Source organism: Verrucomicrobiia bacterium, from assembly GCA_023953615.1.
Classification (GTDB): Bacteria; Verrucomicrobiota; Verrucomicrobiia; order Limisphaerales; family JADLHS01; genus JADLHS01.
The window spans coordinates 1,499,459-1,557,129 of record JAMLJH010000001.1; the positions used below are offsets into that span (position 1 = coordinate 1,499,459).

The 57,671-nt window shown below is 57.6% G+C and carries 52 protein-coding genes, 1 tRNA gene and 1 pseudogene (2 of these 54 running past the window's edge); 29 read left to right on the forward strand and 25 right to left on the reverse strand.

What is annotated here, in order from left to right; all coding sequences use genetic code 11:
- Nucleotides 1-349: the 3' portion of a PEP-CTERM sorting domain-containing protein gene (locus M9920_06260; GenBank protein MCO5051888.1), read on the forward strand. Its footprint begins 272 nt before the window's first position; 349 of the gene's 621 nt are visible here — the last part of the coding sequence; its start codon lies beyond the left edge, outside the window; the stop codon is at nt 347-349.
- The gene (locus M9920_06265) at nt 346-969 is read left to right on the forward strand and encodes a hypothetical protein (protein MCO5051889.1); all 624 of its coding nucleotides are present in this window, start codon (nt 346-348) and stop codon (nt 967-969) included. Before M9920_06260 ends, M9920_06265 begins: the two co-directional genes overlap by 4 nt.
- On the opposite strand, the gene larC is transcribed toward M9920_06265, so the two are convergent.
- Nucleotides 950-2,341, reverse strand: coding sequence for a nickel pincer cofactor biosynthesis protein LarC (larC, locus tag M9920_06270; GenBank protein MCO5051890.1), 1,392 nt, complete (start codon nt 2,339-2,341; stop codon nt 950-952). The two genes, M9920_06265 and larC, sit on opposite strands and share 20 nt — an antisense overlap.
- Nucleotides 2,342-2,482: 141 nt before the next feature.
- Complete coding sequence (gene larB, locus M9920_06275; GenBank protein ID MCO5051891.1) at nt 2,483-3,193, reverse strand: nickel pincer cofactor biosynthesis protein LarB; 711 nt, start codon at nt 3,191-3,193, stop codon at nt 2,483-2,485.
- A gap of 212 nt (nt 3,194-3,405) precedes the next feature.
- Here larB and M9920_06280 point away from each other — a divergent pair, with 212 nt between their 5' ends.
- The 9 genes from M9920_06280 (at nt 3,406) to lptE (ending at nt 9,624) form a co-directional block, all read left to right on the forward strand.
- On the forward strand, nt 3,406-3,600 hold the full coding sequence (locus M9920_06280) for a hypothetical protein (protein ID MCO5051892.1): 195 nt from the start codon (nt 3,406-3,408) through the stop codon (nt 3,598-3,600).
- A 113-nt stretch (nt 3,601-3,713) separates the two neighbouring features.
- Nucleotides 3,714-4,664, forward strand: coding sequence for an HPr(Ser) kinase/phosphatase (hprK, locus tag M9920_06285; protein ID MCO5051893.1), 951 nt, complete (start codon nt 3,714-3,716; stop codon nt 4,662-4,664).
- Between the two features lie 46 nt (nt 4,665-4,710).
- On the forward strand, nt 4,711-4,989 hold the full coding sequence (locus M9920_06290; GenBank protein MCO5051894.1) for an HPr family phosphocarrier protein: 279 nt from the start codon (nt 4,711-4,713) through the stop codon (nt 4,987-4,989).
- Nucleotides 4,990-5,045: 56 nt separating this feature from the next.
- A complete protein-coding gene (gene gatC, locus M9920_06295) occupies nt 5,046-5,333 on the forward strand; it encodes an Asp-tRNA(Asn)/Glu-tRNA(Gln) amidotransferase subunit GatC (GenBank protein MCO5051895.1) in 288 nt (95 codons plus the stop codon).
- A 21-nt stretch (nt 5,334-5,354) separates the two neighbouring features.
- Entirely contained in the window at nt 5,355-6,821 is a 1,467-nt protein-coding gene (gatA, locus tag M9920_06300) for an Asp-tRNA(Asn)/Glu-tRNA(Gln) amidotransferase subunit GatA (protein ID MCO5051896.1), read from the forward strand.
- Nucleotides 6,822-7,034: 213 nt separating this feature from the next.
- Nucleotides 7,035-7,436: a peptide-methionine (R)-S-oxide reductase MsrB gene (msrB, locus tag M9920_06305; GenBank protein ID MCO5051897.1), complete on the forward strand. Its 402-nt coding sequence runs from the start codon at nt 7,035-7,037 to the stop codon at nt 7,434-7,436.
- Nucleotides 7,437-7,555: 119 nt separating this feature from the next.
- Nucleotides 7,556-8,056, forward strand: a complete 501-nt coding sequence (locus M9920_06310) for a hypothetical protein (GenBank protein MCO5051898.1) — start codon at nt 7,556-7,558, stop codon at nt 8,054-8,056.
- Nucleotides 8,057-8,119: 63 nt separating this feature from the next.
- Entirely contained in the window at nt 8,120-9,109 is a 990-nt protein-coding gene (gene bamD / locus M9920_06315) for an outer membrane protein assembly factor BamD (protein ID MCO5051899.1), read from the forward strand.
- Nucleotides 9,110-9,111: 2 nt separating this feature from the next.
- Nucleotides 9,112-9,624: an LPS assembly lipoprotein LptE gene (lptE, locus tag M9920_06320; protein MCO5051900.1), complete on the forward strand. Its 513-nt coding sequence runs from the start codon at nt 9,112-9,114 to the stop codon at nt 9,622-9,624.
- Between the two features lie 105 nt (nt 9,625-9,729).
- On the opposite strand, the gene ffh is transcribed toward lptE, so the two are convergent.
- The gene (gene ffh, locus M9920_06325; GenBank protein MCO5051901.1) at nt 9,730-11,073 is read right to left on the reverse strand and encodes a signal recognition particle protein; all 1,344 of its coding nucleotides are present in this window, start codon (nt 11,071-11,073) and stop codon (nt 9,730-9,732) included.
- 137 nt (nt 11,074-11,210) lie between these two features.
- Between ffh and M9920_06330 the strand changes: the two genes are divergently transcribed.
- Nucleotides 11,211-11,435: a hypothetical protein gene (locus M9920_06330; protein MCO5051902.1), complete on the forward strand. Its 225-nt coding sequence runs from the start codon at nt 11,211-11,213 to the stop codon at nt 11,433-11,435.
- A 108-nt stretch (nt 11,436-11,543) separates the two neighbouring features.
- On the opposite strand, the gene M9920_06335 is transcribed toward M9920_06330, so the two are convergent.
- Nucleotides 11,544-11,957 carry a peptide chain release factor-like protein gene (locus M9920_06335; protein MCO5051903.1) on the reverse strand — a complete coding sequence of 138 codons (414 nt, stop codon included), beginning with the start codon at nt 11,955-11,957 and terminating at the stop codon, nt 11,544-11,546.
- Nucleotides 11,958-12,035: 78 nt separating this feature from the next.
- Nucleotides 12,036-14,015 carry an MFS transporter gene (locus M9920_06340; protein MCO5051904.1) on the reverse strand — a complete coding sequence of 660 codons (1,980 nt, stop codon included), beginning with the start codon at nt 14,013-14,015 and terminating at the stop codon, nt 12,036-12,038.
- Between the two features lie 227 nt (nt 14,016-14,242).
- Here M9920_06340 and M9920_06345 point away from each other — a divergent pair, with 227 nt between their 5' ends.
- Nucleotides 14,243-15,907 (forward strand): fucose isomerase, encoded by a 1,665-nt coding sequence (locus tag M9920_06345; protein MCO5051905.1) that lies wholly within the window; start codon nt 14,243-14,245, stop codon nt 15,905-15,907.
- 84 nt (nt 15,908-15,991) lie between these two features.
- On the opposite strand, the gene M9920_06350 is transcribed toward M9920_06345, so the two are convergent.
- The 4 genes and pseudogenes from M9920_06350 to efp all read right to left on the reverse strand — a co-directional run bounded on the left by M9920_06350 (nt 15,992) and on the right by efp (nt 23,348).
- Nucleotides 15,992-16,741 (reverse strand): sigma-70 family RNA polymerase sigma factor, encoded by a 750-nt coding sequence (locus M9920_06350; GenBank protein ID MCO5051906.1) that lies wholly within the window; start codon nt 16,739-16,741, stop codon nt 15,992-15,994.
- Nucleotides 16,742-19,001: 2,260 nt separating this feature from the next.
- Nucleotides 19,002-20,003 (reverse strand): annotated as a pseudogene (locus M9920_06355) (serine/threonine protein kinase).
- Between the two features lie 273 nt (nt 20,004-20,276).
- Nucleotides 20,277-22,568: a hypothetical protein gene (locus M9920_06360; protein ID MCO5051907.1), complete on the reverse strand. Its 2,292-nt coding sequence runs from the start codon at nt 22,566-22,568 to the stop codon at nt 20,277-20,279.
- Nucleotides 22,569-22,787: 219 nt separating this feature from the next.
- Entirely contained in the window at nt 22,788-23,348 is a 561-nt protein-coding gene (efp, locus tag M9920_06365; GenBank protein ID MCO5051908.1) for an elongation factor P, read from the reverse strand.
- A 139-nt stretch (nt 23,349-23,487) separates the two neighbouring features.
- Here efp and M9920_06370 point away from each other — a divergent pair, with 139 nt between their 5' ends.
- From M9920_06370 to M9920_06380, 3 genes are all read left to right on the forward strand, one after another.
- Nucleotides 23,488-24,216 (forward strand): C4-type zinc ribbon domain-containing protein, encoded by a 729-nt coding sequence (locus M9920_06370; protein ID MCO5051909.1) that lies wholly within the window; start codon nt 23,488-23,490, stop codon nt 24,214-24,216.
- Nucleotides 24,217-24,271: 55 nt separating this feature from the next.
- Complete coding sequence (locus M9920_06375; protein ID MCO5051910.1) at nt 24,272-25,414, forward strand: hypothetical protein; 1,143 nt, start codon at nt 24,272-24,274, stop codon at nt 25,412-25,414.
- Between the two features lie 154 nt (nt 25,415-25,568).
- The gene (locus M9920_06380) at nt 25,569-26,345 is read left to right on the forward strand and encodes an N-acetylmuramoyl-L-alanine amidase (protein ID MCO5051911.1); all 777 of its coding nucleotides are present in this window, start codon (nt 25,569-25,571) and stop codon (nt 26,343-26,345) included.
- Nucleotides 26,346-26,350: 5 nt separating this feature from the next.
- Here M9920_06380 and ychF read toward each other — a convergent pair whose 3' ends face one another.
- The 8 genes from ychF to M9920_06420 all read right to left on the reverse strand — a co-directional run bounded on the left by ychF (nt 26,351) and on the right by M9920_06420 (nt 33,036).
- Entirely contained in the window at nt 26,351-27,454 is a 1,104-nt protein-coding gene (gene ychF / locus M9920_06385) for a redox-regulated ATPase YchF (GenBank protein MCO5051912.1), read from the reverse strand.
- 244 nt (nt 27,455-27,698) lie between these two features.
- Nucleotides 27,699-27,944, reverse strand: a complete 246-nt coding sequence (locus M9920_06390; protein ID MCO5051913.1) for a DUF4926 domain-containing protein — start codon at nt 27,942-27,944, stop codon at nt 27,699-27,701.
- A 4-nt stretch (nt 27,945-27,948) separates the two neighbouring features.
- Nucleotides 27,949-28,281, reverse strand: a complete 333-nt coding sequence (locus tag M9920_06395) for a hypothetical protein (protein ID MCO5051914.1) — start codon at nt 28,279-28,281, stop codon at nt 27,949-27,951.
- Nucleotides 28,282-28,302: 21 nt separating this feature from the next.
- Nucleotides 28,303-28,476 carry a hypothetical protein gene (locus M9920_06400; GenBank protein ID MCO5051915.1) on the reverse strand — a complete coding sequence of 58 codons (174 nt, stop codon included), beginning with the start codon at nt 28,474-28,476 and terminating at the stop codon, nt 28,303-28,305.
- A gap of 67 nt (nt 28,477-28,543) precedes the next feature.
- Complete coding sequence (gene obgE / locus M9920_06405; protein ID MCO5051916.1) at nt 28,544-29,737, reverse strand: GTPase ObgE; 1,194 nt, start codon at nt 29,735-29,737, stop codon at nt 28,544-28,546.
- Between the two features lie 140 nt (nt 29,738-29,877).
- Nucleotides 29,878-30,147 carry a 50S ribosomal protein L27 gene (rpmA, locus tag M9920_06410; GenBank protein MCO5051917.1) on the reverse strand — a complete coding sequence of 90 codons (270 nt, stop codon included), beginning with the start codon at nt 30,145-30,147 and terminating at the stop codon, nt 29,878-29,880.
- A 42-nt stretch (nt 30,148-30,189) separates the two neighbouring features.
- Nucleotides 30,190-30,504: a 50S ribosomal protein L21 gene (gene rplU / locus M9920_06415; GenBank protein MCO5051918.1), complete on the reverse strand. Its 315-nt coding sequence runs from the start codon at nt 30,502-30,504 to the stop codon at nt 30,190-30,192.
- An 840-nt stretch (nt 30,505-31,344) separates the two neighbouring features.
- Nucleotides 31,345-33,036, reverse strand: a complete 1,692-nt coding sequence (locus M9920_06420; GenBank protein ID MCO5051919.1) for an MFS transporter — start codon at nt 33,034-33,036, stop codon at nt 31,345-31,347.
- Nucleotides 33,037-33,348: 312 nt separating this feature from the next.
- On the opposite strand from M9920_06420, the gene purF reads away from it, so the two are divergent.
- On the forward strand, nt 33,349-34,809 hold the full coding sequence (gene purF / locus M9920_06425; GenBank protein MCO5051920.1) for an amidophosphoribosyltransferase: 1,461 nt from the start codon (nt 33,349-33,351) through the stop codon (nt 34,807-34,809).
- Nucleotides 34,806-36,200 carry an alkaline phosphatase family protein gene (locus M9920_06430; protein ID MCO5051921.1) on the forward strand — a complete coding sequence of 465 codons (1,395 nt, stop codon included), beginning with the start codon at nt 34,806-34,808 and terminating at the stop codon, nt 36,198-36,200. The genes purF and M9920_06430 overlap by 4 nt, the downstream gene beginning before the upstream one ends.
- A 401-nt stretch (nt 36,201-36,601) precedes the next feature.
- Here M9920_06430 and M9920_06435 read toward each other — a convergent pair.
- Nucleotides 36,602-36,686 (reverse strand) — tRNA-Leu (locus M9920_06435).
- A gap of 125 nt (nt 36,687-36,811) precedes the next feature.
- Here M9920_06435 and M9920_06440 point away from each other — a divergent pair.
- Nucleotides 36,812-37,393 (forward strand): DUF4230 domain-containing protein, encoded by a 582-nt coding sequence (locus M9920_06440; protein ID MCO5051922.1) that lies wholly within the window; start codon nt 36,812-36,814, stop codon nt 37,391-37,393.
- 98 nt (nt 37,394-37,491) lie between these two features.
- Here M9920_06440 and M9920_06445 read toward each other — a convergent pair whose 3' ends face one another.
- Nucleotides 37,492-37,728 (reverse strand): hypothetical protein, encoded by a 237-nt coding sequence (locus M9920_06445; protein MCO5051923.1) that lies wholly within the window; start codon nt 37,726-37,728, stop codon nt 37,492-37,494.
- A gap of 170 nt (nt 37,729-37,898) precedes the next feature.
- Here M9920_06445 and lptD point away from each other — a divergent pair, with 170 nt between their 5' ends.
- Complete coding sequence (gene lptD / locus M9920_06450) at nt 37,899-40,097, forward strand: LPS assembly protein LptD (GenBank protein ID MCO5051924.1); 2,199 nt, start codon at nt 37,899-37,901, stop codon at nt 40,095-40,097.
- Between the two features lie 99 nt (nt 40,098-40,196).
- On the forward strand, nt 40,197-40,601 hold the full coding sequence (locus tag M9920_06455; GenBank protein ID MCO5051925.1) for a hypothetical protein: 405 nt from the start codon (nt 40,197-40,199) through the stop codon (nt 40,599-40,601).
- Nucleotides 40,602-40,637: 36 nt separating this feature from the next.
- Here M9920_06455 and M9920_06460 read toward each other — a convergent pair whose 3' ends face one another.
- Genes M9920_06460 through M9920_06470 form a run of 3 tightly spaced genes read right to left on the reverse strand, consistent with a single transcriptional unit; the run spans nt 40,638 to nt 44,751 of the window.
- Nucleotides 40,638-41,897, reverse strand: coding sequence for a hybrid sensor histidine kinase/response regulator (locus M9920_06460; GenBank protein ID MCO5051926.1), 1,260 nt, complete (start codon nt 41,895-41,897; stop codon nt 40,638-40,640).
- A 15-nt stretch (nt 41,898-41,912) separates the two neighbouring features.
- A complete protein-coding gene (locus M9920_06465) occupies nt 41,913-43,331 on the reverse strand; it encodes an ATP-binding protein (protein MCO5051927.1) in 1,419 nt (472 codons plus the stop codon).
- Nucleotides 43,324-44,751, reverse strand: a complete 1,428-nt coding sequence (locus tag M9920_06470) for a class I SAM-dependent methyltransferase (GenBank protein MCO5051928.1) — start codon at nt 44,749-44,751, stop codon at nt 43,324-43,326. Before M9920_06470 ends, M9920_06465 begins: the two co-directional genes overlap by 8 nt.
- 314 nt (nt 44,752-45,065) lie before the next feature.
- Between M9920_06470 and M9920_06475 the strand changes: the two genes are divergently transcribed.
- The 4 genes from M9920_06475 to M9920_06490 all read left to right on the forward strand — a co-directional run bounded on the left by M9920_06475 (nt 45,066) and on the right by M9920_06490 (nt 50,784).
- Nucleotides 45,066-46,412 carry an outer membrane protein transport protein gene (locus M9920_06475; protein ID MCO5051929.1) on the forward strand — a complete coding sequence of 449 codons (1,347 nt, stop codon included), beginning with the start codon at nt 45,066-45,068 and terminating at the stop codon, nt 46,410-46,412.
- A 123-nt stretch (nt 46,413-46,535) separates the two neighbouring features.
- Complete coding sequence (locus M9920_06480) at nt 46,536-47,633, forward strand: ATP-binding protein (protein ID MCO5051930.1); 1,098 nt, start codon at nt 46,536-46,538, stop codon at nt 47,631-47,633.
- Between the two features lie 6 nt (nt 47,634-47,639).
- Nucleotides 47,640-48,614 (forward strand): hypothetical protein, encoded by a 975-nt coding sequence (locus M9920_06485; protein ID MCO5051931.1) that lies wholly within the window; start codon nt 47,640-47,642, stop codon nt 48,612-48,614.
- 64 nt (nt 48,615-48,678) lie between these two features.
- Nucleotides 48,679-50,784: a DNA topoisomerase IV subunit A gene (locus M9920_06490; protein MCO5051932.1), complete on the forward strand. Its 2,106-nt coding sequence runs from the start codon at nt 48,679-48,681 to the stop codon at nt 50,782-50,784.
- 390 nt (nt 50,785-51,174) lie between these two features.
- Here M9920_06490 and M9920_06495 read toward each other — a convergent pair whose 3' ends face one another.
- Together M9920_06495 and M9920_06500 are read right to left on the reverse strand one after the other, a co-directional pair.
- On the reverse strand, nt 51,175-51,840 hold the full coding sequence (locus tag M9920_06495) for a hypothetical protein (GenBank protein MCO5051933.1): 666 nt from the start codon (nt 51,838-51,840) through the stop codon (nt 51,175-51,177).
- Nucleotides 51,837-52,556 carry a ribonuclease H-like domain-containing protein gene (locus M9920_06500; protein ID MCO5051934.1) on the reverse strand — a complete coding sequence of 240 codons (720 nt, stop codon included), beginning with the start codon at nt 52,554-52,556 and terminating at the stop codon, nt 51,837-51,839. The genes M9920_06495 and M9920_06500 overlap by 4 nt, the downstream gene beginning before the upstream one ends.
- Before the next feature lie 316 nt (nt 52,557-52,872).
- Here M9920_06500 and hisC point away from each other — a divergent pair, with 316 nt between their 5' ends.
- From hisC to M9920_06520, 4 genes are all read left to right on the forward strand, one after another.
- A complete protein-coding gene (hisC, locus tag M9920_06505) occupies nt 52,873-53,997 on the forward strand; it encodes a histidinol-phosphate transaminase (protein ID MCO5051935.1) in 1,125 nt (374 codons plus the stop codon).
- 216 nt (nt 53,998-54,213) lie between these two features.
- A complete protein-coding gene (locus tag M9920_06510; protein MCO5051936.1) occupies nt 54,214-54,717 on the forward strand; it encodes a hypothetical protein in 504 nt (167 codons plus the stop codon).
- Nucleotides 54,718-54,741: 24 nt separating this feature from the next.
- Nucleotides 54,742-55,431 (forward strand): CAAX prenyl protease-related protein, encoded by a 690-nt coding sequence (locus M9920_06515; protein MCO5051937.1) that lies wholly within the window; start codon nt 54,742-54,744, stop codon nt 55,429-55,431.
- Nucleotides 55,432-55,571: 140 nt separating this feature from the next.
- Nucleotides 55,572-57,134, forward strand: coding sequence for a class I SAM-dependent methyltransferase (locus M9920_06520; protein ID MCO5051938.1), 1,563 nt, complete (start codon nt 55,572-55,574; stop codon nt 57,132-57,134).
- Nucleotides 57,135-57,136: 2 nt separating this feature from the next.
- On the opposite strand, the gene M9920_06525 is transcribed toward M9920_06520, so the two are convergent.
- A protein-coding gene (locus M9920_06525) for a hypothetical protein (GenBank protein MCO5051939.1) crosses the window boundary here: on the reverse strand, nt 57,137-57,671 show its final stretch. The gene runs 539 nt beyond the window's last position; only the last 535 of its 1,074 coding nucleotides appear in the window; its start codon lies beyond the right edge, outside the window; it ends in the stop codon at nt 57,137-57,139.

Sequence of the window (57,671 nt, forward strand, 5' to 3'; positions counted from 1 at the left end):
GGCCTCAAATCAACCCGTAAGCCTGCAAGCGATCCAGTCTGGGAGTTATACGGAATTGATGTTTCAAAATTACGTTTTAAACAACGGGTCCCCGTTTTACGTAGGATTGTACACCGGCAACCAGAATTTTTATCCGCCGGGCGGAATTTACACTGACCCGCTGTTTGGCTGGGCAAGGTTGGTAAATAATCAAGGAGTGATCCAACTGCTCGACAGCGCGCTGGTTTACAAGGCTGAAGGCATCTTCGCCGGAACACAAACCATCATTCCCGAGCCGACGAGCTGCGCTTTGATCGTCTTGAGCGGCGCACTTTTGGGGATTCGCCGTTGCAAGCGGTTGAGCGTATGAAATCGCTTGTTGCCATAGTTCTCGCAGTTGTCACCGCTATCGGGCTGCACGCCCAAGGCTACATCGTGCCCAACGGGGTGTACACGAATTTGTTTCCTGGAGAAATTGATGTATGGAACCTTGGGCCGCAGATAACAGGATTTATGCTTGAGCCGTGGGGCAGACAAGCCCCGGCAGCTTTTACAAACATCTTTCGCTTCGATGAGCCGATTACCATTGGGGTGCGCGTTTTCTTGGTTTCGCCGAATGATCCCATCAGCCTCAGACCAACCGTGGCCAATGCTCATCGTGAGTTTCAATTCGGCGAGACATATGTCTTCCAGTCGGGAGCGCCGTTTTACGTCGGGCTGTATACCGGGGCAGGTTTTGCACCACCATATCCTCCTAACCCGCCGTTCTTTTATCTGGATCCAGTTTTTGGCTGGGCGAAACTGGTCAACAACCGAGGTGTGATTCAGGAGGTTGACTACGCTGTCGCTCACCAAGCCCAAGGCATTTTTGCCGGCACCACGACCATCATTCCCGAACCAAGCAGTGCGACTCTGGCAATGCTGGGGATATTGGCTCTGGCTTTCCGCCGGCTGAAAAAGTCTTTTGCCCTCACTCCTCCACCGGCATGACGAGTTTGGCTGTCTCATAAACCTGCCGCAGCGGCACTTTCTTCTGCGCGGCCAGTTTTTGGCACGATTCAAACTCTGGCGCGACTTGCACCACTTTGCCGTTCAGTTTGCCCAGCTTCACCGTTACCGGGCCGAACTTGGTTTTTACCGTCGTAAATTCGCGCCGCAATTTCCGGCGCTCGGCAATCGTCCGCCGCACGCCGAAGGCCGTCGTCTCGCGCAGTATCAGTTCGCCGAATTTGTCCGCGTCCGCTTCAGGACACAGCACGGTGAGCAGCACACCCGGACGATTTTTCTTCATCTGAATTGGCGTGTGGAACACGTCCAACGCGCCCGCTGCCAGCGCGGCTGTCACAAACGCGCCAAGAATCTCGCCGCTCACGTCGTCCAGATTCGTCTCCAACACCGCGACACGATCCGTCTGCCAATCGTTGGTAGCGGATAGTGAGTGGTGGATGGTGGATGGAATGTTCGCGTTTGCGCCAGCAACTTTAGACTTTGAACTTTGGACTTTGGACTGTACGCCCCAAACGGCGCGCAGGACGTTTGGTCGTGTTTTATTCTCGCGCGTGCCGAGGCCGAAGCCGATTTTTTCCACTGCGAGGTTCTGCATCGAGTCGAAACTCTCGGCAAACTCCGCCAGCAACGCCGCGCCGGTGGGCGTGATCAGTTCGTTGGGTTCATCACATTGCGACACCGGGATTTTGCGCGCGCCAAGGATGGCGAGCGTGGCCGGAGCGGGAATGGGGAAACGTCCGTGCGCGCAGCGAATCCAGCCCGTGCCTTCCACGACGGGCGCAGCGACAACGCGCGGTTTGCCAAGTAATTCCAAACCGATGCACGCGCCGACAATGTCCACGATGGAATCCACCGCGCCGACTTCGTGGAAATGCACTTCATCCGCCGGCTGGCCATGAATTTTCCCTTCAGCGTCCGCGATGCGTTGGAACACCGCGATGGATTTCTGTTTCACCCAGGGCGACAGCTTGCTCTTGTTGATGAGTTTTTTGATGTCGCAAAAATTCCGGCTGTCGTCGTGGGAATGGCCGTGGTGCTCGTGCTCATGATGATGTTCATGACCGTGCTCATGGTGATGATGCTTATGCGTGTGGCTGTGTTCATGTTCGTGATCACTGCCATCGTCGTGATGATGCTCGTGGTCATGGTCATGCGCGAGATGAACATCGAACTTGATGCCGGCGATGCCCTGGCGTTCCTGTTGGCTGACGTGCAAGTGATAACCATCGAGCTTGAGCTTTTTCAGCTCGCGCTCGAGCCGATGCGCGTCAACGCCCAGGTCAATCAGCGCGCCGATGAACATGTCGCCACTGATGCCGCTGAAGATGTCGAGGTAAAGGGTTTTCATTCGCATGTCCGTATTTTGTAGCCGCATTTTAATGTCAAGTCATCGAGGCGTTACATCGTCAAAACGCTAAATCGTTACAACGGACAAAAACGCGCCGCCTGAATATTTTCGCGTTGTAACATTTCAACGATGTAACCTGGTAACGATTCAACCATGTAACGCATTGATCTGCCCTGCCGCGTAGCCCGCGCCAAATCCGTTGTCAATGTTCACCACCGTGACGCCGCTGCTGCAACTGTTCAACATGCCCAGCAACGCCGCCAGACCGCCAAAGCTCGCGCCGTAACCCACGCTGGTCGGAACGGCAACCACCGGCCGATTGACCAGTCCCGCCACCACGCTGGGCAACGCGCCTTCCATTCCGGCCACCACGATCAGCACGTTCGCCTGTTGCAAAATTTCCAAACGCGCCAGAACGCGATGCAGCCCCGCCACGCCCACGTCGTGAACTTCCACCACTTGATTTCCCATCAGGGTGGCGGTGAGGGCCGCTTCTTGCGCCACCGGCAGATCGCTCGTGCCGGCGGAGACGACGGCGATGGTGCCAGGACGTTTTGGTAGCGGCCACTTTTCAATCGTCACGCAGCGGGCGAGTTCATAATGCCGCGCCGCTTTGAATTTTCTTTGCAAGGCGCGCGCTTGTTCTTTCGTGGCGCGGGTAACGAGCACATTTTGCTTGTGCTGAAGCAACCGGGCGGCGATGCCCACCACTTGCGCGGCGGTTTTTCCCGCGCCGAAAATGACTTCCGGACATCCCTTGCGCAGCGCCCGATGCAAATCCACCTGGGCAAAACCCAAGTCGGCAACTGGTGCAGCTTGGAAGGCGCGCAGGACACGGGCGCGCGAAATTTTATCCATGCGGAATTGTTCCAGCAGTTGTTCGGCTTGAGCTGTTGTCACGGAATCACGATGACAGCAAAACCAGGTTGGGTCACGCCAAAACCAAGTCGTCGGGAGGCGGCTCGATCCCGCAGCTGCGCGGACTGGGTTCGCCTCTGCGGCCCGGAGTCCATCGCTCAGGCTCGACACGATTTGCAATTCGCGTAGCCTGTCGGGAACGGGCAAAAACTATGACAACTCTATTCATCGTCGCAATTCTATTGGTGGCCGGATTTTTCTTTGTGCTGCTCACCCGCTGGCAGAACGGGAAAGCGGGAGCGGGGGATGGTTGCGGGTGCGGTCACGATCACGCCCCGGCGGAGTCGTCCGCGCATAAATCCCACGCTGACGGAAAAAGCGGGTGCTGCGGCGGCAAACATTCGTGAAGCGCCGTTGCGGTAGATTCATCCAGGCGACCGCTGGAGACGGCGTGGAGCGGACGGACGGGAATTCAGGTTGAATCCAACGCGCCACCGTCTATTCTGGCGGCGGGCAAGCCATGAAACCAGAAGTCATCACCGTCGAACGATTTTTCCGGGAAAACCAGCAACCTCTGGGGTTGGAACTGGTGGCGGGCGCGGAGGGTTTGAAGCGCGAGATCATTGAGCCGACCGTTAATCGTCCGGGGCTGATGTTGGCCGGTTTCACAAAGTATTTTGCCTACAAACGCGTGCAGGCTTTGGGCAACGCGGAGATTTTTTTCCTGCGTTCACAAACGCCGGCGGATCGCGCCAAATGTTATCAAACCCTTTTCAATTACAAGGTGCCGTGTCTGGTTTGCAGCCGCAGTTTGAAACCGGATGAGGAGATGATTGCGGCGGCCAACGCGGCGCGCGTGCCGGTTTTCCGCACGCCACAAATCACCATGCACTTCATCAGCCAGGCGACGCTGACGCTGGAAACCATGTTTGCGCCGCGCGGCACCGAACTGGGCAGCATGGTGGACATTCTGGGCATCGGCGTGATCATCAAGGGCGAGAGCGGCGCGGGCAAAAGCGAAAGCGTGCTGGCGTTGATCGAGCGTGGGTATTGCCTGGTGGCGGATGACGTCGTGAAAGTGCATTTGCAGGACGGCAAACACGTCATCGGCACGGCGGCTTCGTTGACCAAGGATCACATGGAAGTGCGCGGCATCGGCATCATCAACGTCGCGGCCATGTTCGGCATCAAGAGCATCCGCTCCAACAAACGGGTGGATTTGGTGGTTTCACTGAAGGCGTGGAACGAGGTGCCCGATGTCGAGCGGCTGGGATTGGAGCAGGAATTCACGCAGATTCTCGGCGTCAAAGTGCCGCACATTACCATTCCGATCCGTCCGGGTCGGGACATCGCGCGACTGATCGAGGTGGCGGCCATGCACCTGAAATTGGCGATCACCGGCTACAATCCCGCCAAGGAATTGAATGAGCGGCTGATTGCCCAAATGATCAACCCGCCTCCGGCCAAATAAAAAAATGGCCTAACCCCTTCGATTCGCTAATAATGAAGCGATTTTGATGAGTGGATCGAAGCTGACCAAAGAACTCACGGTGCAAAACAAGCTGGGCATTCACGCGCGTCCAGCCGCCATGTTTGTGAAAACAGCCAACCGCTTTACCGCCGAGATCATGGTCGAAAAAGACGGGGAAACGGTGAACGGCAAAAGCATCATGGGCCTGATGATGCTGGCGGCCGGCCCCGGGTGCAAATTGACGGTCCACGCCAATGGCAACGACGCCGCCCAAGCGGTGACGGAAATTGAGGCGCTGTTGCAACGCAAGTTCGACGAAGAATAACCACCGGCGGCCAGTTGGAACTTGGAACTTCGCGCCCGAACCCCTAATCTCCGCGCATGGCTGGAACCGATTTTGATGTCAAATACGTGGCGCATCTGGCCCGACTGGCGCTCACTCCGGAAGAGGAAAAAATGCTCGGCACCCAATTGGGCAACATCCTTGGTTTTATTGAACAATTGAAGGCCGTGAACGTGTCCCAAGTCGAGCCCACCGCGCACGCCGTCCCGACGGTCAACGTCACCCGCCCGGACGTCGTTCAGCCCTCGCTTGCGCACGAAGCGGCGCTGCGCAACGCGCCCCGGCAGGCGGGCGGGCTGTTTGTTGTTCCCAAAATTGTCGAGTAACCCACGCGTTCCAGAGCCGACATGCCTCACCAACTCACCATTTCGGAACTAACCGCGCGGATCGCCCGACGGGAAATCAGCGCCCGCGCCGCCATGCAGGCGTGCCTGGATCGCATCGCGCGGGTGGATGAAAAAATCCATGCCTTCATCAGCTACGATGCGGCCGATGCCCTCGCGCAAGCCGACGCGCTGGACCAGGAAATTGCCCAAGGGATGGGCCTGGACCGTCCGTTGCTGGGCGTTCCCATCGGGCTTAAGGACGTTTTCGCCGTAAAGAATCAACCGCTGAATTGCGGCTCCAAAATTCTGGGAAATTTTATTTCTCCTTACGACGCCACGGTCGTCACCAAACTCAAGGCGGCGGGCGCAGTTGTGTTTGGTCGTTTGAACATGGACGAGTTCGCCATGGGCAGTTCGACGGAAACCTCGGCGTTCGGATTGACGCGCAATCCGTGGTCGCCAACGCGTATTCCGGGCGGCTCCTCCGGCGGCTCGGCGGCAGCAGTGGCGGCGGATGAAGTCATCGGCGCGCTGGGATCGGACACGGGCGGTTCGATTCGCCAACCGGCGGCATTCTGTGGCTGCGTGGGATTCAAACCCACTTACGGCCGCGTTTCGCGCTACGGTTTGGTGGCGTTTGCTTCGTCCCTGGACCAGGTCGGGCCGTTCACCAAGGACGTGCGCGATACGGCCACGTTGCTCCAGGTGATCAGCGGCCACGACGAACGCGACACGACCAGTGTGAAGCAACCGGTACCGGATTACCTCCAGGCGTTGGATGGAAACATCAAAGGTTTGCGGATCGGTTTGCCCCGGGAATTTCAAATCCCGGGTCTGGACCCGGAGGTGAAGGCCGCGGTGGATCGGGCAATTGAACAACTGCAGGCGTTGGGCGCCAGTGTGACGGAGATTTCCTTGCCCCATGCGGATTACGCCGCCGCCACGTATTACATCATTGCGCCGGCTGAAGCCTCGGCGAATCTCGCCCGCTTCGACGGCATTCGCTATGGTTTGCGCGCCGAGGGGAACGATCCGCTCGAGCTTTACTGCAACACGCGCGGTCAAGGGTTTGGCGCGGAAGTGAAACGGCGCATCATTTTGGGCACGTACGTTTTGAGCAGCGGTTACTACGACGCGTATTATCTGCGCGCGCAAAAAGTGCGAACGCTCATCCGGCAGGATTTTCTCAAGGCGTTCGAACAAGTGGATGCCATCGTGACGCCGACGACGCCGACGGCCGCATTCAAGATCGGTGAAAAATCGTCCGATCCGCTGCAAATGTATCTTTCCGACGCGTTCACGATTTCGTGCAACCTGGCGGGAATCTGCGGGATCAGCGTGCCGTGCGGTTTCACCAGCTCACCCCGGCTGCCCATCGGATTGCAATTGCTCGGCTCGCCGTTTGGTGAAGCGACCATTCTCAAAATTGCGCATGCCTACGAACAGAGTACATCCTGGCACAAGGAACGCGCGCCGTTGGCCGGTTAGGTTCACCGTGACCGGCTCCCGCAAGTAGTGGTGGGCGCGGCGTAACGCGACGATGAGGCGATGATGCGTTTGGAGATCATGCGAATAACCCGGGCCACGCTGGCGAGTTGGGCGGCGGTGCTGCTGCTTGGCTGCGGCGTTGACCGACACGTCGCCCGAACCGAAGCGCCGGAGGCGGCGCCGCCGAGCGCGGCCGATTCATCCACTTTAACCATGACTAACAACCTCACCAAAACGGACGCGGAATGGCGGAAGCAATTGACGCCCGAACAATATCGCATCCTGCGCGAGAAAGGCACGGAACGCGCGTTCACCGGCAAGTATTGGAACACCAAGGACGCGGGCGATTACCACTGCGCGGGCTGCGGCGCGTTGCTGTTTGCTTCGGACACCAAATTTGAATCGGAATGTGGCTGGCCGAGTTTCTACGCGCCGGCGCGGACGGACATCATTGCCGAGGCGGCGGACGACAGCTTCGGGATGCGACGGACCGAGGTGCTGTGCGCCCGTTGTGGCGGGCATCTGGGCCACGTTTTCAATGATGGCCCCAAGCCGACCGGGTTGCGCTACTGCATCAATTCCGGGGCCATCCAGTTTGAACCGGCCAAAAAGTGAGCGGCGACCCGGCGGTGGCAGTCGCATTTTATCGGGCCCAACCGGCACTTTTTACTGGCGCTGATTTCCGTTCGCGCTTAGGCTCGACTCGCCGTTGAACCACTAGAGAACAAGAGATTATGGACATCATCTTCAATTGCCCCAAGTGCGATCAGGAACTCGCGGTGGATGCCAGCGGGGCCGGCACCGAAATCACCTGCCCGTCGTGTTCGGAAAAGATCGTCATCCCCGCCGCATCGCGCTCCAGCGACCGACTGCCGGTCATTCCTCCAGCCAGTGGCACGGTTAATCCCATCGCCTCCTCGGCCGCCGCCAAAGTCGAGCGCCATCTCAAAGTGCCGGTGCGGAGCGAACCCGCGGCGAGTTTGATCGAAAAACCCTCCAAACCGCTGGAAGTGGCCGCGAAGGAATCCGATCGCAAATTGCGGATCAAGACCATCCGCCACACGGATTGCGTCGAGGTTGGGCGCGATCGTTTCGACGACACGGTGACGGAATTCCTGCAGAAAGTGGGCGAGCAACATCTGGTCAGCGTGACGCCGCTGACGTATTCCTACGTCGAAATCGGCTCGCAAAAAATTGTGACGGATTACGCCGTGATGATCGTTTACAAAGGCTGAATGACGAACCCCGGTTGGGGTCGCCTGCTTGACTTGATTTTTTCCCGCCGCTACCGTCCGCGCATGAGTCGTCGGTTTACCATTCTGAGCCTGCTGCTGCTGACCGGCCTGTTTTACGCCTTCCCGTCACCGGCCCCGTTGATTTTTACGCCGGGCGAAGGGTGGCACTACGAACTGCCGGGCACGACGGCGCAATGGCGCAAAGAGCAGGCCAAGGATCAACTCGCCGTGGCGCAGGAAGCCTTCGAGGCAAAAGATTTTTCCACGACGGTCAAAGCCAGTTCCTACCTCGTCCGCAAGTGGCCGCTCTCCGATTATGCCGCCGAGGCGCAATACTTGTTGGGACGCGGTTACGAAGCGCAGCGCAAGGACGAACGCGCGTTTGCGGCGTACCAGGAAATTTTCACCAAATATCCCAATAGCGATCAATTGGCGGATGCCGCCCGCCGCCAGTACCAAATCGCCTCGCGTTTTCTGGCCGGACAACGCTTCCATGTCCTCTGGGGTTACGTGCCGTTTTTTCCGAACATGGAAAAGACGGCGGGGTTGTTTGAAAAAATTGTCGCCAACGGGCCTTATGGCGATATGGCCCCGCACGCGCAGTTGCGCATCGGCGCGGCGTATGAATCGCAGAAAAATTACCCGGAAGCCGTGGCCGCCTACGAACGCGCCGCGGACCGCTATCACGACCTGCCCATCATTGCCGCCGACGCCTTGTATCGCGCGGGCATGTCCTACTACAAACAAGCGCTGACGGCCGAGTACGATCAAGGCACGGCGGGGCAGGCGATTGCGACCTTCAATGATTTGATCGTGCTGCATCCGGAAGACCGGCGGTTGCCGGAAGTGCGGCGCATTATTACGCGGCTCAAAGACGAGCAGGCGCGGGGCAATTTCAAGATCGCCGAATTTTACGCCAAACAAAAACGCTGGAGTGGCGCGTTGGTTTATTACAACGAGGTTTTGATCAACGGCGCCGAGTCCCGTTACGCCAGCGTGGCGCGCGAACGGATTGACCTCATCAAGCAGCGCCTGCCCGCCACGACGCAATGATCATGGTTTGGAAGCGCGGCATGTTGGTGGTCGGCCTGAGCGTGTTGCTGGGCGGTTGCGCGGGCTACCGCCTGGGCCCCACTGGCGGGCAAACCGCCGGCGCGCGTTCCATCCAAATTCAACCGTTCTTTAATCGCACTTTGGAGCCGCGTCTGGGCGAGGCGATCACTACCGCGCTGCGCAAGGAAATCCAGCGGGACGGCACTTACACGCTGGCCTCACGGGCGGATGGTGATCTGGTGGTTTCCGGCGACATTCTTTCCTATCAACGCGGCCAAATCAGCTTCCTGCCGACGGACATCACGACGGGACGTGATTACCGCCTGACTTTCACGGCGCATGTGGTGGTGCGCGACCGGATCACGGGACGGGTGGTTTATGATGAAAATCTGACCGGAGCCACTTTGATGCGCGCGGGTGATGATCTGCCGAGTGCCGAACGCCAAACGCTTCCGGTGTTGGCGGAGGATCTGGCACGGCAAATCACCGCCGCGCTGACGGATGGGAAATGGTAACGTCGGGATTTGGACGGCGATTGGTCCACGCCGATAATACTTGGCGACCCCAGCCGCTCCGCGTCGTTCCAACTTCGTAACTTCCCGCGTCGGCTCGCCCGGAGATTACCGACCAAACATGCCGGGTGCGGCGCCGCCCATGCGCGCCATCATTTTCTGGAACTTGCCCATTTTTTTCATCATCTGCTGCATCTGGGCGAATTTGTTGAGCATGGTGTTGAGTTCGGTCACGCTCACGCCGCTGCCCTTGGCGATCCGTTGCCGGCGTTTGGCGTTCAGGAGGGCCGGGGTTTTGCGCTCCTGCGGCGTCATGCCGCAGATCATGGCTTCCATATGCTTGAACTCACGCTCCTGTTTGGTGATGTCCACCTGCTTGAGCGCCTCCGCGCCACCGGGCAACATTTTCATGATGTTATCCAGCGGTCCGAGTTTCTTCATCTGCCGCAGTTGCTCCAGGAAATCTTCCAGCGTGAACTGGCCGCGGCGCATCTTTTCCTCCATGCGCTTGGCGTCCTCCAGGTCCACGGCTTCCGCCGCTTTCTCCACCAGGCTCACCACGTCGCCCATGCCGAGAATGCGGGAAGCCATGCGCTCGGGATGAAACGGCTCGAAATCTTCCAGCTTTTCCCCGACACCCATGAACTTGATCGGCTTGCCGGTTACCGCCTTCAAACTGAGCGCCGCCCCGCCGCGCGCGTCACCGTCCAGTTTCGTCAGGATCGCGCCCGTGATGTTCAGGGCTTGATCAAAATGCGTGGCGACATTGACCGCCTCCTGACCGGTGGCGGCGTCGAGCACCAGGAGAATTTCACGCGGCTTCACCAGGTCGCGCAGCCGCACCAGTTCCTGCACCAACGGCTCATCAATTTGCAATCGTCCCGCCGTGTCAAAAATGAGCGTGTTGCGATTGTGCGTTTCCGCGTAAGCCAGCGCGTCCCGGGCGATTTTCGTCACGTCGGTTTCTCCCCGCGATACGAACACCGGCAGGTCCAGTTGTTTCGCGAGCGTTTCCAACTGATCCATGGCGGCGGGCCGATAAACATCGGCGGCCACCAACAAGGGCTGGCGGCCTTGTTTTTGGATCAGCCGCGCCAGCTTGCCGCTGGACGTGGTTTTGCCCGCGCCATGCAAACCCACCATCAAAATGCACGCGGGATTGCGATCAAAATTCAACCCGGCGTTCTGCGAGCCGAGCAGTTCCACCAACTCGTCGTTGATGATTTTGATGATCTGCTGTCCGGGCTGAATGCTCTGGACAACCTCCGCGCCAATGGATTTGGCTTTGACGCGTTCGATGAAGTCGCGCGCCACCTTGAAATTAACATCGGCTTCGAGCAACGCCAGACGCACGTCGCGCAGCGCGTCGGACACGTTGCTCTCGGAAATTTTTCCCAGGCCGCGCAGATTACGGAAGGCGTTCTGGAGTTTGCTGCTGAGCGATTCAAACATCGCGCCAGCCTAGGTTTTTCGCGCCGTTGGCGCAAGATGGGCTTTGCGTCGGCTTCGAGTTTGCGGACGGCCCTCCGGTCGTTTGGTCGTTCGGAAAACTGGTCAAAGCGCGCGGGCTGAGGCAAGCTGCCGGAGCGATGGTGAATTTATTGGATACAAAATTTCTGTTTGCCTCGCTGTTGTGGGGCTCGATTGGCGTGGGTTACTTCATCTACGGCAAAAAGCAACAGGCCATGCCTCCCCTGATCGGCGGTTTGGTGATGATCGCGCTTTCCTATTTTGTCGAGTCGTGGTTTTGGATGTCGCTCGCGGGCGCTGCCTTGATGGCCGCAATCTACTGGCTCGTCCGACACGGTTATTGAGCCGCCGCGTGTGGCTTATGTGACAATTGCGCGGAGCCCCTCGGTTCGGACCGCTCGCGGTTCACAGGACAAAGAAGAAAATTTCGTTGCGCATTGCAGAGCGGCGCGTCAATCCCATCGCGGCGGACGGCGATCCGCCTTCTTGCGCGCGCGTTGCGCTTTTTCGGCAAGCATCCGGTCCTTGGCCGCGCGACTGCGCTTGCGTTTCTGCCGTCGCAATTTAGCCGCGTGCGCCTGGGCGGCGGTCCGCTCCCGATGTCGTTCCGCCTCGATCTTTTCCAGCAACAACCGTCGCGCCAGAAAGCGGTTGAGACCTTGCTGGCGAGTTTTCTGGCACTTGACCTGAAGACCGGTTGGCCGATGCAGCAGCACCACGCAGGTCGCGACCTTGTTGACGTTCTGGCCGCCGTGACCACCCGAACGGACGAAGGATTCCTCCAGATCGGCTTCCTGGATTCCCAGCGCCGCCATGCGTTGCGCGAGCTGGCTTTCCTTTTCCGTGCTGACCGGGAGCGTGCTCATGCGGGTAGCTTCCTTGATTCCAGGGTCATTGTCAGTCGCGAAACATACCGACTGGCGGTCGCAACTGATTTGTCGGGTTCAATGTCCTCCGACGCGACGAACGCCATGCAAAGCTTCCGCCTGGCTCAACTTCGGCCAGGTGTAGCCGTAAAGTGTGATCAGCGCGAAGCACAAGAGCGGGACGATGAAAGCGCGGGACATGTCGTAATGATCCGCCACCGCACCCATGAGTTTGGGCAGGATGGCCCCGCCCATGATGCCCATGACGATGTAGGCCGCCGCGCCTTTGGCCTTGCTGCCGAGACCAAAAATGCCCAACGCGAAAATGGTGGGAAACATGATGGACATGAAGAAATACGTGAGGAAAACGCACACCACCGAAAGCCAGCCCAGCTTGAGAAAAATCAACAGACACGCGATGACGTTCAACGCCCCGTACAGTCCAACCACCTTGTGCGCGGAGAACTTTTTCAGCAAGAGCGCCCCGGTGATGCGCCCAATCAAAAAGCAGATGAACCCAAACGAAACCAGTTGCGCCGCCAGTTGGTTGGTGATGACCAGAAACCCGTCGTGAAAGGTCAGCACCTCCGGATACGCCTCCGCCAGGAGCAGACGATTCAAACGCGCGGAACGACGCGACTCGGACGCTGACACCAACAGTTCCCGGGTCGGGTCGGAGAGGGTCACGCCGGCGAATCGTTCCGGTGTGTAGAGCTGTTCCTTGAGTACGAGACTGTTCAGGTCCTGTGTCAAAGCCACGCGCAAGGCGGCCGCACCAGTGGTACCGGATTGGAACTCGTTCAACGCCTCGGTCGTGGCCGGCGATAAATTCGCCGTCAGAAAAGCTGAGAGCGCATCCGATTTGTCGCTCAACCGATGCGCCAGTGACGGCAGATCTTTGAAGTCATTGGCGGAAAAAGCCGTTTTGACTTCAAACCAATTTTGGGTTCGCTCCGTCAACCAGGAGTTGGGCAAGGCGGGCGGTTCGGAAACCAGATAATTGATCAGGAAACTGAAAATACCCGCTTGGGCCGCCACATAGACAAATTGCGCCAGCGTGGCGCCGGTGAAATGTTCATGCGCCCAGATACTCTGCGCGGAAATCTTCTTCACGGTGACCGCCAATTTGATGGCGGCCAGAACCAGACCAATCGCACCCGCCCAAAAGAGCACCAGCAACAGGGCTGAATCCGGGTTCAGCGTCATACCCGGCAGACGCGGCAACCAGCCGGCGAGAGTCAAAGCCGGTTGGCCCGCTCCCACGGCCTCCAGGATCAACCACAAGATCATGCCAAAGATGCCGATCAACACGCCCACGTTCAGCAACAACAAAACGTAAACGGATTTGCGATTGATCCTTCGGTTCGCCACCGCACCGACGTCAGCATCCGTTTTGGCATCGGCAGCTTGTGGCTCATCGGTTTTCACGTCCGGGATGGGTGCGAAGAAGAATACAACGGCCAGAATCAAAACCACCACCGCGACGCCGGCGTAGGGGATCCATAGCGTCTGCGCGCCCGTGCTGCGACCGGCGGCGTCCGTGCCGTAAAAAAACGCGCTGCCGGCAATGGGTCCGAAAATCCAGCCCACTCCGTTGCAGGATTGCGCGATGTTGATGCGCGTGGCGGCGAAACGCGGCGCGCCGAGTACCGTGGTGTAGGGATTGGCCACGGTTTCCAGAAAGGTGAGACCGGAGGCGATGACGCAAACGCCGGTCAGGAAGGCCCAGAACGCGGCGATCTTGGTCGCCGGGATGAACCAGAATCCGCCCACGGCCACCATCAACAAACCGGCGATGATGCCGCCTTTGTAACCCAGCCGGGTGGCGAGCCAGCCCGCCGGCAGCGACATGAGGAAGTATCCCAGATAATGCGCGAACTGCACCCAGGCGGATTGCGAAAGACTCAGCTTCAGCTCCTCCTGAAAATGTTTGTCCATCACGTCAATCATCCCGTTGCAAAATCCCCAGAGCAGGAACAGCGAGCTGACCAGGAGAAAGGTGAAGAAAACATTCCGGCCATTGGCCAGGACGAACATGCTGGACTTGGGTTGGCTCATACGTTGCGGGCGATGACGACCGCCACCCGTTCACAGCGGCCGTCGGCTTTAACTAAACAATGAGGCTGCACAATGATCAGGGCTATCGGTACCGAAAGCGATGGAAGGCGTCAAGCCTGTGGCCGCGAGAAAATGATTTCTTTGGCCGCGCGCCGGGTGTATTCCCTATGCGGTCGGTAGAATAAAGATTAAACAACCAGCAAGTTCATTTCGTTACGACAATTGTTATGGCCAAAAACACGAATCGAACCGGACGGAGCTTTCCGCGTCTCAAGAAACATCAAGTGCAACTCGTCGCCAGCGGCGACCTGCGCCCTTCGGCCAATCGCGTCTGTTGGCCCGCGCAAAAGGAAATGGAGGACGCCCTGGGCGTCGCCCTCCAGGCGGAGGGCTACGAAGTGGTGCGGGGTCATGCTTACGATCCGGTCGCCAAACACGGCTTCATTGATTCACAACGGCGCGGGATGGAAGTCTTCCGCCACCTGGATCCCGACGCGCCGCTGATTGTGGCCGAGTCCGTCTGGCAATACTCGCATCACGTTCTGGCCGGCTTGACCACGCACCGCGGCCCGATCCTCACCGTGGCGAACTGGTCCGGCACCTGGCCCGGCCTGGTCGGCATGCTGAATTTGAACGGCTCGCTGACCAAGCAAGGGGTGACGTATTCCACGCTGTGGAGTGAAAATTTCACGGACGCATATTTCAAGACCCGCCTGCGGCAATGGCTCAAAACGGGGCGTTGCTCACATCCGACTCAGCACGTCCAGCCGCTCACCCGGATCAAAGTGCCCGCCAACGCGCGGCGCCTCGGCGAAAACCTCGCCGCGCAATTGCGGCGCGACAAGGCGATCATGGGCGTGTTCGATGAAGGTTGCATGGGCATGTTCAACGCCATTATTCCAGACCACCTGTTGCATGCCACCGGCGTCTTCAAAGAACGCTTGAGCCAATCCGCGCTTTACTACGGCGCGACGCAGGTCCGGGATGCGGAAGCGCGCGCGGTTTATCAATGGTATCGGCGCCAAGGGATGAAATTTCACACCGGCCCGAACGACGCGACCGATCTCACCGAGCGGCAAATTCTCTGGCAGTGCAAAACCTACATCGCGGCGGTGCGGATCGCGGCGGACTTCGGCTGCGACTGCGTCGGCATTCAATATCAGCAGGGCTTGAAAGATTTGCTGCCCGCCAGCGATTTGGTGGAAGGCACGCTTAATAACGCGGATCGGCCGCCGGTAAAATCGCGCGACGGCAAACGCGTGCTCTACGCCGGCAAACCGTTGACGCATTTCAACGAAGCGGACGAATGTGCGGGCCTGGATGGATTGCTCACCCAGCGCGTCCACGCGGCCCTGAACCAGCCGCCGGAAAATACATTGCACGATTTGCGTTGGGGTGATTGGGATCAATCCGGCACCGTCAAGGATTACGTGTGGGTTTTCGAGATCAGCGGCAGCGTACCACCGGCGCATCTGATCGGCGGTTGGAAAGGCGCGGAAGGGTTCCGGCAACCGCCCATGTATTTTCCGAAAGGCGGCAGCACGTTGCGCGGCGTTTCCCGACCGGGCGAAATTGTCTGGTCCCGCATCTACGTGGCGAACGACGCTTTGCACCTGGATATCGGACGCGGCAAGGTCGTCCGGCTGCCGCGCGCGGAAACCGAGCGCCGCTGGCAGGCCACCACCTGGCAATGGCCCATCATGCACGCCGTGACCTACGGAGTGACGCGCGATCAGATGATGGCCAAACATCAGGCAAACCACGTTCACTGCGCGTATGCCCGTAACGCCGCCGCCGCCGACCAATGCCTCTACGCCAAAGCCGCCCTGGCCCAGGCGCTCGGCATCAAGGTCAACCTCTGTGGCACGAAGGCCGACGGGAAGAAGTGGTAGCGGCGCCCGGGCGATGGTCCGACGTGGATTTCAATGGCTGAAGGTGAATTTCAGCATGAATGGCTGCGGCCGTTGGAACTCTGATTAAACCGCAAAGGCTCCGAACAAGGCGCGCATCTCTTCGTTGACCAGGGCCGGATCGCTCAGGGTGTGGGCGATCTCATCGCGCAGCAGTTCCCGATAGCGCTTGCGCAACCGATGCACCGCCACGCGCACCGCGCCTTCCTCCATGCCCAGCGCCTTGGCGACTTCGCTCTGCGCCGTCTCGCTCTTGCCCGCCGCGAGAAACATTTTCAACTGCTCAAACAACTTTCCTTTGCCGGCGGTTTCGCACTCGGCTTGCAATCGCTCGATGACCTGGCCCAGCAACGCCAGCGCCCATTCGCGGTCAAAGGCCTGATCCGGGCTGAGTTCATTTTGCGCGACGACTTGAAATTGCGTGTCCGCCGTTTCCCAATCCAGGGACAGCATCGTCATGCCGCCACCGCGTTTCTGGCGGTGGGCCTGTTTCCATTCGTTGACGAGGAAGTTTTTCAACGCCGCGAGCAGGAAGGCGCGAAACCGTCCGCGTTCCGCGCTCAAGCCCGCGAGATAATTCTTCGCCAGAAACCGCGCGAAGAACGCCTGCGTCAAATCCTCCGCATCCGCCTTCACGTGACCGTGCCGCCGCACGTAGGCATAGAGTGGAAACCAATAGGTGCGACACAACTCCTCCAGCGCATGATCCGATTGCGACGTATGCTGTTGCCCCGCCGCGAGCACGACCGTCCAATGCGTCGTGGCGAAAATATCGCTGGATGCATTCGCGGCCTGGCTGGAAAGTTCCGATGTCAAAGCAGTTTGGATTTAACCACGGATGGACACGGATGGACACGGATAAATAACGTCGGACAGCGATCTCGGCTGTCTCTGGTTCGCAAATGACCAGGACGGCAGCGTATCCATTGGCTTCGGAGCCCAAATTGCCACCGGGTAAAATTGTATAGACCACCAGCAAATTTACCGTAAATTTGCTGGCGATGTTTACACGCCAGCAACCGCTGCCGGAGCGATCGTTCTTCCTGTTGGGTCCGCGCGGGACAGGAAAAACGACTTGGTTGCGCCATGTCCGGTCCGAGGCATTGTGGTTTGACTTGCTGCGGACGCAGACTCACTCTCATAAAAAATAGGGCGACAAAACGCACTCGCAGTTCAAAACCTTGCGGAGACAGCCACATCCGTTTCAGATTCATCCATGGTCTCATGGCTTCTTTGGCAGCAACTGGTTTTAACGGATCTTTTCCGGCGACCCCGTGCGGTCTCTCGTTTTCGCCCGCCACAATCGCCAGCCGCAAATTGGCAGCAAGATCGCACCCGACCAGATCAACGCAATGATGACGTCCCCCGACAGGGAAAGATTCCATCCGCGGCGGGTGAGTGCGTCCATGAAGAACACCGCAAGGAGGATCACGGGAAGGACACTGATAAACGCCAGCCACGCACCGGCGGCGCAGCTAACCCGCTGCAATTCTACGTCACTCGTCCGCCGCAACAGAAAGGCCACCAACGCGGATACGCTCGCCAGCGATACGAAGATGGTGATTAGCCAGCCTCCCATGACGTTTCCCCAGAGCATTAACCACAGCAGACCAATCATCGTGGTCCCGCCAAATGCAATGGCCATTGTGAACGCAAGCGGTGGCAGCACCGCGTCAGGTTTATCGGCGAAACTCCGACCGAGAGACCAAAGGAGTACCGCTCCAAAGGCGCCAAAACCCAGGATTACTCCCAGAACGGCGCCAGCGAAAATGTTGAGTGGGCGATTTGGTCGCTCCGGATGGAGCGGCGGTACGGCGTAGTCAACGATGTCAACTTGTCGAAATTCCGATACGCCGGCTGCGGCCGAATCTGTTATTTCCTTTCTTTCCGCCGCCTGCAAAGAGCTGCGCATCTGCTGCCACCGAAGCTCACGATAACTTTGTGCAATTGCGTTTGCCAGTTTGGCGGCCTCGTGCGGCTCTTCGTCAAACACGGTGATTGCAATGAAGTTGTTGTCGACGCCAAACTTGAGTTGCAGGCGGTGCCTGAGCAGTGCCGTAGTCTCGGCGATGCTGAGTTTTTCGCCCCCAGTGTGTCGTCGGCCCCATCGGGTATTGAGGTCCGTCGCCTCGACGACATGATCCAAGACCGCTGGGGATTGGATGATCGAATCTTCCGTTTGAAGGAGATAGGGATCAGGCCCTGGCCCGATTGAGGGCAGGTTTGAATTACCTGTGACGGGGAGATTCACTCTGACCACCGCCGTGGCTTTGAAGGATTTCGGCAAAAGAAAAGTGACGGCGGTCGCCACCAAGAGCGTGCTGAAGCCAACGATCAGACCCACGAACACGGCCCGGCGAATGATTAGCCCCGAGGCGCGTTTCGCCATTTTCGGTATGACTTCCGTTTGAGCCTCGTCACCTTGTCTCCCACTGGCATCTGGTGTTTCCGCAATCGTCTCTTCCTGCGGCTTGGGCGCGCTGGCTTGTTGGTGGCGCCATTCGGGTTGCTTTTCCGCCGGCCCCGGTTTGCGGTCTCCCGTTTCCGCCAGCCGCATGAGCAGCCCGGCGACCCAAATCAACAAGGCAAGGAAGAAACTGATGAGGAGCGCCAGCAGGCCGCCCGTTGCAAGCTGCGGCGGCTGGACCTGATTTGCTTGCACAGTAAGCTCATGCGTTCCGCCGATGAAGCCGGTCAATAGCGTGCCCAGCCACAGCAGCCAGCACAACAACAGGTCGGAAGTGCACGCCCGGCGTTCCGGGGTGAGCCAGTAATCGCGCCGGGGAATGTTGATGGCCCGGGGAAAATGAACGCCCTGCCGGGCAATCAACCAGAACAAGCCGCCCAGAAACAGCGGCAGGCCCGCGACCAGAATAAAATAACCACGCCGCGACAGCCAGCCGTCGGCCTGACCGTCCGCACCAAAATGGCTGGCCACTGGATCGGGTAATTGGGAATAGGACCGCACCAGCAACAAGATCAGCAGGCCGTAAGCACAGGCGAATCCAGCTTTTGCAAGGAGCACGAAAACAGACCTTGTCGGGGCCGTCCGGTGGATCGCATCTTGCCCAACGGCAATCGTCTCCACCTGCGTTTTGAGGACGCTGGCTTGTTGGTAACGAAGCTCAGGTTTCTGTTCCAACGCGCGCAGAACGACCTCGTCCAGTCGCACGTCAATGGAGACTTTCCTGGACGGCGGCTCGATTTTCTTGCCGGGCAGTTCGCCGGTGAGCATCTGGTAAAACACCACGCCCAACGCGTAGATGTCCGCGCGATGATCCACCTCGCCGGGCGCGTGAATCTGCTCGGGCGACATGTATTGCGGCGTGCCCATGACCTTGCCCGCGTCGGTGAGGTTCTCTGTAGCGACAGTCTGTGACTGTCGCTGACTGGCCGCGCTTTTCTCCAGTGAATGACGGTCACAGACCGCCGCTACAATCTTCGCCAGCCCGAAGTCCGCCACCTTCACGCGGCCGCGCCGATCCAACAGAATGTTCTCCGGCTTGATGTCGCGATGGACGATGCCCTGATCGTGCGCGAATTGCAGCGCATCGCAAATCTGCGGCACGATGGCGAGCGCTTCACGCGCCGAAACGCGACCCGCGTGAAGCAACTGGCGCAGGTTCACGCCGTCCACGAATTCCATGAGGAAATAATAAAGCGAGGTAGCGGCAGGCATCCTGCCTGACGTAGAGGGCGGCATCTTGCCGCCCGGATGGGCGGTCGAACTGGCTGCGGCTTCCGAACTCTCCACGCCTTCACTTACACCGCCGCTTTTTCTGCCGGGCTGGAAGCCCGGCTCTCCGGCAGGCAGGATGCCTGCCGCTACGCCAAACTCAAACAGCGTGACAATGCCCGGATGATTCAACTTGGCCAGCGCCTTGGCTTCGCGGGCGAAGCGTTCGGCAAACGTGGGATCGGCCCCGATGCCCGGTGGCAGGATTTTCAAGGCTACGAGCCGATCCAGTTGTTTCTGTCGCGCCTGATAAACCGCGCCCATGCCGCCTTTGCCGATGAGTTCCAGAATTTCCAGTTGCGGAAACAGTGGAGCGAGTTCCGCGATGGTGGGTGGAATAAATGCCGGTTGCCTGGCCTCCGTGACGGTATCCGCCGCGGCGCCCTGTTTAAGCAGGCAGGCGGGGCAAAGCCCGGCCAGCGCGCCGGATGGCAACGGCGTGCCGCACTGCGGGCATTGGATCGGTGCGGGCATCGCCGATTTTTCTACCATGTCCATACTTCCATCAGAAGCAAAACCCGCGAAACGTTACAAAAATTCTGACCGGCCGTGGCCGCAAGGCCGGCGCCACCCGTTCGGAGTGGGCATGTGGCGGAGGTTTGAACGCGGGGCTGACTACTGTGGTTTCTCGATGAATCCGTGGTACAAACCCATGTAGTAAGGGAGCAGATAAACGGTGCCGCTCGCGAGTTCGCGCCCGTTCCCGCCATAGTCCAAGCGCCAGGGATCGGTGTTCCAATGATTGAAATGGCGATTCTCCACCGGTAACACCTTGCCATTCACCAGTCCCCCGCGATTGGGCCGTTGATCCGCGGTGAAATCAATCATCTCCTGGCGCCGCAACGGGATCAGATCGAGGCGTTGGCTGTTATGGTGCGCCCAGTTGGCGCGGTCCAGCGAAAAGCCGCGCAGGGTCGCCATGGAATCTGAGAGCCAATCCGACCACGGGTCCACCGGGACCGGACCAAAAGCATCCGAGAACGTGTGACCCGGCCCGACGGCGGCGTAGGCGAAGTTAAAGAAGGGGTTCATCTCGGGCGCTTCGAGTCGCCAGTAGTAATAGAAGGCGAAGCGCCATTTCTCCTGCCACTGCGCTTCCTTCGTGTAGCGAATGAGATTGTAGAAGCACATGAACATCATTTCGTCATCCGATTGGTTGCCCGAGCCGACGCCCATTTGCATCTTGGCGCTCATCACGTTGGCGGCGTAGCCGTGCTTCTCGATCAACTCCCGAATCGCCCGGCTGTATTTCGCATCACCGGTGACGTGTTCGGCCACGGTCAAATAGGAAAGGATGCTGAGCGAATTCAGGCCGCGTTCGAGCCACCACAGCGGATCGTCGTTCAAGTGGTGCGGCCCGTACACCGCCCAGCGGGTCGGTTTGCCGTCGTGATCCACCAACGCGAAATCGTGTTCGAGAAAGTGATCCACCAGATCGCGCACCACCTCGCGCACGCGCTCTTTCTCCGCGTCCGTTTCCGCCACCAGATCGTAGTAGGCTGGATAGAAAAAGAAGTGCCCGTCCAATTCGTCCGAGCTGGTGTCGCTTTTCCAATACCACTTGCCGTCGGCGCTCTTCGGCCAGCGCGGGTCAATGACTTTCCACAAGCGATCCTCCTCCTGATCTTTCCGGTCGCGCGCCACGCGGCCGAGGTTGGGATCGGGCCAATCCATCGGACGAATCGTGCGCGCCACAAAGCCCTTGGGCGGAACGTGCGCGCCGGTTTGCGTGACTTTTTGCAGGAAGCGCAACGCCTCGAAAGCCTGTTGGGCGCGCTTTTTGGCGGCGGGATCCTTCGTCGCGCCGTAGGCGAAACATTCGCCCGCGCCGTACATGGAAGTCCATAAACCGTCGTTGTCGCTGTCGTCGTAAATGATCTTCGAGCGATCGCCGGGCGCGCCCAAACCGACTTCGGAGGTGTAACCATACGGCGTGCGTTTGATATAACGCTCGATTTCCTGTTCGTAGTGTTCGGCCTTTTCCGCCAGCGTCATGGCGCGGCGCTCAATGCAGCCCAGTCCCTTATCGGTGGCGAACCACACGCGGCCATCCGCCCCAACGGCAATGGAACGCGCGTCGTTGCCGGGCAACCAGCGTTGGCCTTCCCGGTACGCCCATTCCTGGCCATCAAACCGAACCGCGCCGCGATGCGTGCCGAACCAAACTTCCGAACCTTCGCCCACCGCCACGCAGGTAAAGTCCGCATAGGGCAATCCCTCGGCCCCGGTGAAAAATGTCCATTGCCCGCTTTGGCGGCGAATTGCGCCCGCGGGCGTGGCCACCCACCACGTTCCGGCGCGATCAATCGCCACACCGCGCACGTCGTTTTCCGTCCAGACGCGACCGCCCTCGTCCGTGGCGCGAACCAGTTCCCAATTACCCGTCGCTGTCCGCTGCCAAAGGCCACGAGTCGTTGCGGCCAAAACCAATCCGCTTGGATCGGTGGCCACCTGGCGCACCTCGTGATCGGCCAGTTCGCGACTGGATTGGCCCGCCGCCGTCACGCGAACGGCTCCTTGGGCGGTGGCGAGCCAGACCGTGTCCCCGGCGCGATGAATCTGGCGTAGGTCAGAAAGCGCGGCAGAAACGGTGCGATTGATGCCACCGATGAAAACTTCAGTGGATTCCGCACTGGCATTTGCGGGTCGGGGCAGCGCCTCCCACTGATCGCCACGCAAGACGGACCATTGTTTGCCGTCCGCCACGCGCACCGAGCCGTCAGGGGCAACATCCACCACGGCAAAGCCGCCGGGCGAACTCGCGGGCAGCGGCCAGGCGCGGGACACTTCCTGCCGGAAAGCTTGCGGTGCGGGTTTGAAATCCGCGGCGTGAACGGAAGCCGATAAAATCAGCAATGCGCCCAGAGCGGGTGTAATTGTTCGGATCGGGTTGTGCCAATGAGCCATGCCGGAAGTATTCTGATGATCGCACGCGAGAGCAAACAGATTGCGTCGGGATTGAGCGAGATTTCCGCCAGACTGGCGGCCAATTGCTTCCGCTGGGAGCGACGGTGAAGTGGCGGCGTTGCGTTCCAGTTGCAACGGACAAATCTGCGTCAAAGCAAAACCCGCTGACGAATCAGCGGGTTTGCCGAAAATAGGATGTTACCGGATGCGACTGAAGAATCAGGCGCGCTCCATATATTTCCCGGTGCGGGTATCAATTTTTATCTTTTCACCCGTCTTGATGAAGAGCGGCGCCTGGATGGTAATGCCAGTTTCCACAGTGACCGCCTTTTGCACGTTGTTGGCAGAATCGCCGCGAACGCCCTCGGGAGCTTCGGTCACCAGCAGCACCACGCTGGGCGGCACTTCCACCGAGACGGCTTTATCATCCACGAACGTCACGGTCGCGACGCCATTTTCGACGAGGTAATTCTTGCCATCGCCGACCAATTCCGGAATCAACGTGACGGTTTCATACGTATCCGGATCGGTAAAAACGAAGTCGTTGCCGTCCTTGTAGCTGAACTCCATCTTCTTGGTCATCATCGGCACAATGTCCACCTTTTCAGTCGAGCTGAACCGGACATCGGAAGATTTGCCGGTGCGGATGCTGCGCAAGGTGGCTTGGACAAAAGCGCGCAGATTACCGGGAGTGCGATGTTGAACTTCCAGCACCACGCTGGTGTCGCCGTTGTAATTGATGGCCTGGCCGCGGCGCAGGTCGTTTGCTGAGACTGCCATAAAATTTCAATAATTGGTTGTGACACCCCAACCGGGGGAAAACCAGCCTACAGGGTCTCGAGGTCGAAGCAAGGTTCGATTTTTAGTTTTCCAGTTGGTTTCATTGACTCGCCCGGAATTGGTCGTTAGCCTGCCAACAATGCTGGAAGTTATCGAAAAACTACTCATCTTGCAGGATCGCGATCGCAAAATCCGCCGGCTTCAAACTGAACTTGCCCATATTGAGCCTGAACGCCAGACCTTAAAGGCCCGAACCAGCGGCGCATTGTCCCAACTGGAGACCGGCAAACAGCGCGTGAAGCAGATTGAATCCGATCGCAAACGTCTGGAGCTGGAAATCGAGGCCAAGCAACAGCAGGCGGCGCGTTACGCCAACCAGCAATTGGAGACGCGCAAAAATGAGGAGTACCAGGCACTCGCGCAGCAAATCCAAACGTGCAAAGGAGAAATCACCAAGATCGAGGATCAGGTGATTGATTTGATGGAGCAGGCGGAGGCCGCGCAGAAAGAGGTCGGGCGCTTCAATCAGGAAGCGCAACAGGCGCAACGACATGCGGATGAATTGGTGACGCAACTGGGCGAGCGGGAGAAGCATTTGCAGCAAGAACTGGTGGAACTGCAGAGTGTGCGGGACCAACAGGCCGAGGCCGTCGAAGCCGGAGTGCGCGCCCGCTACGAACGTCTGCTTAAAACCAAGGGCGACAATGCGTTGGCCGGCGTGAACCATGGCGTCTGCGGCGGTTGCCACATGAAATTGCCCACCCAGGTGCTGGTGGCGTGCCAGGCAGCGCAGGAATTGGTGACGTGCATCAATTGCGGGCGGATTTTGTATTACACGGAAGAGATGAGTTTGACGGCCAGTGAGTGAGGCGCAACGGACCTTTGACCGCGCCGTAAAAACCGCTAGACTGAGGCGAACAAAGATGAAAGCGAAAGTGACGCAATGGAGTTGGGTGGGGCTGTTATGCCTGGGCGCCAGCGGGCTTATGAGCGTGGCGGATGAACCCGCCCGCGACAAGGGCGCGCCAATTATTTTTTCCGAGCCGGGCGCAGCCAAATCGAGTTTGATGTCGTCAAATTTAAGTGAGTTGCGCAAACCCCAAGCGCCACTGCGCCAGCTCGAGACGGACCTCAATCGGCCGCTCGGTTTGTTTCAATTCAACGATGCGAATAACATCGCGAGGCCGTTCCGTCCGGCGACTCCGCCGCCAGCCGCAAAAAAGAAATCGGCCAAGGAGGACCTCAACGAGAAGGTGGAAAACGCTTATTTATTCCAAGGCTTGAACGGCGCCAACACTTTGAATGATGACGACCTGTTCGGGCTGAGTGACAAGGACTCGGACCCTAATAAAAGCAGCCCGCGAAAAACCCTGGAGCGTTACTACGATCGCCTGGATCAAGCGCGCGGTGCGGTGACCAATCAAACGGGTGAGAGTCTGTCGCGTTCGGGCGATGGTTTGGGACTTGAAAAAGCCGAGGTCGCCGTCAAGCCGGAGAACACGAAAGCCAATAACGAGGTTCGCCCCGAAGCCAATGTCAGTCTCGGACGCAATGCGTATTTACCTTCGGTTTTGCCCAATAGCGAAAGCATATCCGCCAGCCGGATGAATGAAAACATTGGCATGTATCGCAACGCCAAAACGTCGCTGGGCGACTCATTAAGCGGCTCCAGCCCGCAGCTTTCCGTGCGCGAGGCGCGCATGGAGGATTTCCGGCGATTGTTGGAAGGGCCGCGAGCGTTGAGTGCCACGCCCGACGCCAATGTGAATTCGGCCAACAGCAGCCCCAACTTTAACGCACCCAACCCGACGATGTACAGCGGGGACACAACCGTTCGTGGTTCGGGGTTGAGCAATCCGTCGCTTGGGAGCAGTCCCAAAATGGCGCCAGCCAGCCCCCAGCAGGAATTTGTAAAATCCGCCAACCTGATGGGAGACCCGCTCAAACCGCAGGGGTTGTCGGAGTTGAAGGCGCTTCCCGGTCTGCAAGACGCGCCCCGCACGCTCACGCCGCCGATTCAACAAGCGCCGGTTTCCACTTTCAAAATCCCCAAACGCCGTTTTTGAGTGGATGATGGCGGCGCTCCATTGCGCGCCACCAACCGGGCGGATGATTCGACAGGCTTGCACAGCACCGGGGGTAATGGTGCCGCAAAATTTTCACGGGTAAAATTATGGCTCCGATTGCTGGGCGACGCGTGCTAGGGTGACGCCGTTGATTTTGAGAGAGGATTCATTTTCAATTCTGCATCGCGTTCGTCTTTGGAGGTGGCTGGCGTTGGTGCTCCTGATCGGGCTGGGTTTGAGTCTGCGCGCCGCCGGTGCGGAGTTGACTTACACGGTCAAATCCAAGGATACGCTCACGAGTATCGCGCGGCGGCACGGGATTTCGGTTGCGGTCCTGGCCAAACGCAACGGCCTGAATCCCAAGGAAGTGATTTACGTCGGGCAACGGCTGAAAATCCCTGATAACACGCCGCCAGCCCAGCCGACCTCGCCGAATTTGCCGGCGGCCATTCAACAAAGCCTCACCGCCGCTCCTGTCAAAGCGGGTCGCTGGAAGTATATCGTCATCCACCATGCGGCCGTGGATCGCGGCACGGCGCAGGCGCTGGACCGCTACCACCGCGAACAGCGCCACATGGAAAACGGACTGGCGTACCACTTCGTGATTGGCAACGGCAACGGGATGCGCGACGGCGAGATTGCCGTGGGCAATCGCTGGCGGAAACAATTGGATGGCGGACACCTGCACAGCGCGGCGCAAAATCACGTCGCCGTTGGGATTTGTCTCATTGGGAACTTCGATCAGAAAGCGCCTACCAAAAACCAAATGCAAAGCCTGGAAGCGCTCGTGCGCGCCTTGATGCGCCGCTGCAATCTGCCCGCGACCGCCGTTAAAACGCATCAGCAAATCAACGTGGTTGCCACGCGCTGCCCGGGAAAGTACTTCCCCACTCGCGATTTCCTGGCCCGACTTAAAACCCCCGCCAAGTAGCCGGATCAAACGTTGAATTTGAAGTGCATCACGTCGCCGTCCTGCACCACGTATTCCTTGCCTTCCATCCGGTAAAGCCCGCGCTCGCGCGCCCCGGCGACGGAGCCGCACTCGATCAAATCTGCATACGCCACGGTTTCAGCTTTGATGAAGCCGCGTTCGAAATCCGAGTGAATGACCCCGGCCGCCTTGGGCGCGGTATCACCCGCATGAATCGTCCACGCGCGCACCTCCTTTTCGCCCGCGGTAAAATACGTGCGCAACCCCAACAAGTGATACGTCGCGCGAATCAGTCCGCCGACGCCGCTTTCATCCACCCCGAGTTCCTTGAGAAAATCCTTGGCTTCCTCGGGCGAGAGATCCATCAAATCACTCTCGATCTGCGCGCTGATGACCACCGCTTCGCAGGCCAGATGCGCCTTCACGTATTCCTCCACTTTTTGGACGAACGGGTTTTTATGTCCCTGCGCCAGCTCATCTTCCTTGACGTTGCACGCAAAAATCGTCGGCTTATCCGTCAGGAGAAAAAAACTCCGCGCCAGATGCTTTTCTTCCGGCGTGAGTTCGACCGTGAGTGCGGGTTTGCCCGCGTCCAAGGCAACTTCAATTTTGGCGAGCACGGCATCTTCCGCCACGGCTTCCTTGTGACCGCGCTTGACCTCCTTGGCCAGTTTTTCACGGCGTTTTTTCACCGTGTCAAGGTCGGCCAGCACCAGTTCCGTGTTGATGATTTCAATGTCGCGCACCGGATCCACGCTGCCGGAAACATGATGGATATCGGCGTTCTCGAAGCAACGCACCACCTGCACGATGGCGTCCACTTCGCGGATGTGGCTGAGAAACTTGTTACCCAAACCCTCCCCGGCGCTGGCGCCTTTCACCAGTCCGGCGATGTCCACAAACTCAATCGCCGCCGGAATCACCACCGTGGTCTTGGCGATCTTTTGCAACTCGTACAGCCGCGCGTCCGGCACGGTGACGATGCCGACATTCGGGTCAATGGTGCAAAACGGATAATTGGCTGCCTCCGCCTTGCGCGTGCGCGTGACAGCATTGAACAAGGTGGATTTGCCTACGTTGGGCAGCCCGACGATTCCGGCTCTTAACATCGGAAAAGTCTAGCCATAACGGCACGCAAAGAACACCAAGAAACTTATTGCGACACCGCCCGGTAAAACCGCATGAAATGATTCGTGTCCAGTGTGTCCACGTAATCGAGCTTCACTGTGTTCACTACGTCGCTCATTTCAATAACCCCAGTGGATTTCCCGCCGTTTGCCGGTGATTTCGCATGCGTCACCGGTTGCCGTTCATGGTTCGGCTCGCCGTGTAGCAGAAGGCGGTTGTCTCGGTTTAAGCGACGACTACATCTGGTGATTCGCGCAGCGGCATCAGTTGTTCAGCCTTGATGGGCAGCAGGGCATAAGCGCGTCCATCGCGCCCGGAGAATTCCACTTCGAAGGCGCTGCCACCATAGGTCATCACAACCGTGCCGACCTGGCCGCGACGCAACGTCAGCGGCTGGCCGGTAAGGAAGTGTTTGGTGGAGACATCCTCCAGCAACGCCACCGGATCATGCAGATGGATTTCAGCGTTCATTGGTTCAGATTATAAAGCAGGTTGCCAGCCGTGGAAAGTCCTCGTCATCACGAATAATCCAACCACTCAGGACGGTGGCCGTGCCGTGGGCCGTGGACAGAGAAAAGCGCAGTTCATAGACAGTGCCAAATCCGTTGTGGCCACGATGCACGGCCTGATCGGAGTTTGCAGCGGCCTGTCGGAGCGCATCGCGCAGCACGCTGGAATTCTCCAAGGTAATGCCCAAAACGGATTGAAAGACGCGTGCCTTGTGCTGGCCGTGACGGTGAAGCGGGTTGAGGGAATAATCCTCCAGTTTGGTACCAAGGTTGGCGCGTTCACCGTTGGGCAATTTCATAGGCGGGAGGCAATCACTTCGTCAGGCCGATTTCAACTCCCTCACTTCGCGTTCGGATCGCACCATGCTGGCTTCGAGTTCAGGCGCAAACTTTAAGCTCTCCTCGATCAAGCCGTCCGACAAATTACATGATTGGCGGAGTTCAGCTCGCGAAAATCTTTTCAATTCGGCTTCGATCCGGGCGACTTTGCTCATGGCGAGGACTTTGTCCCAGACCGTAGGTGATTTCAAGCGCGGCTTGTTTTACACGGCTTGTGCCTCTCTAGGGCGAATCAGTTCCCGCTTCTTCAACCGCTTCGCGGATCAACGTCTTGAACTCGGTAATCCCTTCGTCAAACGCAGCGGCAATGGGCAGCACCGGTGTTTTTCTGATCCGGCGTTTGAACTTGGGCAGATTGGTTATCGCCTCCGGTTCATCCATTTTGTTGGCCACCACGTAGCGCGGCTTCTCCAAAAGTTCGGGCGCGTACAGCTCCAATTCTTTCAGTAGTTGCCGGTAATCGTCCCACGGAGCGCGGTTGTCCGTGCCCGCCATGTCGAGCAGGATCACCAGGATTTTGCAACGGGTGATGTGCCGCAGGAAAGCGCGTCCCAGACCGACGTTTTGGTGCGCGCCCGCGATCAACCCCGGCACGTCGCAAACGGTGATCCGCTGGTAATCGGGATATTCCACAATCCCAATCTGCGGATGCAACGTGGTGAAGGGATAGGGCGCAATCTTCGGACGGGCGCGGGAGATCGCCGTGAGCAGCGTGGATTTGCCGGCGTTCGGATAACCCACCAAGCCGACCTCGGCCACGATGCGCAGTTCAAACAGATAATGACCTTCAGTGCCGGGTTCACCCGGTTGCGCAAAACGGGGCGTCTGCCGGACAGCGGTGGCAAAGTTGCGATTGCCCAAACCGCCCCGCCCACCTTTGCACAGCACAAATTGTTGTCCGTGCTGGGTGAGATCAGCAACCAGTTCCCCCTTGGCGACGTCCGTGATTTTCTCTTCCGCCGGTTCGTCCTGGCTCAAATCGTACTCCATTGCCTGCGCATTCCCGGCCCGGCGTAAAACCGGTCGCTGCCCGCTGCTGACTTTTAACTGCGCGGGTTCAGCGTCAGATTTGTCTGTGGCGTTACCATCGGGAACGGATTCAGTGGGATCAGCGGCGAGCGGGAGTTTCCAGATCAACGTGCCGCAAGGGACTTTGATGATCAGATCCTTTCCGGCATGACCATCCATGCCTTTGCCTTTGCCCGCTTCGCCAGGCTCGGCGATCAAGCGGGGAACGTAATACTGGGCGATCAAATTGTTCAGGTCATGATCGGCCTGCAAAATCACGCTCCCGCCCCGCCCACCATTGCCGCCGCTCGGACCACCTTTGGGCCGATAAGCTTCGCGATGGAAAGCCACGCAACCAGCGCCACCGTGACCGGCGCGCGCATAGATTTTGATCTCATCAATAAACATCCTGAAAAAGTCCTGAACGCTCGAGCGGGCCGTTTCTCATCAGTTGGTTCAGTTGATGGGCGTTCCTGCCGTCGTGCGGTTGTGATGGAGAAAACAAAAAAGGCGAGGCGTGGGCCTCGCCTGAAAATTTTCTCGTGCCGTTAATTTTGTGCCGCCGCCTTTTCAGGCGTGGCCACCACGTTGACGCGACGTCCCCCTTTGTCAAAGTGAACCTGTCCGTCCTTGAGCGCGAACAAGGTCCAATCCCGGCCCGTGCCCACATTGGTGCCGGCAATCCACTTGGACCCGCGCTGCCGGACGATGATGCTGCCGGCGCGCACGGCTTCGCCGCCAAATTCTTTAATGCCGAGGCGTTTGCTGACGCTGTCGCGACCGTTCTTGACGCTACCTTGACCTTTTTTATGTGCCATAAATCAGTTGATGGTTTCTAGTTGAGAGTGGATGACAAAGCATCAGGCGTTGATGGACTTGACCTTGACGACCGTCAACTCCTGCCGATGGCCAATGGTTTTGTGGTAGCCTTTGCGACGTTTCATTTTGAACGTGAGCTTCTTCTCGCCGCGAATGTGCTTCACGATATCGGCTTCCACCGTGGCGCCAGCCACGACCGGGGTGCCGATCGTCACCTTGCCGTCATGGTTGACCAACAACACGCGGTCGAAGGTGACGGGCTGCCCCGCTTCCACGGCCAAGCGTTCAATTTCCAAGGTATCGCCCGTACTGACGCGATACTGTTTGCTTCCAGTCTCTAAAATGCAATAGCTCACAATAAATCCTCAAGAATCCCTTTCCGACACCGAAAAGGGAAACGCATTGTAAGGCAGACAGGCGGTCTGGCAATACAAATTATCGGGCGATTATCGGCTAATTATCGTGCGTTCCCATGCCAATCCGCACAATCCGCAACGCGACCGCATCTTCACCAAAGGTCCGGCTAGGGCATTTTAAGTATTCCTATAGCCGCCGACATGGCGCAACGGCCTTCCAACCTCAAGCCAAGCGTTGGGGTCACGCGGGCGACCGCCCTTGGTTCGGAACGAGCACCGGCGCGACTGCGTCTTGGACTGCGGCAGTCCGCTGCCGCTGTGGAATCAACAGCACGCAACCGGAAAGCGGCAGAAGACTGCCGCAGTCCAAAACCTTGCGGACAGAGGCGCCATTCCCCATCCGAACCCCACCTTCATGGGGTTACACTCATTCGGTGCCACGGCTACAACTTTAATTAAACCGCTATAGCGTATTTGATCGCGGCAAGGGCGCGAAGTATGGAAGCCTGAAAGGCTTCGCCGAACTAGCCGACCTGTTGCGCAAATTGGCTCCTCGTCCGTGAAAACATGCCCGCTGCAACACCGCCGTAGTTAACAACCTTTTGTTGCATATGCGACAAAAGGTTGTCGTGAGTTGGGCGCGGAGGAGGAGGTGCCGTTGCCGGCGGCGAAACACCGGCAGCGTTGAATTGATCGTCACTTCTGACCGTGGGCGTTCTGGATGAACGCCCGCACTTTCTCCGAGTTTTTACTGCATGTAAGGTGGCGGTTCATTATTTCATTGAGGAACTGAACCCCAAGTATGGAGGAACGGTCAAGCGTACGCCAAGCGGAGCAAAACTAAGTTTCCGGTTCGTCGCGGTAACGGTAGCGCGTGGCGACGATGGTGAACAGGATGCCCACCACGGCCATCATGGCGGCGTAGAAAAAGAAGCGTCCCGACGAAACGCTTTCGTCGCCGTGGCCGCTGCCCAGTTTGGTGATGGTTACAATGAGCAGATTGCCCACGGCGGTCGTGAGCAGGAAAAAACTCATGATGGTGCTTTTCATCGAGGCGGCGGCCTGGGTGTAGGCAAATTCCAATCCGGTGGTGGACACCAGAATTTCCGCCGTGGTTAAAATCAAATAGGGCCAGGCTTGCAGGGCCAGACTCAAGGTCGCGCCGCCTTCCAGTTGTTGCTGGTACATTGCCACCAGCACGAAGCAAAAGGTCATCATCAACATGCCGGTGGACATGCGCCGCAGTGGCGTGACCCGCAGGCCGAGTTTTTCGATCAACGGATACAACCACCACGTCATGACCGGCAACAGGATCAACACCAGGATGGCGTTCAACGATTGCATTTGTTCCGCGCCGACGTTCAACCCGAGGAAGCGGAAGGATTGCATCTGCGAACCTTGCATCACCCAGGTGGAGAGCGATTGATCCCACAGAGTCCAGAAGGGCACGATAAACGAGAACACCGCCAGGATGGGAGCGACCGATCGCGCCGCGGCAATCTCCTGCGCGTCAAAGCGGCCGCGCGCGCCCACCCAGAACGCTTCGGGCAATTCAGAGCGAAACCACAGACTTGCCACCAGCAGCAGTCCCAGCCAAAGCCCGAGCAAACTCACCGCCACCCAGCCGATTCCCAGCACGTACGTAGGGGTGGAGGAGGAAAAAATGTCGAATAACGCCACGGTCAACATGCCCGTCGTGGCCAGCACGGGCAGCACGGCGGAAGTCAGCACCGATATGTAGGAAGCCACACGGACGGAGCCAGGCGCGCGATGCGAGTTCCGGAACGCCTCGAAAAACACGGTAAAAAAGCCGGCAGTACGGGTGGCGCGCGCCGGAGGGCGGCGAATGTAATGCTTTGTCCCCGACCAGAAAATCAACGTGGCCAGGGCCATCAAAATGCCCGGCACGCCAAAGGCCCAACTGTAACCGCCAAAGCCGCCTTCCTTCATTTGCCAGAGGATGCGATCAAAGAAATTGGCATCGGCGACGAGCGGCACCTGTTGGGCGGCGATCCAGGGAATGATTAAAAATGAAAAGAAGGAACCGAAGTTGATGGAGAAATAGAAGGCGGCGTAAGCCTTCCGGATCAAATCGCCCTGGTCGGAGGTGAATTGATCCCCCATGAAAGCGGAGACGCACGGCTTGATACCGCCCGAGCCGAAGGCAATCAGCGCCAGACCGACGTACAGACAGTTTAATTTTGCGTCCGCCGTGTGAAACAAATCGCTGGTGGCCAGCACGCCGTGGCCTACGCAATAGAACAGCGAAATCCACAGGATGGTTTTATAGCGCCCCCAGATGCGATCCGACAACCAGCCGCCGAACAGCGGCATGAAGTAGTTGACGAACACGAACAGGTGGATGATGCCGGTGGCGTGATCCTTGGTTTGCAACAGAACCCCGGTGATATAGAGCGCCAGAATGCTCCGCATCCCGTAGTAACTGAAGCGCTCGGCGGCCTCGTTGCCGATGATGTATTTAATTTGCTTGGGCCACCGCGCCTTGGGCTGAACAGATGTTTCCGGATTCATGCCGCTTATGGTCGGGTGAATTAAACGAATCCGGCGAAGCTGGCGAGCTTTTCTTTGATCGCCAACAAATTTTTGTGGAACAAAGCGAACGGCGGCGCGTTATCAGGTTGAATTTTCGCCGGATTTGCAAACCTGGACGCCGCTCTGGACCAATCCGGTTGCGGCGGCGACATTCTCCACTAACTTCTTTCCGGAAAGTGGGCGGGGGTTTTATCGGTTGAATTTGACGCTGCCGCATTAGAATCCGGCTTGAAGCTTGCGTCCGAGGGCAAAGCTCTGTTCAAATAGTCCCCGCTCGTTTCTACAGACGCGATGCAATTTTATCCCAAGCATTATTGTGGCGTGTTCGGCATTTTCGGCCATCCGAACGCCGCCGAGTTGACGTATTACGGCCTTTACGCCCTGCAACATCGCGGGCAGGAAAGCGCCGGGATCGTCACCTGCGACGGTCAGCAATTCCGGGAGCATAAAGGCATGGGCCTGGTCTCCCAAATCTACAACGGCGCGATCCTGCGGGAACTTGTCGGCAATATGGCCATTGGCCACACCCGATATTCCACCACGGGCGCGAGCAACATCCGGAACGCGCAACCCTTGACGGGAAATTGTCTGCGCGGCCAGATTGCCGTCGCGCATAACGGCAATCTCGTCAACGCGGCGCGTTTGCGCGATCAGTTGGAGGCGCGCGGTTTGATGTTCCAAACCACGGCGGACAGCGAGGTCATTCTCAATCTGCTCGCGCAACCCAATCCCAACGGAAACGAAAACCAGCTCGTCAACGTGGTGCGGCAGATTGAAGGCGCGTTTTCATTGGTCATCATGACGGAGCATGAATTGATCGGCATCCGTGACCCGCATGGCTTCCGACCGCTGTCCATCGGTCAGGTGGACGGCGCCTACGTGCTTTCCAGTGAAACTTGCGCGTTCGATTTGATCCACGCGCAGTTCGTGCGCGACGTTGAACCAGGTGAGATCGTGGTGATTGACCGCAACGGATTGCACAGCATCCAGGCGTTTCCCGACCAACCCCGGCGGGCGTTCTGCATGTTTGAATACGTCTATTTTGCGCGTCCCGACAGCACGATCAGTGGTCGCAACGTTTACAAGGTACGCGTCGAGATGGGCCGCCAGCTCGCCCGCGAAATGCCGGTGGCGGCGGATTTGGTGATTCCCGTGCCGGACAGCGGAGTTTACGCGGCGTTGGGTTACGCGGAGGAAGCCAAAATCCCCTTCGAAATGGCGTTCATCCGCAATCACTACGTCGGGCGCAGCTTTTTGCAGCCGACGCAGCTCATCCGCGATTTCAACGTGCGGGTGAAACTGAATCTCATCGAGGAACTGGTCAGCGGCAAGCGGGTGATCATTGTGGATGATTCCATCGTGCGCGGCACGACTTGCAAAGCGCGCGTCAAGACGTTGAAAGACGCCGGCGCCAAGGAAGTCCACGTGCGCGTCAGTTGTCCGCCGCACCGGAATCCGTGCGTGTACGGCATTGATTTTCCGGATCGCAGCAAACTGATGGCGGCGAATTATTCCATTCCGCAAATTTGCGAATATCTCAACGCCGATTCGCTGCACTACCTCTCGCTCGACGGCATGGTGCGGGCGACCGGTTTGCCGAAGGAGCAGTTTTGCCTGGCGTGTTGGGACGGCAACTATCCCGTGCCGTATGATTCACAGACCGACAAGGAAATTATCGAACGCCGCCGGCACCGCGTGGAAAGTCTGCGCGATTCACTGGCGCGGGACGACTTGCAGATTCGGCTTTTATGAAACCAACCAAACTTTCACCACGACGTCACCATTGCCGCAGTTGGTTGTGGCTGATCCTGCTGGGCTTGGGGATCGGCATCAGCAATTCAGTTCACGGAGCGCCGGACACCAATCGCCACGTCATACTCATCACCATTGATGGTTTGGCGGCGTCGTATCTTTCCGATCCGCGCGCGCCGTTGCCGACGTTGCGTGAACTGGCGGCCCACGGCGCCGCCGCGGAAACCATGCACGTTTCGACTCCAGCCGTGACGTGGCCGAACCACACCACGCTCGTCACGGGGGTGTCGCCGCGACAACACTCGGTTTTGTTCAACGGCAGATTAACGCGCGGCGCTTCGGGAGCGGCCGTGGATTTGAAAGGCACGTACGACAAGCGGGATTTGGTGGCCGCGCCCACCGTGTACGATTTGCTCCATGGCCTCGGGCTGCGCACCGCCGGCATCAACTGGCCCTGCACGCGCAACAGCGGCACGCTGGATGACGATTTTCCCGATGTGCCGGATGCGGTGGATTTCACCACGCCCAGACTGCGTGAAGAATTGATTCAGGCCGGGTGGTTGACCAGCCCGGACAACGAGGCCTTTCGCTCGCACGGCATCGCGGTGATGGATGAAATCTGGACCGGCGCGGCGGTGCATCTGTTCCGCACGCGCCCGCCGCACTTTTTGCTGTTTCACCTGCTGACGACGGATTCCGTGCAGCACCAGTACGGCCCGCAATCCACGGCCGCCTACGCCGCGCTCGGCCTGGCGGATGCGCGGGTGGCCGAGTTGCTGCGCGCGGTGGACGCCGCCGGATTGCGCTCGCAAACAACCGTGTTGATCACCTCGGATCATGGTTTCATCCGCCCGACCAAGCGGATTCGTCCCAATGTACTCTTTCGCAAAGCGGGTTTGTTCGAGGCGGCGCCGCAACGGCGCGCGCAATCCGTGGCCGAAGGCGGCACGGCCTTTGTTTATCTGACCCATCCCGAAACGCGAACCGAGGATCGCGCCAAAGTCATCGAACTGCTGCGCGAGCATGAAGGCGTGGCGGCGGTTTTGGAGCCAGAGAGCTTTGCCAAACTGGGCCTGCCGGACCCCGCGCAAAATCCGCAAATGTGCGATTTGTTGCTGGCGGCAGAAGATGGCTATGCCTTTGTCAACGATGCGTCGGGGAATGATTCCTTGGTGGAACTGAAAACCCCGGCGGGCACGCACGGTTATCTGGCCAGCGAACCGAAGATGGACGGCGTGTTCATCGCCGCTGGCGCGGGGATTCGCCCCGGAGTAAAACTGAAGCGGGTGGAGAACGTGGACGTTGCGCCCACCATTGCGGCTTTGTTCGGACAAACCCTGAACGGAGTCGAGGGCCAGGTGTTGCGCCAAATTTTACTCGAGTCGAAGTAGTGTAAAACGGCACCGCATTGGTGCAGGATTGAGTCTCAGTTTGTAAAATGTAGTTGGCAGAGACTCAATGTTTCCATGTCACAGGCTTAAATTCGGTTTCTCCAATCCCCATTTTCTTGACCAACGCCGAGGACGTCGTTGTCACCTTGGGGACCGGGTGGGACGACCACGCCGACCAGTAAAACTCAGTTTTATTTCCCCGAGAGGGACGCGTTCCACCGCGTCCCTGAACCACAACGAAAGCAACTGACAGGATGACAGAATGAGAAACTGGATGTCCCCGGTCTCACGTAAAATTGGAATGTGCAAAATAGCGCTCGAACGTGGGATAAAACTCACAAATCTGTGTGATTATTGAGTGGAATGGTGTCCTATGTCATTCCGCACAGCACATGAAGTGATGGTGCGCACGACAGGACTTGAACCTGTACGCCTTACGGCACTACCACCTCAAGGTAGCGCGTCTGCCAATTCCGCCACGTGCGCGCAGCGGGCAAAATAGAGCAATTCCCCGGCAGGCGGGCAAGGTTATTTCGCGCGGCAGCGACGTGATTGGGTCGACGCGCCTGATTCCGACTTTGCATTACGGTTGCGCGCGTTAGACTTTGCCCATGAAGAAGCTCCGCCTGCTCCTGCTTGCGCTGGGATTCGGCGCCGTGCTCCTCGGCGGCTTGTGGCTGGGACTGACCCTCCACCGGTTCACGAGTGGAACGCGCCCGGTGTATAATTCCGCCACCGTGCTGCAGCAGGTGCAAACGCTCTCGCAACTGGTCACGGTGAAATACGTCATGGAAAAGGTGGTGGTCTATGAGGATGTGAAGTGGTATCCGGGCGGGGATAATCGCGTGTTGATGGTGGCGCACGGTATCGTCAAGGCGGGGGTGGATTTGCAACGGCTGCAACCTGAGGACGTACGTCTTTCCGGCACGACCGCCCGCGTGCGGTTGCCGCGCGCGCAGATCACGGACTGTTACCTGGACGAGAACCAAACCCAGGTGGTCGAGCGCACCACGGGCTTGCTACGGGCGTTTGACAAGGATTTGGAACAAACCGCGCGAAAAATCGCCGTGGACGACGTTCAGCGGGCCGCCCGCTATGCGGGGATTTTGAAAGATGCCGATGAACGGGCGCGTGCCCAACTCAAAGAATTTTTTCTGCTGACGGGCTATACGGTGGAATTTGTGGAGCCGTGATCGGAAGGCCGGTCCGTTTCCCACACAATAACCGCGGGACACTGCCCCGAAACAAGCCAGGGCCGTCGCGACCTCATAAACCGCGCCGCAACGCCGGACTAATCGGCCACCGCCATCTTGCTGTTATTGACGAGATTGATTTTGATGGATGCGGGCGCGTGTGAAGATTCGGCTTCCACGCGCAGGCGCCGCCGTTGCGTGCCGCTGGATTGATGGCGCGAACGCAGTTGCATGAGGAAAAGCAAGGACGACCGAGGCGCGGGTTTGCGATTGGTGATTTGCGCCAGGGCTTTGGCCTCTTGGAGCACCTTGAGTAATTTAATTTTTGTAGCCATGGGGCATCCTCGGCGGCGGATGTGCAGGTCGTATGCCACCAGAAATTTCGTCGCGGTTCGCGCGTCCGAATCCACGGTCATTCCGCAACCACCCTGCCGCGAAGCGGCGCGCGACGGGGTAAATGAAACTTGGCACTGTCGCCGCGTTTTGGTTTCCTGCCCGCGCCCGAATGAAATGTTATCGCGTCGCCACGCTCGCCCTGTTGTTGATTGCAGGCGTTGTCGGTGGCGCGTTTGCTCAGGAAGATCCCGGACTGGAATTACAGGGCGAACAGGTGCTGTGGAGTCGCACGAACAATACCACCATCATCATCAACGGCACGGTCACCGGATTGGGAGGGATTTTAACCGCAGACTGGGCAATGGTGGACATGCAAACGGGCGACATCGAAGCCAGGGGGCACGTTCGCATCCAGCGGGACAATCTGACCTGGGTCGGCGAGAGCATCCGATATAACTTTCGCACCCGCCAGATGCAGGCGGCCCAGTTTCGCACCGGCCGCACGCCGTTTTTTGCAGGCGGCGAGGGCTTGTCCAGCGATCGCGCATCCAACACCAACAGCGTGTATTCCGCCCAACACGCTTTTCTCACGACCGATGACGTTGCTGATCCGGGACTGCGGATTCAGGCCAGTTCGTTGAAGATCGTCCCCGGCCAGTATTTTCAGGCGCGTAATGCCGTGCTGTATGCCGGCTCGGTGCCGGTGTTTTATTTTCCGTTCTATACGCAGCGCCTGGATGGCAAGGGCCACCATTTCGATTTTGTTCCCGGCTATCGCAATCGCTACGGCGCGTATTTGTTGAGCAGTTACAATTGGGCGTGGCGCGAGGAGCTGGACGGCAAATTGCGTCTGGATTACCGCACCAAACGCGGCGTGGGGGCCGGTACCGATGTGAACGCGCATCTCGGTCCGTGGGGCGAAACCACGGTGAAGTATGATTATTTGCACGATTTGCGCCCGGACATCGGCAACCCCGGTTACAACCTTCCGGCGGATCGGCAGCGCGTCTGGTTCAGCTACAACGCGGCCCCAACGACGAATTTAACCATCAAATCCCAGGTGCGCTATCAAACCGACGAACGCATCGTCCAAAACTTCTTTGAAAGCGAGTACCGCGAAAATTCGCAGCCCAGCACCTACGTGGAGATCAATCCGCATACGGATAATTTTTCCGTCAGCGTTTACGCGCAACCGCGCATCAACGAGTTCTTTGAAAATGTGGAGCGTTTGCCGGACGTGCGGCTGACCGGGTTCCGCCAGCAAGTTCTCAACACGCCGCTCTATTACGAGAGCGAAACCTCGGCGGGCTACTATCGCCGGCGGTTTGCCGTGACCAATGACGTGGTGGCGGGCGCGAATTATGCCGGTATGCGGGCGGATACGTTTCATCAACTTACGCTGCCGCACACGTTCTGGGGCTGGCTGAATCTTGTCCCGCGCGCCGGCGGCCGCTTCACGTATTACGGAGATGCCACCGGTCCGGGCGCGACGACGGATGAGTTGAATCGCACCGTTTTCAACGCCGGCGGCGAACTCACTTTCAAAGCGTCGCAGACGTGGGCGGGCGAAACCAATCGCTGGCTGGCCTTGGATGGTTTGCGCCACATCATTCAGCCCTCCCTTAATTATGCCTATGTGAAAACGCCCAACCATCGCCCCGGCGAACTGCCGCAGTTTGACATGGAACTGCCCAGTCTGCGCCTGTTGCCGCTGGAGTTTCCGGAAGACAACGCCATTGATTCCATTGACGGCGAAAACGTGATGCGGTTGAGTCTGCGCAATCGTCTGCAAACCAAGCGTGACGGCCGCATCCAGGATTTTCTCTACTGGGACGTTTACGCGGATTGGTTCATCAATCCGCGTTCCGGGCGCGAAGATTTTTCCGATCTGTATTCCGATCTCGTCTTCCGACCGCGTTCCTGGATCACGTTGGAATCCATGAACCGTTACAACGTGCGAAGCGGACTGTTGCGCCTGGCCTATCACAATCTGACGTTGCAACCGAATGAATGGTGGAGCTGGGGCATCGGGCACATCTACGTGCATGACGATTTCAGCGCGAGTCCGACCGCGTTGCAGGCGGGCAATAGCTCATTGATCAGCACCCTCTTTTTGCGCGTCAATGAAAACTGGGGTTTCCGGGCGCAGCACCAATACGAAGTGCGGGAAAACTGGCTGCAACAACAGACCTACTCGATTTACCGCGACCTGCGCAGTTGGACGGCAGCGCTGGCGTTTCGGGTGCGCGATCCGCACAACGGTGAGGGCCGGGACTTTGCCGTGGCGTTCACCTTCTCACTCAAAGCCGCGCCGAAAACGAGCGTCGGCGAAGATGCCATTCGCGAAACCCGTTTGCTGGGGTATTGATGGAATCGCCAGCCGAACTGAAGTGGCGTCCCTGATTTCGGCCCAAAAGAACCATAATTTAAGCTTTGGTTTCCCAGTCTGGAACATTAGGATGGCGGCATGTCCGAGATCGCTAAATTTGTCAACATCGGCGCGACGAGCATCACGCCCGGCATCGCCGAAAAGGTCTTGCGATTTTTGCCGCAGTGGAAGTTGGAGTTCACCCAGATCAATGCGCCGTTGTTCCCGCATTTGGTGGATCAACTCGCGTTTCTTGCGGATCTCGTCGAGGACGTCCTCGAAGGCGTCTATAAGGAATTACCTTATTCCACCCTGGCGCAAGCCGTGTTTGCCCTGGTTTACGCGCACAAAAAAGTCGGCATCATTCCCGACAGTGTGTTGAGTTTGGGTTACGCCGATGATTCCAGCGTGGTGCGCGCGGTGCTCATTCAAAACGAAAAGCCGCTCGCCTTCTACGCGGGTTCGCAAGGCTTGGATTGGAAGAAAATCACCAGTCACCCCTGAGCTGGATCGGCAACCACAAACCGTCGGTAATCCCGCTTAATGCTTCGGTCGGGCGGCGCCCCAGATTTGCTCGGCCAGCCGTGACTTCTCGGCGAATTCCGTATTGAGTTCCGGCAATGAGCGTGCGGGAGCGGTCGGCAGGTGCAAGGTGAACGTGGTGCCCTTGCCGTCCACGCTGTCGGCAGCGATGCGTCCGCCGTGGTGGTGGACGATGAAAAAGCAGCCCATCAGATGAATGCCGTATTCGGCGGGATCATCCATTCGCACCATGAACGGATCAAATAGATAGCGCAATTTTTCCTTGGAAAGACCCGGACCATTGTCGGCGATTTGTAATTGCACCTCGGGCCGTTCCGGATTTTCGTAGTGCGTGGTGCCGGTAAAGGTGATCTGGCTGCCGTCAGGCAAACTGGCCAGTTCCTCCCGGAGCAGCAAATCAAACAGGCGCTGGAATTTCGCGCGCTCGGCAGTGACCACCGGCAGGTCTTCGGGAATTTGATTTTCGATGCTGATTTTCTTTTCCGCGATCAGTGGCTGCAACCCCTCGGTGGTTGCCGCGAGCAACTGGCGCAGGTGAATCTTCTCGGTGGTTTGCGTCGCGGGTTTTTCCGCCGCCGCCCACAGGGCTTTGAGCAGATCGTTGATCTTGTCAATCTGACTCAGCACGCTCTTGTGGTAGTCCGTCCAAAATTCCTCGTGGCGAATTTTGTCTGGCGCCGCTTTTTCATCTCGCATCATCGCGGGGGCGAGCTCGAGGAAGGTTTTGACCGCCACGAGGGCATTACGGATGTGATGACTGAGTCCGGCGGTGAGCATGCCGAGACTCACCAAGCGATCCGCAATCAACAAATTGCGCAAGGTCTCCATTTTCTCCCGCAGCAACCGTTCGTTTTCCCGTTGCAACCAGAAGAACTCCATGGCGCGCTTGAGTTGCGCCTCCAGATAATTCGGATCCCAAGGTTTGGTGACGTAGTGGAAAATGCCCCCGGCATTGATGGCCGTGACCGCGTCATTGAACTCGGTGAAGGCGGTGACCAAAAACCGCAGCGTGGCCGGACTGACCTCCTTGGCGCGCTGCAACAGCCAGGTGCCCTTTTCTCCCGGCATACGTTGATCGGTCATCAAAATGGCGACTTCATCCTTGTGCTCCTGCAGCAGGCGGAAGCCGTCCTGTGCGTTGGTGGCCGTCAAAATGCGAAAGTCATCGCCGAACGCGCGCGCGAAGGCTTTCAACGATTTTTCCTCGTCGTCCACATAGAGCACCTGAAATTTGCGATAATCGTATTTTTCAGCCATAAAATTGGGCGCGCCTTAAACGGGGTGCGGAAATTCCAAAGTAAACTCGCAATACTTTCCGGCCTCGGAGCGCACCGAGATTTTGCCCTCACACTCCTGCATGATGCGATAACAAATGCTCAACCCCATGCCCATGCCCTCGCCGACGTCCTTGGTGGTGTAGAACGGGTCAAAGATTTTGTCAATGTGCGTGGTGGGAATGCCCGGGCCGTTGTCGCGGACAACAAGGTAGCTGGTCTGCGGGGTTTCCCGCGCTTCAATCCAGATCGTGGGCGCTTCGCCATTGGCAAACGTCTTGTGTCGCATTGCATCCAGCGAATTTTGAATCAGGTTCACAAAGACGTGGACCAGTTTGTTTTTGTTGGCGCGAACGGACAGGTGATCCGGTAGTTTGAGTTCAATGGCCGCCTGTTCCTTCTTTTCACTGCTCAAAAACCGCAGCGCCGACGTGGCGACTTCCCCGACGTCAACGGTGTCCAAATGGTCGGTGGACGGATGGGTGAAAGCGCGCAAGTCGGAGACGATGTTTTTGACGCGTTCGACGCCCTCTTCGACGTCCTGCAAAATTTCGGTGTATTCCTCCTGTTGTTCGGGCGCGACGTGGCGCGCTTTCTTTTTCAATGTAAACAAACTGGTGGTGACAAAATTCAACGGGTTATTGATCTCGTGAATAATGCCGGCGCTCATCTGGCCCAGCGACGCCATTTTTTCCGATTGGATGAGTTGTGATTCGGCCTCGGTCAATTTTTTGATGGTGTCAGCCAGTTCTTTGTTCCGCGTATCGAGCTGCAAATTATTCTGTTGCAAGGAGCGCTGACTCTCGGACAGTTGGTGCCGCAGCGAAAATTCGTGAAAGCGTGATTTGCTGTGAAAATAACTGCCCGTGACCACGATGATGCCAGTTAAACTCAGAAAATAGAGGTTGTTCACGAGCGCGCCCCAATTTTCATCAGTTGCTGTCTGAAGTCCATCATGCACAAAACTAGCAGTCAGGTATAACACGATAACCAGCGTTGACGCGGCGAAGCTTTCCCAAAACGTCCAGTGCAATACGAAAGCCAATACGAGCAACACCAAGTTCAATCCGGCATAGTAGGGCGACCCAGCGCCCTCCGTTTTAGCGATCATCCAAGCGATGAACGAGGCCGGGATCATGAATAGAACAATGCCGAGAAAACGATAGTGACGCCGCCCCAGCTTGGTCAACAAGATGGCCAGAAAAGCGCCGATCAACACCGAACTAAGCAAGCGCGCTTGCAGAAAATGAAACTGCTCGGCGGCGTGGGGATAGACGTAGCGATCCAGAATGAAACCGGCGGGCATCAAAATCATACCGAGTACGCAGGCGACCTTGAAGTTGTTGATGGTCTCCTGCTGATCATAAGCGGCGAAAGCTTTTAGCAGCGATGCGTTGTTTGAGACTGATTCAACCATGAGCAGATTTGCGTACTTCGACGATCAAGTTAACCTCGGTGTCATCTCGATAAACGCGGCAATCACCCGAGAGCGCCTCGGGCGGAATCAACGCCCGCCCTTGTGCGGTGTCGCGATATATCAAGTGCCAATCCAGCAGAAATTCCAGCATGTGCTGGAAAGGTTTGCAGGCTACAACATTGGTGATCAGCAAAAGCCCATCCGGAGTGAGCCATTGGTAAAGGATGCTCATCAATTGTCGGCAGGTTTTATCCGTCAGATAGTCGAAAAGCCCGGCACAGTAAATGTAATCGTACCGGGCCGCGCCCGTTTGAATTTGCGTGCGTCCGCTTTCCTTGAAAATCTGTTGGATGGATTTCTTGGCAATCCGAATCTCGGTTTGGCGGGCGTGTTTCTGTCGGGCTTCTTCAAGCTGGTGGCCGGTGCGGGTGACGGTTTCATCGTTGAAGTCCCACAACGTGAATTCCGTGTAATCGGCCAAAGCGCTTTCAGCCAGAAAAAGCTCAATCTCACGAGCTGGACCACAACCTAAATTAAGCACCCGAATCGGACGGCGGCGACGTTCTCCCCGCAAGGCCTCCTCGCCGAGCCGTGTGGTCAGATATTTGATGCGATTACGATGTGCTTCGGCGGGCCATTGGCGGAGGAACCAACTGTTAAGCACCTGCGCGTAGAACGAATTCCCCTCCAACGGTTCGCGCAGGATCATGTTCACCATTTCATAATCACCCGCATAGCCCAGTGGTTTATGAAACGTCCGATAAGCGAACGGCGAACACATCACCAACGAGTGCAACTGTTGCCGGACAAAACTCGCGTGCATCGGCCGCAGGGGTTCAGTGATGGTCGCGCCGATCGCCTCAAACCGCTCATGCAATGAGTTGAAGGCACGGATCATTTTCTCGCTGAGATCGCGCAAATATGCCTGCACCTCTATCGGTTGGCGCACCGAAGGTTTTAGTTTGAACCCCAGTTCCAAGCGATCCATCCAGCGCGCAAAATCGCGCAAGAACATTTGGATGTCAGTCACGGCAATTTTGAATTCGGGAAAAATACGATAGGATTTCTGCCAAGCACTTAAGAAGGCGTCAAAATCCAGATGCTCGCTTTCTTGCCGTGCGCCCACCGCCAATACCTCCTTAACGAATCCATTCTCCTCCAATTCGATATCACTTGTCAGCGTCATCCTCGAATCCACCAACCCCGCGACTGTGCCTCGACCGATGTAGATTACGGAATCCTCGGTGGTGATTTTCAGTTCTGGAAGAACCTGGGAAACACGCAAGACAATGGATGGATCGTAGAATTCAACGACCGCACGGAAGCGCGTCAGTCGGGCGACGGAAGCTGTAAACTCAATTCCGTCTGAAGTTTTGCCGACGACCGCGTACGCTGAAATCTGGTTCGATTTTGTTGGCATTACGTTGAAACCTGCCGGTTGATTTGGCTGCTTACTTGGTAGTTCCCCCTGGTGATTATCTAACCGAAAATAACCGGCATACAAAGAGATATCAAATCTCGCGCCAATTTTAGGAAAACGTCAAAACTTCGCTTCAACGACGCAACGAGCCACTTCAGCGGTCTGGTTGCACTGGCATCTGGTCTGCTCTTCTGCTTCAGCCGTTCCAGTTGTACCTGCAATCCAATAGTGTTGATGACCGCGTCGGATGCTAATGCGAATTCCGACAACGAGAGAGGTCGCAGATTCAATCCGCGGCAGTAACGCCTGTAAATATGAACATACTCTTTAACCAAGATCGCCGGCCGCATCGCGCGGCGCGGACGCCCCACCACCGCGAACACCTGATCGGGTGCGGACTGTTGCTTTCATTACTGTTGGCAAGTCCCTCCGTTTCTGAAGGATTTCGAAATCCGCCGGCTGGCGCCTTTAATTTGGGACGGGCGGGCGGACGAATTGCCCATGTTCAAGACGCTACCGCGGTAACTCACAATCCGGCTAATCTCGTGGCTGCAACCAATTATCAAGCCCAGGCGGCGCTGGGTTTGGTTTATATGAAGGTGGCACATTCCTCGGCAGCACCTGGACAATCAGCGCAAACAGAAAATCCATGGAAAGTGCTGCCCGCAGCCTATTTCGCCACGCCGGTGCTGGACGATAAATGCGTGTTTGGTTTAGGGCTCACCAGTCCATATGGATTGAGCGTGGATTGGAATGAAACTGGTTCGAGCGCCTTTGCCGCACCGGCTGGAGCTTTGCGCTACACCTCTCCGCACTACGCTGAGTTGATGACTCTGAATCTTAACCCAACCGTCGGCATCAAATTGACCGAAAGCATCTCCGTGGGCGTCGGTTTGGACATCATGTGGTCGCGGCTGACATTGAAACAGTTTTATCCGTGGGCAATTTTTCCTGGTAGCGGCGGAGTGGAACCCGATGGCCTGCTGCGCGGCGAGGGCGAGGGCTATGGGCACGGCGGGAATTTGGGCTTCACTTGGAAGATTACTCCGCGTCAAACCGTCGCACTTACCTACCGCTCGCAAATGGACGTGGATTTTGATGGAGACACACAATTGAGCAACATCACGCCGACGGCGACTGCCTTTGGGGTGACCGGACGCAGTTTGTTTGCCTCGCACCTGGCGTTTCCAAACATTGTGGCCATAGGTTATGGGCTGCAAGTCACCGATCGGCTGCGCCTCGAAACAGATGTTGAGTGGTTGCAATTCTCGCGGTTTAAGCGGCTGCCGATCAACATCGGCAACAACAATATTCTCCTCCCCGCGACCAGCCAAAGCGTTCAAGAAAATTGGCGCGATACTTTTACCATCGGCATCGCCGGCGATTATCGGCTTTCGGACAATTGGTCTGTTCGCGGCGGATATCAATACTATCAAAGCCCGGTTCCGGACTCGACTTTCTCGACTACTATTCCTGATGCCAATCAAAATGTGCTGACAGTTGGTCTGGCGTATCATTCTGGTGCGCAAGCCATTGAACTTGGGTACGGGGCGGATTTTTACGACCGCCGTAATCTGGTCGGCAACCAAAATCCTGCTTTTGACGGCAAATATAAAATCACCGTGCATCTAGTCTCCTTGAGTTATCAATTGGCGTTCTGAAGTTTGCGGGGCGGTAATTCAACTTGAGAAACAGATCGGATTTATCGCAGGCTGTGTCTGCTGTCAGATTCGGCTAAAACAGTTCAAAGCTGAGTCGGATGAGTACAGAAACAAGACTCGACCATGGCCGCTAGGAGCCAAATTCCGATCGTGAGGCCGGACGGGGAATTCAATCTCGTCACGGCTCTTCAAGCCTGTCTGTCGCCTAGTAACATCGTCATTGGAGCGGCGGGCGAAGTTCTGACCTGCTCTTTGAACGGTAGTGAATTTCTTAACCGGCTCGTCACCCCAGGTATGACGCTTGCCGCACTACCTGAGCCGTTAGCCGATTTGATCGCTCAGGCAAAAACCGCGCGCGCGACTGTCGCCATGCCCGTTTTGAAATTACACAATTCCGAGGGTGCAGCGCGTCAGTTTCATGCGACCGCAGTTTTTCTCGCTCTCGGTTCTGGGGAACCCACTGTCATCCTCAACTTGACGGATATCACCCGATTGGCTCACTGGCAAAAAAGCCTCGAACAATTGGATCGGCTCGCCACGACGGGAACCCTGGCGGCCGGCATGGCGCACGAAATCAAGAACGCCTTCGTGGCGATCAAAACCTTCGTGGACTTGCTCGTCGAGCAGAATAAAAACGCGGAACTGACGGATTTGGTCCAACACGAACTGGCGCGCGTCAACGCCATCGTCCGGCAATTGCTCAAGACTGGCCCGGCGACGCCGGAACACACGCCCGTGCGGTTGCACGATGTCCTGGAGCACTCGCTGCTCATGGTGCGGCAGCAATTGAGCGACAAACTGATTTCACTGCATCGCACCTTTGCGGCCACATCCGATGTGGTGCGAGGTGATCCGCACCAGTTGGAGCAGGTGTTCGTCAATTTGTTGTTGAACGCGGTGGAAGCCACGGGGACGAATGGTTCGCTGACTGTGCAAACGGAATTTCTTGCCGTACCAACCTCGGAAATTTCAGAACCAAAGTTCGTCGGCCAGCCACTCGTGCGCATCAGCGTGGCGGATACCGGAACGGGCATCGCTCCCGACACGCTGGCGCGAATGTTCGAGCCGTTCTTCACAACCAAGAGCCACGGAACGGGCCTGGGTTTGCTCATTTCGCAGCGCATTGTCGAGCAACATCACGGCGCGATCCACGTCGAAAGCCAGCCGAGCAAAGGCACGACTTTTCGGGTGATTCTGCCGTCCGGGCAACCGAAGGCGTGATTGCTCATGGGCCGTTATCGCCTCGCATTGGTCAGCGATATTCATTACGCCGGGACGCGGGAGCAAGCGGAGGGCGATGATTTCGAATATCGCGATCTCAAAAATCCGCTGCTGCGCTTTCTGATTCGACAATATCGGTGGCACGTCTGGCTACGTCATCCCCTGCGGCAGAACGGTCAATTCGATCGGTTTCTGGCGGAAGTTCCTCCGGTGGATTATGCCATCGCCAATGGTGATTATTCCTGTGACACCGGCGCCATCGGCTTGAGCGCCGCCGCCGCTTTGGAAAGTGCGCGGGAAAGCGTCGGCAAATTGCGGCAAAAGTTTGATGACCGTTTGCGCCTCAACTACGGCGATCATGAACTGGGCAAACTGCGACTCGTTGGCGCGGTGGGCGGCATGCGCTTGGACAGTTGGCGACGGGCGCGGGAGGATTTGCAAATGCCGCCGTTTTGGCGGCTGGAGCTGGGTCGTTACGTCTTATTTAATTGCGTCTCGTCGTTGATCGCACTACCGACTTTCGGTGCCGACACGCTGCCCGAAGAGCGGGCTGGTTGGGAACAGTTGCGCGCTGAACATTTTGCCCAGGTGCGGGACGCTTTTGCCGGGCTGCAACCAAGGCAACGCGCGCTGTTTTTCTGCCACGACCCGACCGCATTGCCATATCTCTGGCGGGATGAGGTCGTTCGCGCAAAACTTCCGCTCGTCGAACGCACGATTATCGGACATCTTCACTCGAACTTTTATCTGCGCCTGAGTCGCGCGCTGGCTGGAATGCCGCCGCTCAATTTTTGCGGCCATTCGGTTCGACGTTACAGCCGCGCGCTGCGGGAAGCGCGTGGTTGGCGGCCCTTTCGCGTATTGTTGTGTCCTTCGCTCGCCGGAATTGAATTGCTCAAAGATGGCGGCTATTTCACGGTGGAGCTTGATGCGATGGCCACGATCCCGGCGCAATTTCAATTTCATCCGGTTCCGCGTTAGGGAGATTACGGGACGGGCGCAATCTTGCCATTGTCGTCATTCTGCGGCTTAATGGTTTCCGGGCATGCGTTCAGGAAAACGGAAGAAGACATCCAATCAACCGGAGTTACCGATTGACGATCGAAAACCAGACAAGAATCTCGGGCCAACCGATGGAAACGGGCACCAACCTCTCGACACCAAAGCGGTCGAAACGATAACGCATCGTCCGTTTAATCCGAAGCAGGTCGCGGCGGGTTTGCATCGTCGGGTGGATCGCGGCTTTCTGGATTACGCCAGCTACGTCATCCGCGATCGCGCCATCCCGAATCTGGCGGACGGCTTGAAGCCGGTGCAGCGGCGCATTCTCTGGGCCATGCATCGAACCGACGATGGTCGCTTCACCAAAGTCGCCAACATCGTCGGGGATACGATGAAATTTCATCCGCACGGCGATGCGTCCATCGGGGATGCGCTCGTGGTGCTGGCCAACAAGCGGTATCTCATCGAAGGCCAGGGGAACTTCGGCAACCTCCACACGGGCGATCCCGCCGCGGCATCGCGCTACATTGAAGCGCGGCTGACCGGGCTGGCGCGCACGGAGTTGTTCAACGACGAGATCACCGAGTTGATTCCCAGTTACGACGGACGCAACCAGGAGCCGGTCACGCTTCCGAGCAAACTACCTCTCACGCTGATGCTGGGCGCGGAAGGCATTGCCGTTGGTTTGAGCGCGCGGATTCTGCCGCACAATTTCCCCGAACTGCTCGAAGCGCAGATTGCCATTCTCAAAAACCAGCCCTTCAAGTGCGTGCCGGATTTTCTGACCGGCGGGTTGATGGACCCGCGCGATTATCAGGATGGCAAGGGCAGCGTGAAGGTGCGGGCGCGCATCAAGTATCGGGACGATCACGCCGTCGTGATCACCGAAATTCCGCCGGGCACCACAACGGAATCACTCATCGCTTCCATTGAAGCCGCGTCGCAGAAGGGCAAGTTGAAGGTAAAAGCCATCAACGATTTCACCTCGGAAAACGTGGAAATTGAAATCAAATGCCCGGCGGGCGTGGATCAGGATCAATTGATGGACGCGCTGTATGCGTTCACCGATTGCGAGGTGACCATTTCCAGCCGCATCGTGGTCATCCAGGACAATCGCCCGGTCGAACTGACGGTGAGCGAGGTGTTGCGCGCGAACACCGAGCAACTGGTGGCGCTCCTCAAGCGCGAACTGGAACTGCGCGAGCAAAAACTGCAGGACGAGCTGCATTACCGCACGCTGGAACGCATTTTCATCGAGGAACGCATTTACAAATTGATCGAAAAATGCAAAACCGCCGAAACGGTGAAGGCCGCGGTGTACGAGGGCTTCAAGCCCTTCAAGAAGGAATTGTTGCGCGACCTCGTGGAGGCCGACGTTGAACGGTTGTTACAGGTGCGCATTCGCCGGATTTCGCTCTTCGATATCAACCAGCACCGTCAGGAAATGGAGCAGACCAAGGCGGACCTGGCGGAGACGCGGAAGCACCTGAAAAATCTCACCAAGTATGTCATCGGGCATCTCGAAGCGTTGCTGGCGAAATATGGACCGCAGTATCCGCGGTTGACCACCAAGTCCGCCCGGCACGAGGAGATTGATACCAAGGCAGTCGCGTTCAAGGCGTTCAAGGTCGCCTACGACCGCGAGAGTGGTTATGTGGGTTACAAGGTCAATGGCGAAGAGTTCAAAACCGAGTGTACGAAGTTCGATAAAATCCTCCTCGTATTCAAGGATGGCACGTACAAAGTCACTGAACTGCCGGAGAAATTGTTTGTTGGGCCGGAACTGTTTTACTGCGGCCTGCCGGATCGCGAAGCCGTATTCACCTGCGCCTACACTGATCGCAAGGCGAGTTATTTGAAACGCTTCAAGTTTGGCGGCACGATTCTAAACAAAGCGTATCTCTGCATTCCCGAGAAGTCGCGCATCCTGTTCTTTGAACCCGGAACGCCGAAAGTTTTGTACGTGCGCTACAAACCCGCCGCGCATCAAAAGATCAACCAACAAACCTGCGATCCCTCCCAGATCGAGGTGAAATCAGCCAAGACGCGTGGCCGGCAGATTTCGATCAAGGACATCAGCAGCGTGACCGTCAAACCCACGCGCGGCTGGGACGAAGCCGGCACCACGACAGAAATTGTGTTCGCTTGAGTTTCTCAGTGCCGTCGCGACGCTCCAAGGCTTGAACGTAACCGATCATGCCAACCGACCTTGTTTTGGGTGACTTCCAAATTTGCTTCAGCCGGCGGGATTGCACCGTTATCTGATTTTTGGGCCGAGCCCCACTCCTCATCAATCCGCGTAGAAAAGTTCAAGGTGCGGTTCAGTCGTTGCGCCGGAGTGCAACCAAGACGGCACAAACTCCAGTAAACGGAGCCGAATCGTTTGTTGATCCGCGCGTCAGCGGCGCGGATCGGCCAATGATAGTCCGAAAACGTCGTTTGTTGGTAAAATCCATTGAGTCTGACGCCGATTCAACATCCGCAATCGTTAACGGAAATAGTAACCTGCGTGTGAATGACTATAATAGCTGTCGTTGATTCAGTTAGGTTGAGTAACTTCTCTCAGCACTGAGGCTAGATTTGCTGCCGCCAGTTTCGTTCGTGTTTGCAACTTCAACAATGCGGGAATTTTTCCTGGTGATTTGAGGATGGTCCACGCGAGCTTGCCAAAATTCAAACTTTGATCGGGATTGGAGAGCGCATTGAAATCCAGCGGAAGGTCTTCCTGCGCCGTATCGGAAATTGCCCTTACGGTGGCGCATGGAATGCCTTGTTCGCGGCAGATGGCCTGAATGACATCGGATTCCATCTCCACCGCATCCGCACGGGTCGTAGCGTGAAGGGTTTGTTTTTCCGCGCTGGTTGTGGCGATGTGATCCAGACAAACGAATGATGCGGCAACGGCTTCGGTGCGGGACAGTGCTTGGAGCAGGTTGGGATCGGACGTGTCAAATAACACCTGACCGATATGAAGTTTAGGATTAAGGCCGCCGGCAAAGCCACAAGTGAAAACCCGACGCAGTGAAGTGGTCTGTAAAAATTTGAGGAGGCTTTGGCGCGCATTGTTGCGTCCGATACCGGTGATCAGAATGGCGGGATCCTCGCGAGCGACCAGCATTTTCCGAAACGGAGCGGCTTCGTCCTTGAGCGCGAAGCAAACGAGCGTCAGTCCGGTGGCGGCGGGGCGGGGACCCGAATGGTTCATTTGATACCCGCCAGCCGCTCTTTCCAGATGCGGTATAGTTCCACCGTTGCGCGCACGTCCCGCAGGCAGTATTCGGCAATCTCGCGAAATTTTCCTTCCTGAATCAGTTGGGTGACATCCATGCCGGTGATGCCTTGGGCTTTGGGCGATTCCACGCCAAAGGCTTTGCAGTAGAAATCGAGATTAAATTTTCGCGCGGCGCCGTCTCGTCCGCTCACGCCGTAAAACGTGAATTGCTCGGCCAGGTCACAATGCGGTTCGGTGGCGTAACGGTAGCCCAACCAGTTCTTTTTGCTGATGGGAACATTCAACGCAGCGGAACGCAGATAAAGGAAGGGCACGTCAAAGCCGCGACCGTTAAACGTGACAATCTCATCGTAATGCTTCACCACATCCCAGAATGCGGTGAGCAATTCCACCTCGTCGGCGCAGGGCATGAACTCCACGGGGCCACCCTCGGCCGCGTCTTCCTCATAATCGTCCGCCGTGTACAACACCTGACCGCGCAAGGAATCGGCGTTGAGCATGGCCACGCACACGATTTGTCCGGTAAACGGCCAGAGCGCGAACATGCGTTGCAGTTCCGCGCGTTTGGCGAGGCGTTCCGCTTCGGATGGCAAGCGTTCCGCATCGCGCAGCAGGTATTCCTGTTGCACTTCATCGAAGTGCGCCAGGGGTTGCGCGGAGGTTTCAATATCAAAGACGAGTCGGGCCATGGCGGAGGGGCGGAACGGGTGGAATGAAAAACCAGGATGGAAAACCAATTTGATACAGCCAGTTTTCCATCCCGGTTACTTAGCAAGTTACTTTTTTTTCTTCGCTGCTTTCTTCTTCTTCTTGGCGGCCACGCGTCTCACCTCCGATCCGATGCGGGTTGTTTTTTGTTCGGTGTTCTCAGGCAAAATTTTTGGTACATCTCTGGAACAACTTGGTTTGTATGTGAAAGTAGGAGTCGAACGCAAATGTTTTTTTCACTTTCCATACATTACTTGTTTCCGGTCGCGCTCGACTTGAAAAGAAAATTCTTGTGAAATGTTACCGATGCCAGTGCCATCACCACAAAAATTCATCCGTCCACTCGTCAAACGATTGCACGCCTATGTGCCCGGAGAACAACCCAGGATTTCCGGACTCATCAAACTTAACACCAATGAAAATCCTTATCCGCCCGCAACACAAGTCCTCAAGTTGACGCGCGCCGCCGTGGATGATCGCTTGCGGCTTTATCCTCATCCCACTGCGGAGCGACTTCGCATCAAGTTGGCGAAGCTGCATCGGTGTCGTCCCGAGAACATCATCGTGGGCAATGGTTCGGACGAAGTATTGGCTCTGGCGATTCGCGCGTTCGTCGAGCCGGCCGCCACCAGTTCTCGCGTTCGGAGTTCGCGCGCGGTCGTGCAGTACTTCACTCCAAGCTATTCACTCTATCCGGTTTTGGCCGCGGCGCACGGCGCCATCGCCAATCCCGTGGCACTGAAACCAAATTTCGATTTACCCCGCCTTTCTGCGCTTAAACGTGATGGTTCATGGCGTTTTGATGCCGCGCTTACGTTTGTAACGACCCCGAACGCGCCCAGCGGACGTGGCTATGCCGCAAAAGCGCTGGAAACCCTTTGCCGCGCTCAATCGGGCATCGTGGTGCTGGATGAGGCTTATGTGGATTTTGCCGTTGAACACGCCATGAAACTGGCTTTGCGACATCCGCAGGTTCTCGTTGCGCGCACATTTTCCAAGGCATACTCGCTTTGCTTTCAGCGCGTCGGCTATTTGGTAGGCAACGCGGAACTGATCGCAGCACTGCACAAGATTCGCGACAGTTACAACGTGAACGGCCTTGGCCAGATCGCCGCTGAAGCCACTTTGGATAACTTGGCGTATTACCGGGCGAACTTCCGGCGCATCATCGCCACTCGCGAAAAATTAAGTCGGGATTTGACCAAGCTGGGCTTCCGCGTGTTGCCGAGCCAGACCAACTTCATTCTAGTTCAACCGCCCCGTTATTCGGCGGAAGCTTGGTTGCAGAAATTGCGGGACCGAAAAATTTTGGTCCGCTGGTTTCGCGCCCCGGAGGTGAGCCGTTATCTGCGGATCACGATCGGGACAGCCACCGAAGCCGCCGCTCTTGTTCGCGCGGCACGGGCGATTCTGTCGGTTTAAGGCGTAATTGGTTGATTCGCGCACAATCGGTGTCTGTTTTCGGTCCAGCTTAAGCTCGGTCCCACAATTCAGCGTGCCAACGAATATAAGGCACTGCTTTTGCTGAATTTACGACGGGTTCGAGAAGTTTTTCGCCGGGATCGTGTGTCCATCGGCAGGGTTGCGACTTTACGCGACAATTCTCGTTCCCTCGAAAACGCATAGACCATCTGAGTTATGAGCAAGCACGAGAAGGCCACCCCGGAAGAACCGAAGCTCGCAGCAGAAACTTCCGCACCGCTGGAATCACCAATGACCAACGCCGAACCTTGGTATCGGAAAGCTGAATTGTGGTACGGCGGGGCCACCGTCCTGGGCGTGCTGGCTGTTTTTTTCTGGGTCGTGGGGCAGCTTGATAAAAATCCGTTGCCGGTGGATGCGCGGATTGTGGATCCGCCAGTCGCGCCATTGGCAGCGGTCGAACCAACCATCATCGAGCATCCGGATGAGCCGGATACGAACAGTTATCCGGTCGCGGTGGTGGAAGTGCCGCCGCCCCCGCAAATCAAACTGCAAGGCATCTTTTACAACCCGCAAAACCCGTCAGCAATTTTGGATGGCCGCACGGTTTTTCTGGGGGATCGCGTCCCCGGCGGTTTCCGCGTCATCGCCATTTCGCCGACGAACGTCACCTTGGCCAGTGCCACCGAAACGAATGTTTTGAGTTTGTCGGGACGCTAAATTCACGGCACTCTGCGCGCCGCAATGATCGCCACATTACGGGAGTATTTGGGGAAGTCACCCGAACACGCGCGGTTCATGCCGTTCGCCATCTGGGTCGGCATCACCGCGCTGGGCATTGGCGGGGGCGACATGAAATTCTGGTCCTACGCCATCAAAGTGGTGGTTGGGCTTTGGGTGGTTTGGGAGATGCGCCGGTTCGTCCCGGAAATCCGTTGGACGTGCAGTTGGCCGGCGGTTGGGATCGGGCTGCTCATCTTCGGCTTGTGGGTTGGTTTGGACCCGTTTTACCCCAAGAACCACCTGTTGATGCAGGACACGGTGGAAAGCATCTGGAATCCCTTCGCGCGTTTCGGCGCTGGCTCGGCGCTGGCCTGGACGCTGATCGTCATTCGCATCTTCGGCATGACCGTACTCGTGCCGCCAATTGAGGAGGCGTTTTATCGCTCACTCGTTTATCGCTATCTGATCAAATACGATTTCACCAAGGTAGCGCTGAATCATTTCGATGGGCTGGCGATGGTGCTGTGCGCCGTGTTGTTTGGTTTCATGCACTTCCAATGGCTGCCGGGCATCCTTTGCGGGCTGGCTTACCAATGGCTGGCGATTCGACGCGGGCATCTGGGGGATGCAATCACCGCGCACGCGATCACCAACTTTTTGCTCGGGGTGTACGTGGTTTGGCAGGGCGGCGAAGCCTGGAAATTTTTCTGAGCGCACGGCTGGAGTTCAATTCGCCAGCCGGCCAGAATCAATTTCGCCGCGAGGCCGAGTACTATTTACAATCCGTCATGCCGCCAACACCATCCATCTTGCCGCCATGTGTTCTGTTTGAGGATGAGCATCTCCTTGTCGTGAACAAGCCCGCAGGCTGGAACACGCACGCGCCGGAGCGCCACGCCGGGGAAGGCATTTACGATTGGCTCAAACATCGCGAGCCGCGCTGGGCGAGCCTGGCCATCATCCACCGACTGGATCGCGTCACCAGCGGCGTGCTCATTTTTGGGAAAACCACGTTGGCCAATCGGTCGTTGACGGAACAATTCACGCAGCGAGCGGTGCGCAAGAAATACTTGCTGCTGACGGATCGGCGCCCGAAACGAACGTCATTCGTCATCCGCTCCCAAATCCTCCGTGATGGCGAACGTTATGTTGTCCATCCGCACGGATTGCCGGCCGAAACCCGTTTTACCACTCAGATTGACGAGGCCTGGCTTCGCCAAGTCGCGCCCAGCCTGGCGTCGCACATCAGTCAGCGGCTTTACGCGATGACCGCCGAGCCGTTGACGGGGCGAACGCATCAAATCCGCGTTCATGCTGCCGCGCAAGGATGCCCGATCCTTGGTGACGTTCTGTACGGCGGCGCGCCCTTTCCGCGCGTGAGTTTGCATGCGGCGGAATTAAGTTTGGCGCATCCCGCCACGCACCAACCGCTCACGTTCACGGCTACGGTGGATTTTCAAACCGACGCGGCCGCCGGTTTGCGGGCGGCTTTCATCGCGCCGACAGAAACCGACAGTTTCCGTCGGCTCCACGGCGCGAGCGACGGTTGGCCGGGGGTTTATGTGGATCAACTGGGCGCGTTTCAATTGTCGCAGAGCGAAAGGCGATTACCGGTGGGTTTGCAGCAGCAATTAGGCGCGCGGCACTACCACAAAACTTTAATACGGCGGTTGCGCGGCGCCACGGCGGATCCGTCGCCTCAATGCGTCGCGGGACTGCCGGCGTCCGGGCCTTTCGTGATTCAGGAGAATGGGGTGAAGTTTGAGTTGAGTTTCAATGAGGGCTATTCAGTCGGTTTGTTTTTGGATCAACGCGATAATCGGCGCCGGTTTCTCACCCGACATATTGCCGCCGACTTTAGCCCCCTTGCGCCGCGCGACCCGACCGCGACGCTGGAAGTCCTGAACGCGTTCGCCTACACGTGCGGGTTTTCCGTTTGTGCCGCTTTGGGTGGCGCGCGAACGACCAGCCTGGACTTATCCAAAAAATATCTGGAATGGGGCAAGCGCAACTTTGCGCTCAACGGATTGGACCCGGCGCAACATGATTTCGTTTTTGGTGACACGTTTGATTGGTTGCGGCGTTGGGCCAGGCGGGGACGACATTTTGACGTCGTGGTGCTCGATCCTCCCACGTTTTCACAGTCAAAGGCTCACGGCGCTTTTCGAGCGGAGAAAGATTACGGCGAACTGGTTGCGGCGACTTTACCGGGGCTGAAACCCGGCGGCGTCCTGCTGGCCTCGAGCAATGCGGCGCGTTTAGAACCCCGAAAATTCATCGCCCAGATTGAAGCCGCGATTCACGGATCCCGGCGCAAAATCGTGCAGCGCCATTATGCTCCGCAGCCGCCGGATTTTCCCATCAGCCGGGAGGAGCCGGCGTATTTGAAAACCATCTGGTTGCGCGTGGAATAATCTCACTCCCGCTCGCGTTCTGCGGACCGCGCCAGCACCGCCGCGCGCGATTTCCGGTGCAACCGCCGCCGCAAGATCATCATTACCAACAGGAAAACCACCAACGCACCGATCTGGAACACGGGGCGCTGGACCAGCGGCCGCGGAGTCTCGGTTTCCTGATCCCGCAGGAAATTAGTCCGGATGATATCCGCACTCGGCGGCGTGATTGCCGTAACGATCGCGTTGGTACCCGTCGGAGATGCGGCGATGGAATTGGATATTTCCAGATAGATCAAGCCCGTTGCGGCCAGACCTAGATTGGTTACGGCATCTGGCGCGATCGGCAGGTAATAGGAAAAGTCTTCGGGTGGCGGCGCCAAATCCGACTGTTTGATGATCAATGGCGGAGCGGAAGTTGGCGCGAGGCGGAGCGGCGGCGGGTTGACCACCGCGGGCATTTTGAACTCTTCAGGGTATTCAGGAATCTCCAGCGGCCAGGGCGGCGTGCTGACCGAGAAGGCCACGAACTGGCCTTTGACAGCGCGCAAAATGGTG

Bases quoted from the DNA above. Each gene is read 5' to 3' on its own strand.
- M9920_06395 (MCO5051914.1), bottom strand. From the start codon at position 28,281: ATGAAATTGCCCAACGGTGAACGCGCCAACCTTGGTACCAAACTGGAG.
- M9920_06335 (MCO5051903.1), bottom strand. From the start codon at position 11,957: ATGAGCACGCTCCCGGTCAGCACGGAAAAGGAAAGCCAGCTCGCGCAA.
- M9920_06485 (MCO5051931.1), top strand. From the start codon at position 47,640: ATGGGCCGTTATCGCCTCGCATTGGTCAGCGATATTCATTACGCCGGG.
- msrB (MCO5051897.1), top strand. From the start codon at position 7,035: ATGACTAACAACCTCACCAAAACGGACGCGGAATGGCGGAAGCAATTG.
- M9920_06465 (MCO5051927.1), bottom strand. From the start codon at position 43,331: ATGGTTGAATCAGTCTCAAACAACGCATCGCTGCTAAAAGCTTTCGCC.
- M9920_06375 (MCO5051910.1), top strand. From the start codon at position 24,272: ATGAAAGCGAAAGTGACGCAATGGAGTTGGGTGGGGCTGTTATGCCTG.
- M9920_06430 (MCO5051921.1), top strand. From the start codon at position 34,806: ATGAAACCAACCAAACTTTCACCACGACGTCACCATTGCCGCAGTTGG.
- M9920_06500 (MCO5051934.1), bottom strand. From the start codon at position 52,556: ATGGCCCGACTCGTCTTTGATATTGAAACCTCCGCGCAACCCCTGGCG.
- M9920_06455 (MCO5051925.1), top strand. From the start codon at position 40,197: ATGTCCGAGATCGCTAAATTTGTCAACATCGGCGCGACGAGCATCACG.
- M9920_06280 (MCO5051892.1), top strand. From the start codon at position 3,406: ATGACAACTCTATTCATCGTCGCAATTCTATTGGTGGCCGGATTTTTC.
- M9920_06345 (MCO5051905.1), top strand. From the start codon at position 14,243: ATGGCCAAAAACACGAATCGAACCGGACGGAGCTTTCCGCGTCTCAAG.
- larC (MCO5051890.1), bottom strand. From the start codon at position 2,341: ATGCGAATGAAAACCCTTTACCTCGACATCTTCAGCGGCATCAGTGGC.
- ychF (MCO5051912.1), bottom strand. From the start codon at position 27,454: ATGTTAAGAGCCGGAATCGTCGGGCTGCCCAACGTAGGCAAATCCACC.
- M9920_06340 (MCO5051904.1), bottom strand. From the start codon at position 14,015: ATGAGCCAACCCAAGTCCAGCATGTTCGTCCTGGCCAATGGCCGGAAT.
- M9920_06490 (MCO5051932.1), top strand. From the start codon at position 48,679: ATGCGTTCAGGAAAACGGAAGAAGACATCCAATCAACCGGAGTTACCG.
- M9920_06370 (MCO5051909.1), top strand. From the start codon at position 23,488: ATGCTGGAAGTTATCGAAAAACTACTCATCTTGCAGGATCGCGATCGC.
- M9920_06445 (MCO5051923.1), bottom strand. From the start codon at position 37,728: ATGGCTACAAAAATTAAATTACTCAAGGTGCTCCAAGAGGCCAAAGCC.
- M9920_06495 (MCO5051933.1), bottom strand. From the start codon at position 51,840: ATGAACCATTCGGGTCCCCGCCCCGCCGCCACCGGACTGACGCTCGTT.
- M9920_06515 (MCO5051937.1), top strand. From the start codon at position 54,742: ATGATCGCCACATTACGGGAGTATTTGGGGAAGTCACCCGAACACGCG.
- M9920_06440 (MCO5051922.1), top strand. From the start codon at position 36,812: ATGAAGAAGCTCCGCCTGCTCCTGCTTGCGCTGGGATTCGGCGCCGTG.
- purF (MCO5051920.1), top strand. From the start codon at position 33,349: ATGCAATTTTATCCCAAGCATTATTGTGGCGTGTTCGGCATTTTCGGC.
- M9920_06310 (MCO5051898.1), top strand. From the start codon at position 7,556: ATGGACATCATCTTCAATTGCCCCAAGTGCGATCAGGAACTCGCGGTG.
- hprK (MCO5051893.1), top strand. From the start codon at position 3,714: ATGAAACCAGAAGTCATCACCGTCGAACGATTTTTCCGGGAAAACCAG.
- M9920_06475 (MCO5051929.1), top strand. From the start codon at position 45,066: ATGAACATACTCTTTAACCAAGATCGCCGGCCGCATCGCGCGGCGCGG.
- M9920_06390 (MCO5051913.1), bottom strand. From the start codon at position 27,944: ATGAACGCTGAAATCCATCTGCATGATCCGGTGGCGTTGCTGGAGGAT.
- M9920_06420 (MCO5051919.1), bottom strand. From the start codon at position 33,036: ATGAATCCGGAAACATCTGTTCAGCCCAAGGCGCGGTGGCCCAAGCAA.
- ffh (MCO5051901.1), bottom strand. From the start codon at position 11,073: ATGTTTGAATCGCTCAGCAGCAAACTCCAGAACGCCTTCCGTAATCTG.
- M9920_06290 (MCO5051894.1), top strand. From the start codon at position 4,711: ATGAGTGGATCGAAGCTGACCAAAGAACTCACGGTGCAAAACAAGCTG.
- M9920_06330 (MCO5051902.1), top strand. From the start codon at position 11,211: ATGGTGAATTTATTGGATACAAAATTTCTGTTTGCCTCGCTGTTGTGG.
- gatC (MCO5051895.1), top strand. From the start codon at position 5,046: ATGGCTGGAACCGATTTTGATGTCAAATACGTGGCGCATCTGGCCCGA.
- hisC (MCO5051935.1), top strand. From the start codon at position 52,873: ATGTTACCGATGCCAGTGCCATCACCACAAAAATTCATCCGTCCACTC.
- M9920_06460 (MCO5051926.1), bottom strand. From the start codon at position 41,897: ATGGCTGAAAAATACGATTATCGCAAATTTCAGGTGCTCTATGTGGAC.
- M9920_06400 (MCO5051915.1), bottom strand. From the start codon at position 28,476: ATGAGCAAAGTCGCCCGGATCGAAGCCGAATTGAAAAGATTTTCGCGA.
- M9920_06470 (MCO5051928.1), bottom strand. From the start codon at position 44,751: ATGCCAACAAAATCGAACCAGATTTCAGCGTACGCGGTCGTCGGCAAA.
- gatA (MCO5051896.1), top strand. From the start codon at position 5,355: ATGCCTCACCAACTCACCATTTCGGAACTAACCGCGCGGATCGCCCGA.
- larB (MCO5051891.1), bottom strand. From the start codon at position 3,193: ATGGATAAAATTTCGCGCGCCCGTGTCCTGCGCGCCTTCCAAGCTGCA.
- M9920_06360 (MCO5051907.1), bottom strand. From the start codon at position 22,568: ATGGCTCATTGGCACAACCCGATCCGAACAATTACACCCGCTCTGGGC.
- rpmA (MCO5051917.1), bottom strand. From the start codon at position 30,147: ATGGCACATAAAAAAGGTCAAGGTAGCGTCAAGAACGGTCGCGACAGC.
- lptD (MCO5051924.1), top strand. From the start codon at position 37,899: ATGAAATGTTATCGCGTCGCCACGCTCGCCCTGTTGTTGATTGCAGGC.
- lptE (MCO5051900.1), top strand. From the start codon at position 9,112: ATGGTTTGGAAGCGCGGCATGTTGGTGGTCGGCCTGAGCGTGTTGCTG.
- M9920_06510 (MCO5051936.1), top strand. From the start codon at position 54,214: ATGAGCAAGCACGAGAAGGCCACCCCGGAAGAACCGAAGCTCGCAGCA.
- obgE (MCO5051916.1), bottom strand. From the start codon at position 29,737: ATGTTTATTGATGAGATCAAAATCTATGCGCGCGCCGGTCACGGTGGC.
- efp (MCO5051908.1), bottom strand. From the start codon at position 23,348: ATGGCAGTCTCAGCAAACGACCTGCGCCGCGGCCAGGCCATCAATTAC.
- M9920_06265 (MCO5051889.1), top strand. From the start codon at position 346: ATGAAATCGCTTGTTGCCATAGTTCTCGCAGTTGTCACCGCTATCGGG.
- bamD (MCO5051899.1), top strand. From the start codon at position 8,120: ATGAGTCGTCGGTTTACCATTCTGAGCCTGCTGCTGCTGACCGGCCTG.
- M9920_06480 (MCO5051930.1), top strand. From the start codon at position 46,536: ATGGCCGCTAGGAGCCAAATTCCGATCGTGAGGCCGGACGGGGAATTC.